The organism is Oleispirillum naphthae (assembly GCA_027864655.1).
Lineage (GTDB): Bacteria > Pseudomonadota > Alphaproteobacteria > Rhodospirillales > Rhodospirillaceae > Oleispirillum > Oleispirillum naphthae.
The window spans coordinates 112430-165948 of record JAQAZG010000001.1 but is presented as its reverse complement, the minus strand read 5'-3'; the positions used below and the strand labels follow the sequence as shown (position 1 = coordinate 165948).

Annotated in this window: 61 protein-coding genes and 1 tRNA gene (2 of these 62 running past the window's edge); 24 read left to right on the top strand and 38 right to left on the bottom strand. The window is 68.3% G+C overall.

From position 1 onward, the window contains the following. The 4 genes in view from O7R11_RS00780 to dusB are tightly spaced (at most 32 nt apart) and all read right to left on the bottom strand, a layout consistent with a single transcriptional unit that may run on beyond the window. Nucleotides 1–1230, bottom strand: the 5' portion of a protein-coding gene (locus tag O7R11_RS00780) for a sensor histidine kinase NtrY-like (RefSeq protein ID WP_337995566.1). The gene continues 1017 nt to the left of window position 1, outside the view; only the first 1230 of its 2247 coding nucleotides appear in the window; the start codon lies at nucleotides 1228–1230; its stop codon lies off the left edge, out of view. A 32-nt stretch (nucleotides 1231–1262) separates the two neighbouring features. Next, on the bottom strand, nucleotides 1263–2708 hold the full coding sequence (ntrC, locus tag O7R11_RS00775) for a nitrogen regulation protein NR(I) (RefSeq protein ID WP_337995565.1): 1446 nt from the start codon (nucleotides 2706–2708) through the stop codon (nucleotides 1263–1265). A 31-nt stretch (nucleotides 2709–2739) separates the two neighbouring features. Then, on the bottom strand, nucleotides 2740–3867 hold the full coding sequence (locus O7R11_RS00770) for a two-component system sensor histidine kinase NtrB (protein ID WP_420792961.1): 1128 nt from the start codon (nucleotides 3865–3867) through the stop codon (nucleotides 2740–2742). Between the two features lie 5 nt (nucleotides 3868–3872). Further along, a complete protein-coding gene (gene dusB, locus O7R11_RS00765) occupies nucleotides 3873–4865 on the bottom strand; it encodes a tRNA dihydrouridine synthase DusB (protein WP_337995837.1) in 993 nt (330 codons plus the stop codon). Nucleotides 4866–5125: 260 nt separating this feature from the next. On the opposite strand from dusB, the gene O7R11_RS00760 reads away from it, so the two are divergent. Next, entirely contained in the window at nucleotides 5126–6283 is a 1158-nt protein-coding gene (locus O7R11_RS00760; protein WP_337995563.1) for a bifunctional 2-C-methyl-D-erythritol 4-phosphate cytidylyltransferase/2-C-methyl-D-erythritol 2,4-cyclodiphosphate synthase, read from the top strand. A 9-nt stretch (nucleotides 6284–6292) separates the two neighbouring features. Here O7R11_RS00760 and cutA read toward each other — a convergent pair whose 3' ends face one another. Continuing rightward, the gene (gene cutA / locus O7R11_RS00755; protein WP_337995562.1) at nucleotides 6293–6628 is read right to left on the bottom strand and encodes a divalent-cation tolerance protein CutA; all 336 of its coding nucleotides are present in this window, start codon (nucleotides 6626–6628) and stop codon (nucleotides 6293–6295) included. A 94-nt stretch (nucleotides 6629–6722) separates the two neighbouring features. On the opposite strand from cutA, the gene O7R11_RS00750 reads away from it, so the two are divergent. After that, nucleotides 6723–7022 carry a hypothetical protein gene (locus O7R11_RS00750; RefSeq protein ID WP_337995561.1) on the top strand — a complete coding sequence of 100 codons (300 nt, stop codon included), beginning with the start codon at nucleotides 6723–6725 and terminating at the stop codon, nucleotides 7020–7022. Between the two features lie 96 nt (nucleotides 7023–7118). Here the strand turns inward: O7R11_RS00750 and O7R11_RS00745 are convergent. The 8 genes from O7R11_RS00745 to O7R11_RS00710 form a co-directional block, all read right to left on the bottom strand. Beyond that, nucleotides 7119–7195, bottom strand: a tRNA-Pro gene (locus O7R11_RS00745). 77 nt (nucleotides 7196–7272) lie between these two features. Beyond that, nucleotides 7273–7809, bottom strand: a complete 537-nt coding sequence (locus O7R11_RS00740) for a MerR family transcriptional regulator (RefSeq protein WP_337995560.1) — start codon at nucleotides 7807–7809, stop codon at nucleotides 7273–7275. Nucleotides 7810–7837: 28 nt separating this feature from the next. Further along, nucleotides 7838–8134 (bottom strand): integration host factor subunit alpha, encoded by a 297-nt coding sequence (locus tag O7R11_RS00735; RefSeq protein ID WP_337995559.1) that lies wholly within the window; start codon nucleotides 8132–8134, stop codon nucleotides 7838–7840. Between the two features lie 177 nt (nucleotides 8135–8311). Continuing rightward, nucleotides 8312–9289: a beta-ketoacyl-ACP synthase III gene (locus tag O7R11_RS00730; RefSeq protein WP_337995558.1), complete on the bottom strand. Its 978-nt coding sequence runs from the start codon at nucleotides 9287–9289 to the stop codon at nucleotides 8312–8314. Beyond that, nucleotides 9286–10335: a phosphate acyltransferase PlsX gene (plsX, locus tag O7R11_RS00725; protein ID WP_337995557.1), complete on the bottom strand. Its 1050-nt coding sequence runs from the start codon at nucleotides 10333–10335 to the stop codon at nucleotides 9286–9288. Before plsX ends, O7R11_RS00730 begins: the two co-directional genes overlap by 4 nt. A gap of 37 nt (nucleotides 10336–10372) precedes the next feature. Beyond that, nucleotides 10373–10552, bottom strand: a complete 180-nt coding sequence (gene rpmF, locus O7R11_RS00720; protein WP_337995556.1) for a 50S ribosomal protein L32 — start codon at nucleotides 10550–10552, stop codon at nucleotides 10373–10375. Nucleotides 10553–10639: 87 nt separating this feature from the next. Then, nucleotides 10640–11227 carry a YceD family protein gene (locus O7R11_RS00715; RefSeq protein ID WP_337995555.1) on the bottom strand — a complete coding sequence of 196 codons (588 nt, stop codon included), beginning with the start codon at nucleotides 11225–11227 and terminating at the stop codon, nucleotides 10640–10642. Between the two features lie 4 nt (nucleotides 11228–11231). Then, the gene (locus O7R11_RS00710) at nucleotides 11232–11768 is read right to left on the bottom strand and encodes a ubiquinol-cytochrome C chaperone family protein (protein ID WP_337995554.1); all 537 of its coding nucleotides are present in this window, start codon (nucleotides 11766–11768) and stop codon (nucleotides 11232–11234) included. Nucleotides 11769–11874: 106 nt separating this feature from the next. On the opposite strand from O7R11_RS00710, the gene O7R11_RS00705 reads away from it, so the two are divergent. Continuing rightward, a complete protein-coding gene (locus tag O7R11_RS00705; protein WP_337995553.1) occupies nucleotides 11875–12357 on the top strand; it encodes an outer membrane protein assembly factor BamE in 483 nt (160 codons plus the stop codon). A gap of 70 nt (nucleotides 12358–12427) precedes the next feature. Here O7R11_RS00705 and O7R11_RS00700 read toward each other — a convergent pair whose 3' ends face one another. The 11 genes from O7R11_RS00700 to rpiB form a co-directional block, all read right to left on the bottom strand. Continuing rightward, nucleotides 12428–14527 (bottom strand): sodium-translocating pyrophosphatase, encoded by a 2100-nt coding sequence (locus tag O7R11_RS00700; protein WP_337995552.1) that lies wholly within the window; start codon nucleotides 14525–14527, stop codon nucleotides 12428–12430. A gap of 178 nt (nucleotides 14528–14705) precedes the next feature. Further along, complete coding sequence (locus O7R11_RS00695) at nucleotides 14706–15161, bottom strand: hypothetical protein (RefSeq protein ID WP_337995551.1); 456 nt, start codon at nucleotides 15159–15161, stop codon at nucleotides 14706–14708. Beyond that, complete coding sequence (thiL, locus tag O7R11_RS00690; RefSeq protein WP_337995550.1) at nucleotides 15158–16171, bottom strand: thiamine-phosphate kinase; 1014 nt, start codon at nucleotides 16169–16171, stop codon at nucleotides 15158–15160. Before thiL ends, O7R11_RS00695 begins: the two co-directional genes overlap by 4 nt. An 18-nt stretch (nucleotides 16172–16189) precedes the next feature. Further along, entirely contained in the window at nucleotides 16190–16705 is a 516-nt protein-coding gene (gene nusB, locus O7R11_RS00685; RefSeq protein ID WP_337995549.1) for a transcription antitermination factor NusB, read from the bottom strand. Nucleotides 16706–16742: 37 nt separating this feature from the next. Beyond that, on the bottom strand, nucleotides 16743–17198 hold the full coding sequence (gene ribH, locus O7R11_RS00680) for a 6,7-dimethyl-8-ribityllumazine synthase (RefSeq protein ID WP_337995548.1): 456 nt from the start codon (nucleotides 17196–17198) through the stop codon (nucleotides 16743–16745). Between the two features lie 27 nt (nucleotides 17199–17225). Continuing rightward, the gene (gene ribB, locus O7R11_RS00675) at nucleotides 17226–18341 is read right to left on the bottom strand and encodes a 3,4-dihydroxy-2-butanone-4-phosphate synthase (RefSeq protein WP_337995547.1); all 1116 of its coding nucleotides are present in this window, start codon (nucleotides 18339–18341) and stop codon (nucleotides 17226–17228) included. 6 nt (nucleotides 18342–18347) lie between these two features. Next, nucleotides 18348–18935, bottom strand: coding sequence for a riboflavin synthase (locus O7R11_RS00670; RefSeq protein ID WP_337995546.1), 588 nt, complete (start codon nucleotides 18933–18935; stop codon nucleotides 18348–18350). A 19-nt stretch (nucleotides 18936–18954) separates the two neighbouring features. Continuing rightward, entirely contained in the window at nucleotides 18955–20070 is a 1116-nt protein-coding gene (gene ribD / locus O7R11_RS00665; RefSeq protein ID WP_337995545.1) for a bifunctional diaminohydroxyphosphoribosylaminopyrimidine deaminase/5-amino-6-(5-phosphoribosylamino)uracil reductase RibD, read from the bottom strand. Continuing rightward, the gene (gene nrdR / locus O7R11_RS00660) at nucleotides 20042–20512 is read right to left on the bottom strand and encodes a transcriptional regulator NrdR (protein WP_337995544.1); all 471 of its coding nucleotides are present in this window, start codon (nucleotides 20510–20512) and stop codon (nucleotides 20042–20044) included. The genes ribD and nrdR overlap by 29 nt, the downstream gene beginning before the upstream one ends. Nucleotides 20513–20538: 26 nt before the next feature. Continuing rightward, complete coding sequence (gene glyA, locus O7R11_RS00655) at nucleotides 20539–21834, bottom strand: serine hydroxymethyltransferase (protein WP_337995543.1); 1296 nt, start codon at nucleotides 21832–21834, stop codon at nucleotides 20539–20541. Nucleotides 21835–21882: 48 nt separating this feature from the next. Further along, nucleotides 21883–22338 (bottom strand): ribose 5-phosphate isomerase B, encoded by a 456-nt coding sequence (rpiB, locus tag O7R11_RS00650; RefSeq protein WP_337995542.1) that lies wholly within the window; start codon nucleotides 22336–22338, stop codon nucleotides 21883–21885. A 486-nt stretch (nucleotides 22339–22824) separates the two neighbouring features. On the opposite strand from rpiB, the gene O7R11_RS00645 reads away from it, so the two are divergent. Next, the gene (locus O7R11_RS00645) at nucleotides 22825–23247 is read left to right on the top strand and encodes a Ros/MucR family transcriptional regulator (protein ID WP_337995541.1); all 423 of its coding nucleotides are present in this window, start codon (nucleotides 22825–22827) and stop codon (nucleotides 23245–23247) included. 140 nt (nucleotides 23248–23387) lie between these two features. Here O7R11_RS00645 and O7R11_RS00640 read toward each other — a convergent pair whose 3' ends face one another. Together O7R11_RS00640 and O7R11_RS00635 are read right to left on the bottom strand one after the other, a co-directional pair. After that, complete coding sequence (locus tag O7R11_RS00640; RefSeq protein ID WP_337995540.1) at nucleotides 23388–23570, bottom strand: DUF6898 family protein; 183 nt, start codon at nucleotides 23568–23570, stop codon at nucleotides 23388–23390. Then, the gene (locus O7R11_RS00635) at nucleotides 23551–24621 is read right to left on the bottom strand and encodes an enoyl-CoA hydratase/isomerase family protein (RefSeq protein WP_337995539.1); all 1071 of its coding nucleotides are present in this window, start codon (nucleotides 24619–24621) and stop codon (nucleotides 23551–23553) included. Before O7R11_RS00635 ends, O7R11_RS00640 begins: the two co-directional genes overlap by 20 nt. A 191-nt stretch (nucleotides 24622–24812) precedes the next feature. Between O7R11_RS00635 and O7R11_RS00630 the strand changes: the two genes are divergently transcribed. From O7R11_RS00630 to O7R11_RS00605, 6 genes are all read left to right on the top strand, one after another. After that, complete coding sequence (locus O7R11_RS00630; protein ID WP_337995538.1) at nucleotides 24813–26099, top strand: O-acetylhomoserine aminocarboxypropyltransferase/cysteine synthase family protein; 1287 nt, start codon at nucleotides 24813–24815, stop codon at nucleotides 26097–26099. Continuing rightward, nucleotides 26096–27106 carry a porphobilinogen synthase gene (hemB, locus tag O7R11_RS00625; protein ID WP_337995537.1) on the top strand — a complete coding sequence of 337 codons (1011 nt, stop codon included), beginning with the start codon at nucleotides 26096–26098 and terminating at the stop codon, nucleotides 27104–27106. Before O7R11_RS00630 ends, hemB begins: the two co-directional genes overlap by 4 nt. Nucleotides 27107–27121: 15 nt before the next feature. Next, nucleotides 27122–28357, top strand: a complete 1236-nt coding sequence (locus tag O7R11_RS00620; protein ID WP_337995536.1) for a threonine ammonia-lyase — start codon at nucleotides 27122–27124, stop codon at nucleotides 28355–28357. Nucleotides 28358–28630: 273 nt separating this feature from the next. Beyond that, entirely contained in the window at nucleotides 28631–29500 is an 870-nt protein-coding gene (gene motA / locus O7R11_RS00615) for a flagellar motor stator protein MotA (RefSeq protein ID WP_337995535.1), read from the top strand. A gap of 52 nt (nucleotides 29501–29552) precedes the next feature. Further along, on the top strand, nucleotides 29553–30467 hold the full coding sequence (gene motB / locus O7R11_RS00610; RefSeq protein WP_337995534.1) for a flagellar motor protein MotB: 915 nt from the start codon (nucleotides 29553–29555) through the stop codon (nucleotides 30465–30467). Nucleotides 30468–30495: 28 nt separating this feature from the next. Next, nucleotides 30496–31236, top strand: coding sequence for an arginyltransferase (locus O7R11_RS00605; protein ID WP_337995533.1), 741 nt, complete (start codon nucleotides 30496–30498; stop codon nucleotides 31234–31236). Here O7R11_RS00605 and phnF read toward each other — a convergent pair. Then, entirely contained in the window at nucleotides 31217–31996 is a 780-nt protein-coding gene (gene phnF, locus O7R11_RS00600; RefSeq protein ID WP_337995532.1) for a phosphonate metabolism transcriptional regulator PhnF, read from the bottom strand. The genes O7R11_RS00605 and phnF overlap by 20 nt on opposite strands. 91 nt (nucleotides 31997–32087) lie before the next feature. On the opposite strand from phnF, the gene phnG reads away from it, so the two are divergent. The 8 genes from phnG (at nucleotide 32088) to O7R11_RS00560 (ending at nucleotide 38677) form a co-directional block, all read left to right on the top strand. Beyond that, nucleotides 32088–32555, top strand: coding sequence for a phosphonate C-P lyase system protein PhnG (gene phnG, locus O7R11_RS00595; RefSeq protein WP_337995531.1), 468 nt, complete (start codon nucleotides 32088–32090; stop codon nucleotides 32553–32555). A gap of 5 nt (nucleotides 32556–32560) precedes the next feature. Beyond that, complete coding sequence (phnH, locus tag O7R11_RS00590) at nucleotides 32561–33187, top strand: phosphonate C-P lyase system protein PhnH (RefSeq protein WP_337995530.1); 627 nt, start codon at nucleotides 32561–32563, stop codon at nucleotides 33185–33187. Between the two features lie 7 nt (nucleotides 33188–33194). Beyond that, nucleotides 33195–34268 (top strand): carbon-phosphorus lyase complex subunit, encoded by a 1074-nt coding sequence (locus O7R11_RS00585; RefSeq protein WP_337995529.1) that lies wholly within the window; start codon nucleotides 33195–33197, stop codon nucleotides 34266–34268. Next, nucleotides 34265–35149, top strand: coding sequence for an alpha-D-ribose 1-methylphosphonate 5-phosphate C-P-lyase PhnJ (locus O7R11_RS00580; RefSeq protein WP_337995528.1), 885 nt, complete (start codon nucleotides 34265–34267; stop codon nucleotides 35147–35149). The genes O7R11_RS00585 and O7R11_RS00580 overlap by 4 nt, the downstream gene beginning before the upstream one ends. Then, nucleotides 35146–35958 (top strand): phosphonate C-P lyase system protein PhnK, encoded by an 813-nt coding sequence (gene phnK, locus O7R11_RS00575; RefSeq protein ID WP_337995527.1) that lies wholly within the window; start codon nucleotides 35146–35148, stop codon nucleotides 35956–35958. The genes O7R11_RS00580 and phnK overlap by 4 nt, the downstream gene beginning before the upstream one ends. Before the next feature lie 2 nt (nucleotides 35959–35960). Continuing rightward, complete coding sequence (phnL, locus tag O7R11_RS00570) at nucleotides 35961–36656, top strand: phosphonate C-P lyase system protein PhnL (RefSeq protein ID WP_337995526.1); 696 nt, start codon at nucleotides 35961–35963, stop codon at nucleotides 36654–36656. Continuing rightward, nucleotides 36653–37789 (top strand): alpha-D-ribose 1-methylphosphonate 5-triphosphate diphosphatase, encoded by a 1137-nt coding sequence (locus O7R11_RS00565; protein WP_337995525.1) that lies wholly within the window; start codon nucleotides 36653–36655, stop codon nucleotides 37787–37789. Before phnL ends, O7R11_RS00565 begins: the two co-directional genes overlap by 4 nt. A gap of 186 nt (nucleotides 37790–37975) precedes the next feature. Beyond that, entirely contained in the window at nucleotides 37976–38677 is a 702-nt protein-coding gene (locus tag O7R11_RS00560; protein WP_337995524.1) for a DUF1045 domain-containing protein, read from the top strand. Here the strand turns inward: O7R11_RS00560 and O7R11_RS00555 are convergent, their stop codons facing one another. After that, a complete protein-coding gene (locus tag O7R11_RS00555) occupies nucleotides 38678–39307 on the bottom strand; it encodes a DapH/DapD/GlmU-related protein (protein ID WP_337995523.1) in 630 nt (209 codons plus the stop codon). Between the two features lie 29 nt (nucleotides 39308–39336). Between O7R11_RS00555 and phnN the strand changes: the two genes are divergently transcribed. Further along, a complete protein-coding gene (gene phnN / locus O7R11_RS00550; RefSeq protein ID WP_337995522.1) occupies nucleotides 39337–39876 on the top strand; it encodes a phosphonate metabolism protein/1,5-bisphosphokinase (PRPP-forming) PhnN in 540 nt (179 codons plus the stop codon). On the opposite strand, the gene phnE is transcribed toward phnN, so the two are convergent. The 3 genes from phnE to phnC form a co-directional block, all read right to left on the bottom strand. Beyond that, nucleotides 39869–40681, bottom strand: a complete 813-nt coding sequence (phnE, locus tag O7R11_RS00545) for a phosphonate ABC transporter, permease protein PhnE (RefSeq protein WP_337995521.1) — start codon at nucleotides 40679–40681, stop codon at nucleotides 39869–39871. The two genes, phnN and phnE, sit on opposite strands and share 8 nt — an antisense overlap. Nucleotides 40682–40755: 74 nt before the next feature. Next, complete coding sequence (phnD, locus tag O7R11_RS00540; protein ID WP_337995520.1) at nucleotides 40756–41790, bottom strand: phosphonate ABC transporter substrate-binding protein; 1035 nt, start codon at nucleotides 41788–41790, stop codon at nucleotides 40756–40758. 45 nt (nucleotides 41791–41835) lie between these two features. Beyond that, nucleotides 41836–42735, bottom strand: a complete 900-nt coding sequence (gene phnC / locus O7R11_RS00535) for a phosphonate ABC transporter ATP-binding protein (RefSeq protein WP_337995519.1) — start codon at nucleotides 42733–42735, stop codon at nucleotides 41836–41838. 248 nt (nucleotides 42736–42983) lie between these two features. On the opposite strand from phnC, the gene O7R11_RS00530 reads away from it, so the two are divergent. Both O7R11_RS00530 and O7R11_RS00525 read left to right on the top strand, forming a co-directional pair. Further along, entirely contained in the window at nucleotides 42984–44297 is a 1314-nt protein-coding gene (locus O7R11_RS00530; RefSeq protein WP_337995518.1) for a diguanylate cyclase domain-containing protein, read from the top strand. 11 nt (nucleotides 44298–44308) lie between these two features. Continuing rightward, nucleotides 44309–45004 carry a DsbA family oxidoreductase gene (locus tag O7R11_RS00525; protein WP_337995517.1) on the top strand — a complete coding sequence of 232 codons (696 nt, stop codon included), beginning with the start codon at nucleotides 44309–44311 and terminating at the stop codon, nucleotides 45002–45004. Here O7R11_RS00525 and mfd read toward each other — a convergent pair. Then, nucleotides 44964–48455 carry a transcription-repair coupling factor gene (mfd, locus tag O7R11_RS00520; protein WP_337995516.1) on the bottom strand — a complete coding sequence of 1164 codons (3492 nt, stop codon included), beginning with the start codon at nucleotides 48453–48455 and terminating at the stop codon, nucleotides 44964–44966. The two genes, O7R11_RS00525 and mfd, sit on opposite strands and share 41 nt — an antisense overlap. Further along, nucleotides 48452–48730: an FAD assembly factor SdhE gene (locus O7R11_RS00515; protein WP_337995515.1), complete on the bottom strand. Its 279-nt coding sequence runs from the start codon at nucleotides 48728–48730 to the stop codon at nucleotides 48452–48454. Before O7R11_RS00515 ends, mfd begins: the two co-directional genes overlap by 4 nt. Before the next feature lie 100 nt (nucleotides 48731–48830). Here O7R11_RS00515 and recG point away from each other — a divergent pair, with 100 nt between their 5' ends. Next, nucleotides 48831–50918, top strand: coding sequence for an ATP-dependent DNA helicase RecG (gene recG / locus O7R11_RS00510; RefSeq protein WP_337995836.1), 2088 nt, complete (start codon nucleotides 48831–48833; stop codon nucleotides 50916–50918). Here recG and O7R11_RS00505 read toward each other — a convergent pair. Both O7R11_RS00505 and O7R11_RS00500 read right to left on the bottom strand, forming a co-directional pair. Further along, complete coding sequence (locus tag O7R11_RS00505; RefSeq protein ID WP_337995514.1) at nucleotides 50857–51624, bottom strand: DUF502 domain-containing protein; 768 nt, start codon at nucleotides 51622–51624, stop codon at nucleotides 50857–50859. The two genes, recG and O7R11_RS00505, sit on opposite strands and share 62 nt — an antisense overlap. A gap of 21 nt (nucleotides 51625–51645) precedes the next feature. Further along, nucleotides 51646–51990 carry a Crp/Fnr family transcriptional regulator gene (locus O7R11_RS00500; RefSeq protein WP_337995513.1) on the bottom strand — a complete coding sequence of 115 codons (345 nt, stop codon included), beginning with the start codon at nucleotides 51988–51990 and terminating at the stop codon, nucleotides 51646–51648. A gap of 124 nt (nucleotides 51991–52114) precedes the next feature. On the opposite strand from O7R11_RS00500, the gene O7R11_RS00495 reads away from it, so the two are divergent. Continuing rightward, nucleotides 52115–52561 (top strand): NUDIX domain-containing protein, encoded by a 447-nt coding sequence (locus tag O7R11_RS00495; RefSeq protein WP_337995512.1) that lies wholly within the window; start codon nucleotides 52115–52117, stop codon nucleotides 52559–52561. Here O7R11_RS00495 and O7R11_RS00490 read toward each other — a convergent pair. After that, nucleotides 52527–52784, bottom strand: a complete 258-nt coding sequence (locus O7R11_RS00490) for a hypothetical protein (protein ID WP_337995511.1) — start codon at nucleotides 52782–52784, stop codon at nucleotides 52527–52529. The genes O7R11_RS00495 and O7R11_RS00490 overlap by 35 nt on opposite strands. Before the next feature lie 274 nt (nucleotides 52785–53058). Here O7R11_RS00490 and O7R11_RS00485 point away from each other — a divergent pair, with 274 nt between their 5' ends. Beyond that, nucleotides 53059–53250 carry a hypothetical protein gene (locus tag O7R11_RS00485; protein ID WP_337995510.1) on the top strand — a complete coding sequence of 64 codons (192 nt, stop codon included), beginning with the start codon at nucleotides 53059–53061 and terminating at the stop codon, nucleotides 53248–53250. Between the two features lie 18 nt (nucleotides 53251–53268). On the opposite strand, the gene O7R11_RS00480 is transcribed toward O7R11_RS00485, so the two are convergent. Together O7R11_RS00480 and O7R11_RS00475 are read right to left on the bottom strand one after the other, a co-directional pair. Then, nucleotides 53269–53517, bottom strand: a complete 249-nt coding sequence (locus O7R11_RS00480; protein ID WP_337995509.1) for an Lrp/AsnC family transcriptional regulator — start codon at nucleotides 53515–53517, stop codon at nucleotides 53269–53271. Further along, nucleotides 53517–53519 carry the final stretch of a ChbG/HpnK family deacetylase gene (locus tag O7R11_RS00475; protein WP_337995508.1) on the bottom strand. 909 nt of this gene lie beyond the right edge of the window, so the window shows 3 of its 912 coding nt (coding positions 910–912); its start codon lies off the right edge, out of view; its stop codon occupies nucleotides 53517–53519. Before O7R11_RS00475 ends, O7R11_RS00480 begins: the two co-directional genes overlap by 1 nt.

Below are 53519 nucleotides of genomic sequence, written 5' to 3'. Positions count from 1 at the left end.
GCCGAGCACGCCCGCCGAAACGCCGGTGAGCACCGCCTCGGTGAAGCGGCGGCGCTGGTCGAGCTGCTGGTTGGCGTCGAGCAGGCTTTCGCGCTGCTCCGCGACCTGGCGGATCATCCGGTTGAAGGCGCGGGAGAGCACGCTCACCTCGTCCGCGTAGGCGGACTCCCGCACGGTGGCCGAAAGGTCGCCCTCGGCCACCTTCTCGGAGGCGCCGATCAGGGCGCTGATCGGCTGCACCAGCTGGTTGGAGAGGGTCAGCCCCAGCCACATCGCGGCAAGCAGCAGCAGCAGCGAAACCAGGATGTAGACCAGGGTGAAGGTCAGCTCGAAGTCCCAGCGCTCGATTTCCAGGGTCTGGTAGGCCTGTACCGCCTGCTGCGCCTGCTCGATGTGGTTGATCACATTGGCGTCCACGAAGCGGCCGATGTAGAGGAAGATTTCCCCCGGGGCCAGCACGTCGAGGCGCATCAGGGCGCGCACCCGGTCGTCGCTGCCGCTGGTGAGCAGCGCCACCTCGCCGCGCCGCGCCTTGTCCAGGGCCCACATCGGCACGTCCTCGGAGCGCAGCGAGAAGGTGAATCCGGCGCGCCCCAGCACCGTGCCGCCCTGGTTGAAGATCACCGCCTCGGAGAGGCCGCGTTCCAGCGTCTGCTGGCGCAGGAAGCCGTTCAGGCGGCTTTCGGAGGAGAAGAGGACGTTCCAGTTGCGCGTGGTGTCCTGGGCGAGGGCGAGCACGTCGGTCGCCACCGCCTGCTGGTGTTCGCGCAGGTAGGCCTCGGCCACCACCAGGGATTCGTGCACCGCGATGCGCACCCGATCGCTGAACCAGCCCTGCAATCCGTTGTGGAAGAATACCGCGGAGAACGAGCCGACAAGGACGGTCGGCACTACCGAGAGCAGGCCGAAGGTGAGCACCAGGCGGCTTTGCAGCTTCGACCCGGCGACGCCCTTGCGGCGCTCCAGGTAGATCTGCACCAGCCGCCGCCCGACCACGATGCCGAGCGCCAGAAGGAACGCCAGGTCGAGGTTGAGAAACAGGAACGCCATGTCCTGCGACGGCTTGAGCGGCCCGGAACCGAACAGCGCCGCCATGGTCAGGACGCCGGAGACCAGCGCGCCGAGGGCGAGCGCCACGGCGAGCCTGCGGGCCAGGCGGACGCGCCGCGCCCACAGGCCGAGGCGCATGCCGAACCGATGCGGTGATGTCTTCGGCGAGGCCGTGGCCATGGTCTACACCAACCTGGATGCCCGGAGGGCGCCTACTTTACGCCGCGGATCACGTGAATGTCCAACTCCCGGATTTTCTTGCGCAGGGTGTTGCGGTTGAGGCCGAGCACGTGCGCCGCCTTGATCTGGTTGCCGCGGGTGGCGTCCAGGCACAGCGAGATCAGCGGACGCTCCACCTCGCGCAGGATGCGGTCGTGCAGGCCCGGCGCGGGCAGGCCGTCGGCATGGGCGAGGAAGTAGTCGCGCAGGTGGCGTTCCACCATGCCGGAGAGACCCTCGTTCTCAGGCGGCGCGCCGCCCGCCACCGGCGCCAGGGAGGAGGAAAGCTCCGCCTCGATGGCGTCCACCTCGATCATCTCCTGCGAATAGAGCGCGGCGAGGCGGCGGATGAGGTTTTCCAGCTCGCGCACGTTGCCGGGCCAGCGGTGCTGCTTCAGCCGCTCGATCGCCTTGGCGTCCAAGGTCTTCGGCGGCAGGCCCTCTTGCGCGGCGACGTTGAGGAAGTGGTTGACCAGTTCCGGAATGTCCTCCACCCGCTCGCGCAGCGGCGGCAGGCGGATCGGCACCACGTTGAGGCGGTAGTAGAGATCCTCGCGGAACAGCCCCTGGCGGATCTGCACCGAGAGGTCGCGGTGCGTCGCCGCGACGATGCGCACGTTGGCGCGGATCGGCATGCGGCCGCCGACGGTGGTGTATTCGCCCTCCTGCAGCACGCGCAGAAGGCGGGTCTGCGCCTCCGGCGGCATGTCGCCGATCTCGTCGAGGAACAGCGTGCCGCCCTCCGCCTGCTCGAACCGCCCGGCGGAGCGCGTGGTGGCGCCGGTGAAGGCCCCCTTCTCGTGGCCGAACAGCTCGCTCTCGATCAGTTCGCGCGGGATCGCCGCCATGTTGATGGCGACGAACGGGCCGTTGCGGCGCTTGCCGTATTCGTGCAGGGCGCGGGCCACCAGTTCCTTGCCGGTGCCGGACTCGCCGTTGATCATCACCGTGAGGTCGGTGTTCATCAGGCGCGCCAGGGTGCGGTAGATCTCCTGCATCGCGGGGGAACGGCCGATCAGCGGCAGGCGGTCGTAGTCGTCGTCGTCGGCAGGCCCCTTCTCCATCCCGCTTTTCGACATCGACAGGGCGCGCTGCACCACGCCGACCAGCTCCTTGATATCGAAGGGCTTGGGCAGGTACTCGAAGGCGCCGCGCTCGGTGGCCTTGACCGCGGTGAGCAGGGTGTTCTGCGCGCTCATCACGATGATGCGCATCTCGGGGCGCAGCTTCTTGATGCGCGGGATGAGGTCCAGGCCGTTTTCGTCGGGCATGATCACGTCGGTGATCACCAGATCGCCGTCGCCGTCCTGCACCCAGCGCCACAGGGTCGCGGCGTTGCCGGTGGTGCGGACCTCGTAGCCCGCGCGCGCCAGCGCCTGTGACAGCACGGTGCGGATGCTTCTGTCGTCGTCGGCAACGAGAATGGTCGAAGGGGTCATGGGAAGCGTCTTTCTCTTGTCCTAAGGCAGGTCAGGCGACGGGCAGCATCACCCGGAAGATCGTCTTCTTCGGCTGGCAGTCGAACTCGATGATGCCGCCGTGGTCGTCCACGATCTTGGCGACGAGCGAAAGCCCGAGGCCGCTGCCGCTGGACTTGGTGGTGACGAAGGGGTCGAACAGGTTCTGCCGCAGTTCCTTGGGCACGCCGGGGCCGTTGTCCTGGATCTGCACCACCAGGGGCAGGTGCTGGCGGTTGGCCGCGCCGCCCGGCACGGCGAGGCGGATGCCGTGCTGATAGTTGGTGCTCATCACGATCTCGCCGCCCTCCTGCGGGCAGGCCTCGGCGGCGTTCTTCACCAGATTGAGGAACACCTGGATCAACTGGTCGCGGTCGCCGAGCACCGGCGGCAGCGACGGATCGTAGAGTTCGAGGATGCGCATGCCCTTGGCGAAGCCGTTCTCGGCGACGCGGCGCACGTGCTCCAGCACCTGGTGGATGTTGACCGGCTGGCGGGTGAGCTGCGGCTTGTCGGAGAACGCTTCCATGCGGTCCACCAGGGCGACGATGCGGTCCGCCTCGTCGCAGATCAGGCGCGTCAAGGTGCGGTCCTCCTCCCCCGCGTTCTGTTCCAGAAGCTGCGCCGCGCCGCGGATGCCCGACAGCGGGTTCTTCACCTCGTGGGCGAGAAGCCGCGCCATCGCGGTGACCGAGCGCGCGACGTTGCGGTGGGAGAGCTGCTGGCCGATCTTCTTGGCGATCGAGTGTTCGTGCATCGAGAGCACCACCCAGCGCGCATCGTCGAACACCGGGGCCACCTGCACCGTCATGTTGCGCGGCCCGGTGCGCGGCGTGTCCAGTTCCACGCCGTGTTCGGAATAGCGGCAGTGGTCCTGGCGGCACTGGTCGAGGAGGCCGTAGGCCGGGCTGTCCTGCGGCACGAAGTCGGCCAGCGGCTCGCCCAGCATGTGGGAGCCGCCGGTCTCGAACAGGGATTCGGCGGCGGAGTTGACGTAGACGATGCGGTTGTCGTTATCCACCGCGACCACGGCCTCGGGCAGGGCGTAGAGCAGGCTGAACACCTCGTCGGGGCTCAGCGGGCGGACCGCCGGCCCCTTGCCGGATTTCGCGGGTTTTGCGGCGTGGAACTTGCTGAACATCGACATCAGGCGGCAAGGCTCCCGGAATCTTGGGCATTCGCCCGATAAAGCGCGGCGATCAGGCCGCGGGTTTCCGCCGCGGTTTCGGCGGCGAACAGGGCGGCGCGGCAGTCCGCCGCTCCGGCAAGGCCGGAAATCGCCCAGGCGATGTGCTTGCGCGCCGCGGCGAGGCCTGCGGCGGCGCCGTACTCTGCGAGCATCAGGTCGATCTGCTCCAGAAGGATTTCCTCGCGCTCGGCCAGGGTCGGCTGCGGCGGCATCGCGCCGGCCGTCAGCCCCGCGGCGATATGCCCGGGCAGCCACGGACGGCCGCAGGCGGCGCGCCCCACCATCACCCCGGCGGTGCCGGAGGCGGCGATCGCCCGGCGCGCCGTGGCAAGGTCGGAAACGTCGCCGTTGGCGATCACCGGCACGGAGACGGCCTCCACCACGGCGCGGATCGCGCCCCAGTCGGCGGCTCCGGAATACATCTGTTCGCGGGTGCGGCCGTGCACCGCGATCAGCCGCGCGCCCGCCGCCTCCGCCTTTGCGGCGAGGCGCGGCGCATTGATGCTGTCCGCATCCCAGCCGAGGCGCATCTTCACCGTCACCGGCAGGTCCACCGCCCCGGCCACCGCCGCGACGATGCGCACCGCCCTGTCCTCGTCGCGCATCAGCACCGCGCCGCCGCCGGTCTTGGCGATCTTCTTCGCCGGGCAGCCCATGTTGATGTCGATCGCCGCCGCCCCCGCGTCCGCGGCGATGCGCGCCGCCTCGGCCAGCACTGCGGAGTCGCCGCCCACCAGCTGCACGATCAGCGGATGCTCGGCGGAGAAGTCCAGGCTGCGGCGCTGCCGCGCCCGGCCGAGGGCCAGCAGGGAGCCGGCGAACATTTCCGAGGCGATCGCGGGCGCGCCGAAGCGCCGCGCCAGACGCCGAAAGGGCGCGTCGGTAACCCCGGACATCGGGGCGAGCATCACGGGCGGATCGAAGGATATGGCGCTTAAGGAAAAGGGCATGTTTTCCAAACTGTCGATGGACATCCGTATTCCACCCAATGCCTGCCTCATATTCAAGCAAATTCCGCGGCTAAATGATTATTTTTTCGGCCCTGCCTAGACGATAGTCATTTTTTCCGGGCAAAAGCCTACGACGAAGGGCCGCATGGCGCGCCAACCCGCGGTTTTTTCCGCGGGAGGCGAACCACGAATCCGTGGCGGAAGAGCGGAAACCGGGATACCGTGTGGCACGGACTGGAGTTTCTGAACGGGGGAAACGGATGAAACGGTGTGTGGCATTGGTCGTCGCCGCGGGACGCGGACAACGATTCGGCGGCGACATTCCGAAACAGTACAAAATCCTGGGCGAGGCGCCGATGCTGCGCCAAACCCTGGGCCGCCTCTCCGCCCATCCCGACATTGCCGAGGTCCGCACCGTCATCCATCCCGGCGATGTCGCGCTCTACGATGCCGCGGCCAGGGGCCTGGGGCTCGCCGCGCCGATCTTCGGCGGGCCGGAGCGGCAGGATTCGGTGCGCCTGGGGCTGGAGGCGCTGGCCGCCGATCCGCCGGAACTGGTGCTGATCCACGACGGCGCGCGGCCCTTCGTCGGCGCCGGGGTGATCGACCGCGTGCTCGATGCGCTGGAGCACAGCGACGGCGCGGTCCCCGCCCTGCCGGTGCGCAACACCCTGTCGCGTTTCCGCGACGGCCGCCACGAGACCATCGACCGTACCGACCTGTGGAGCCTGCAAACGCCGCAGGGCTTCCGCTTCCAGGCGATTCTCGAGGCGCACCGCGCCGCCACCGGCCTCGCGCTCACCGACGATTCCGGCATTGCGGAGCGCGCCGGGGTCGAAGTCGCCATCGTCGAGGGCGAGGACCGCAACTTCAAGATCACCACGCCGCAGGATTTCGAGCACGCCCGCGACCTGCTGCGCGGCCCGCGGGAGACCCGTGTGGGATTCGGCATCGACGTTCACAAACTCGGCGAGGGTAATTCCGTAACCCTTTGCGGCGTCGTCATGCCCAACGACCAGGGACTGGAAGGCCATTCGGACGCCGACGTCGCCCTGCACGCGCTCACCGACGCGCTTCTCGGCACCATCGGCGCGGGCGACATCGGGCGGCACTTCCCGCCGTCGGAGGCGCAGTGGAAAGGCGCGGCCTCGGTGCTCTTCGTCAACCGCGCGGTCGCCCTGGTGCGCGCCCGCGGCGCGCGCATCCTGCACGCGGACATCACGATCATGGGCGAAGCGCCGCGCATCGGCCCGCACCGCCGGATGATGACCACCCGCGTCGCCGCCCTGCTCGGCATCGAGAACGGCCGCGTCGGGGTGAAGGCCACCACCACCGAGCAACTCGGCTTCATCGGCCGCCGCGAGGGCTTGGCGGCGCAGGCGGTGGTCACCGTGCAGTGCCCGTCGGCGACCACCTGAGGCCCTCTCCTACGCCTTCCCGGTCTGTTCCGCGATCCAGGAAAGGAACGGCGCGCTGCCGTCGCAGAACGGCAGTGCCACGATGCATGGGCACTCATAGCCGTGCACCGCGCGGATTTCTTCCTCCAGGCGGGGAAACAGCGCCCGCGTGGTCTTGAGGACAAGGGCGCATTCCGCGGCGTCGCGCACCGCGCCGTCCCACCAATAGACGGAGCGGATATCCCCCAGGATGTTGGCGCACGCGGCGAGGCGCAGGCTCACCATGCGGCGGGCCAAGACCTCCGCCTCGGCACGGTCCTGGGCGGTGACGTAGACGAGGCAGAAGCTCTCCGGGGTCGGGTCCATTCCGTCCTCCTCGACAAGCTGCATGGACAAGCGGCGCATCCCATGGTTACCATGGAAACTTCGCCGAACCGATTGCGCCGATGGGAAGTTTCGCATGACTACGCCCCGCCGTCAGCCCTCTGCGGCCGAAGCGCCGCCGTCCCCGCCGACCGCGGCGCAGTTGAAGTGGCTGCACCGCGGCCTTTCCCAGGCTGGCGGCAAGCTGCCGCTGTTCGACGAGACCGGGCGGCGGGTGAGCAGCCGCACCGTGCATTCGTGCCTCGAACGCGGCTGGGCCGAACCGTGGTTCGCCAATCCGCTGAAGCCGGACTGGCTGGTCTGCCGCCTCACCCAGGCGGGGCGCAGCCTGCTTGCGGCGCGCGCGGGCGCAAAAACCAACTGCGAATGCGGTTGAGTGTAACGCTGCCGTAACGTTTCTGTCGCATTTTCCCATGAAAAAACCGCGGACGATGCCGCGGTTGAATCCTACTGCCTTGGTTTCAGGGGGAAATGGTCGGAGCGGCGGGATTCGAACCCACGACCCCCAGCACCCCATGCTGGTGCGCTACCAAACTGCGCCACGCTCCGTCATTTGCCGTACGCCCCGGGCGGGGCGATCAAGGAGGCGCACTATAGACTGCGCCGCCGCCCCGCGCAAGGCCGTTTCAGGGGGATCCCGCCACGGAAGCAAGTGTTTGATCCAGCGTGGCTTTCAGGGTCTCCAGGGTGTGCAGGGCAGCCTCCACCTCGGCATGCTGCTTCGCCGAGAGGGCGGGCTTGCGCTCCACGGCGCGCGGCGCGGGCGGCAGCAGGTCGAAGGGCAGCGCCGGTTCGCGGCTTTGCTCCTCCGCGCGCGGCGGCGCGGCAGGCGCTTCGGCGGGCCTGGCTGCGGCCTCGGCGACGAAGGCCTCCGTCCCCTTCTCTCCGAGGAGCCTCTTCACCCCCTTGATGGTGAAGCCGTCGTCGTAGAGCCGGGTGCGGATCGCCTTGAGCAGCTGCACGTCCTCGGGACGGTAATAGCGCCGCCCGCCGCCGCGCTTCATCGGCTGAATCGCGGCGAACCGCGTTTCCCAGAAGCGCAGGACATGCTGCGGCACGTCCAGCTCGGCGGAAACCTCGCTGATCGTACGGAAAGCCGCCTCCGACTTGTGGGTGCGGCGCGCGCCGTTCTCCGTGCCGTGGTTCTCCGGCCCTTCCGTCATGCTCCGTCATCCCTTTCGCAAGGACGAATCAGGCGCCTTCGTTGATCCGCGCCTTCAGCAATTGGGAGGGCCGGAACACCAGGACCTTGCGCGGAAGAATCGGCACTTCCTCGCCGGTCTTGGGGTTGCGGCCGATGCGTTCGCCCTTGCTGCGCACGGAGAAACTGCCGAACGAGGAAATCTTGACCACGTCGCCCTTCGCCAGAGCGGAGGAGACTTCGTCGAGAACCATTTCCAGCAGATCGGCGGACTCGTTGCGCGATAGACCGACCTCCTGATAGACCGCTTCGCTCAGGTGTGCGCGGGTAACCGTTTGCTCACTCATGCGAGCCTCCACTGCATGCCACGAAGGAAAACCATATCAACCGTGAAAAAATGCCGCAATATCAAAATGGTGGCCAGGCCATGCTTTTCAAACCGCAAACGCGATAAAAAAACCGGCCCGCGAAGGGCCGGTTTCGTGCGATTCCGGGGTTTCCCCCAGGGTATTGATCCCGCTGGATTACATCCGGATCAGCGCAGATCCCCAGGTGAATCCGCCGCCCATCGCCTCGATCAGAATGAGGTGGCCGGGGCGGATCCGCCCGTCCTTCACCGCCGCGTCGAGCGCCAGAGGGATCGAGGCGGCGGAGGTGTTGGCGTGCATATCGAGCGTCACCACGATGCGATCCTCGCGGAGTCCCGCCTTTTTCGCGGTGCTGGCGAGGATGCGGCGGTTCGCCTGGTGCGGCACCACCCAGTCGAGGTCGTCGGCGGTGATGCCGTTGGCGGAAAGCGCCTCGTCCACCGCGGCGGCGAGCTTGGCCACCGCATGGCGGAACACTTCCTTGCCTTCCATGCGCACCACGCCCACGGACGGGCTGCGCGACGGCCCGCCGGTCACGTAAAGCAGATCGCGGAAGCGCCCGTCGGAATGCAGGTGGGTGGACAGGATGCCGGTGTCCGCGATCGTCCCCTCGCCTTCCGCCGCGCGCAGAACCACCGCGCCCGCGCCGTCGCCGAACAGCACACAGGTCTCGCGGTCGTTCCAGTCGAGAATGCGCGAGAAGGTCTCCGCGCCGATCACCAGAGCGGTCTTCACCTCGCCCGCACGGATGAACTTGTCCGCCGTGGAGAGCGCATAGAGGAAGCCCGAGCACACCGCCTGCACGTCGAAGGCGAAGCCGCCGGGAACCCCGAGGTTGGCCTGCACCTTGGCGGCGGAGGCGGGAAAGGTGTCGTCCGGCGTGGTGGTGCCGAGGATGATGAGGTCGATCTCGTCGGCGGTCACGCCCGCGGCTTCCATCGCTTGGCGCGCCGCGGCGGTGGCGAGGTCGGAGGTCAGTTCCCCCTCGGCCGCGATGTGGCGGCGGCGGATGCCGCTGCGCTCGACGATCCACGCGTCGGTGGTATCGACGATCTTCGCCAGGTCGTCATTGGTGAGAATGCGTTCGGGCAGATAGGCCCCGACGCCCGCGATGCGCGAACGGATGATTTTCATATAGCCTGCACCTCAGCCGTAACGGATTGGGAATGCAGCTTCTTGAGTTCATCGTTGATGCGCTCGTTGAAGCCGTGTCGAACCATATCGACGGCGACCCCGATGGCGTTGGCAAAACCCAATCCATCGGTGCCGCCATGGCTTTTGACGACAATTCCGTTAAGGCCGAGGAACATTGCACCGTTGTAACGGCGGGGATCCGTGCGGTGGCGCACCCGGTTCATCGCCGGGCGGGCCAGAAGATAGCCGATCTGCGCGAGGATGGAGCTCTTGAAGGCCTCTTTGAGGAAGCGGCTCATCACTTTTGCCGTTCCCTCCATGGTCTTCAAGGCGACGTTGCCGGTGAATCCGTCGGTCACCACCACATCGACGGTGCCGATGCCGATGTCGTCGCCTTCGACGAATCCGGCGAAATTCACCAGACCTGCGTTTTCCCGCAGGATTGAAGCCGCTTCCTTAACCTCGTTGCGCCCCTTTTGTTCTTCTTCTCCGATATTGAGAAGGCCAACCGTCGGCATGTCCAGGTCCAACAGGCTGCGCGCGAACAAAGTCCCCATGAGGGCGAATTCAACCAGGTTGTTGGCGTTGCACTCGGTGTTGGCACCGAGGTCGAGAACAACGCTTTCCCCTCGCTGTGTCGGCATCAACGCGGCGATAGCCGGCCGGTCGATTCCGGGCAAAGTTCTCAAGGTCAACTTCGACATGGCCATCAGTGCGCCGGTGTTACCCGCCGAAATCACGCCATCGGCCTGTCCGTCCTTAACGGCCTTGATGGCTTTGGCCATGCTGGAATTGCGTCCATTTCGCAAAGCGACGGACGGCTTATCGTTATTGGTCACGACGTCCGGCGTATGGACGACGGTGATGAGATTGCGAAGCCCCCTGTAGCGCTTTTCGAGAAGCGGTTCCAGAATGGCTTCGTCGCCGAAGAGGATGTAGCGCACGTCGGGGTGGCGCTTGCGCGCAAGGGCGATGCCGTCCAGGACGATGTCCGGGGCGTCATCGCCTCCCATTCCATCCAGCGCAAGCGTGATGGATTTCGACACTGCACCCGTCCTCATGGATTATCCCAGCGGGAAATCTTCAGGCGACCTGGGTCACCACCTCACGGCCATCGTACTGGCCGCAGGAGGCGCACACATGATGCGGGCGCTTCAGCTCCCCGCAATTCGGGCATTCGACGTAGGCCGAAGCCTTCAGCGCGTGATGCGAGCGACGCATGTCGCGCTTCGACTTGGACGTCTTTTTCTTTGGAACGGCCATGGCTGTCTCACTTTTCGTTCTTAAAGGGTTCCATAGAAGGCCGGATTAATTAGACGAAATCCGGCGGAAGGGCAAGCCCTATACGCATCACGTTTCGTTACCATCCGCTTCGGCGTCCCCCGCTCCGCGCAATGCGGCCAGCGCGGCGAAGGGGTTGCGGCGCGCCTCCCCCCCGGTTTCCGCGGCCTCCGGCGGTTCCGGCGGCAGTCCGGCCCCCGCCTTGCGCGGATAAGGGTCGAGCACGAGGGCCAGGCACTCCGCCACCGCCGCGCCCGCGTCGAGGCTGCCGTCCACGATCGGGAACGGCACGTCGTCGTCCGGGTCGGCATCGACGAACACCTGCGTCTCCTCGCGGACGATCAGGGACTCGTCGAGGAACAGCAGGGAAATCTCCTCGTCGATCTCCTGCGCCACCGGCTCCAGGCTGACCACGCAGGCCTGCACGGCGCGCGCGGCCAACCGCCCCTCCGCCTTCACGCGGCGGCCGTCGGAGTCCGCGGCGGTGAGGCGCAATTCCGCCGAGAGCGTCTCGCAGGCGAGAATCCCCAGACGTTCGGCCAGAGCCGCGCACTCCTCCGGGGTGGCGGTCAGGGTCACCTCGAGGCCCGCGGCGGGGATTTTGCGCACCGAAACGATACGCGAAAATTCTTCATCTATTTCCGTCTGTTTCGGCATTCTCTTAATCCAAATCATAGGCGCATGCGGGGTCCGGGAAGGAGAAGTCCCCGGCCAGCACGCGGTCGTCGGGATGCGCCGCCAGCACCGCGGCGGCGGCTTTCGTATAGCGCGCCAGAGCGTCCACATCCACCCCGCCGTCGCAGCCGCGGCAGACGTTGCGCATCAACGCCTCGCGCAGTTCCACCGCGTCGCCGCGGGAAAGCGCCGCGTCGTAGGCGGTCACCCGGCCGAGAAACGCCTTGGCCAGCTTCTTCACCTCCCTGCCGATGCGCAGGTCGCTGACGCCGATCTGGCGCAGCGCCGCGTCCATATCGGCGAAGAGGGCGTCGAACAGCGCCTGGGAGAACGCCGCCGACTCGTCGCTGCCGATCGCCTTCAAACGCCGCATCGCCAGGAAACCGTGCAGGCACACCATGTCGAAGCGCCCGTCCAGGGTGTCGGGCACGCCGCAGGCGCCATAGAGCGCGGGCTGCCGCGCCGCGCCCGTCACCGCGGCCAGCGCGGGGGCTGCGGGCGCGGCGCGCGGAATCTTACGCAAAAACCTCACTCCCGTCTCTCCCCTGCGGTCACGCGCATCAGCGGACTTCCGTCCGTGTGCATCCTGTTCTATATAGGGCGTACGACGCGGAGGGAGACGACGCAACATGAACACGTACACGCCGAAAACCCGCCTGCTTGCGGCCGTGGCGGTCCTGGCGCTGGGCGCCGCCCTTTCGGGCTGCGGGCCGCACGTCGCGATGCTGGGCAACAAACCCCTGGCCGAAGACATCGCGAAGATCAAACCGGGGCAGCAGACCCGCTCCCAGGTGCAGGAGCTTCTCGGCTCGCCGTCCAGCCGTTCGCTCTACGGGCCGGAGATCTGGTACTACATCAGCGGCACGCAGGAGAGCGAGGCGTTCTTCGCGCCGGATGAGACGGAGCGCGCCGTCCTCGCCATCGCCTTCGACGACCAGGGCGTGGTGAAGACCATCGTCAAGAAGAGCAAGGAAGACGGGCAGGACGTGGCGATGTCGCAGAAAAAGACTCCGACCTCGGGCCACAACATGACCATCGTCGAACAGATGGTCGGCAACATCGGGCGCTTCAACGCGCCGGAAACCAAGAAGGCGTCGGGCGGCGGGCTGTAAGTCCTCCTCCCCGCCCGATGAAAAACGCCCCCGGGTCTCCGCGGGGGCGTTTTCGTTGCGGCGCTTCGCCTCAGGCGATCATCGCCAGAAGCAGCAGCGCGACGATGTTGATGATCTTGATCATCGGGTTGATCGCCGGGCCGGCGGTGTCCTTGTAGGGGTCGCCGACGGTATCGCCGGTCACCGCGGCCTTGTGGGCGTCGGAGCCCTTGCCGCCGAAGTGGCCGTCCTCGATGTACTTCTTGGCGTTATCCCAGGCGCCGCCGCCGGAGGTCATCGACAGGGCGACGAACAGGCCGGTGACGATGGTGCCGAGCAGCATCGCGCCGAGCGCGGTGAGCGCGGAGGAGAGACCCGCGATCGGCCAGATGACGAACAGCAGCACCACCGGCGCGAACACCGGCAGCATCGAGGGGATGAGCATCTCCTTGATCGCGGCCTTGGTCAGCATGTCCACGGCGCGGCTGTAGTCCGGCTTCGCGGTGCCTTCCATGATGCCGGGGATTTCCTTGAACTGGCGGCGCACTTCCTGCACCACCGAACCGGCGGCGCGGCCGACCGCCATCATCCCCATGGAGCCGAACAGGTACGGCAGCAGGCCGCCGAGGAACAGGCCGACGACGACGAAGGGGTTCTGCAGTTCGAACTTCACCGACAGGCCGGGGAAGTAGTGCTGCAGGTCGGCGACGTAGGCCGAGAACAGCACCAGCGCGGCGAGTCCGGCGGAGCCGATGGCATAGCCCTTGGTCACCGCCTTGGTGGTGTTGCCCACGGCGTCCAGCGCATCGGTGGTGACGCGCACGTCCTCCGGCAGGTCCGCCATTTCGGCGATGCCGCCCGCGTTGTCGGTCACCGGGCCGTAGGCGTCGAGCGCCACCACGATGCCGGTCAGCGCCAGCATCGTGGTCGCCGCGATGGCGATACCGTAGATGCCCGCCAGCATGTAGGTGGAGATGATGCCCGCGCAGATCACGATCACCGGAATCGCCGGGGCTTCCATGGAAACGGCGAGGCCCTGGATGACGTTGGTGCCGTGGCCGGTTTCCGAGGCCTTGGCGATGCTGGTCACCGGGCGGTGGCCGGTGCCGGTGTAGTATTCGGAGATCCAGACGATCAGTCCGGTGACGATGAGGCCGATGATCGCGCACAGCACCAGTCCGCCGGAGGTGATCACTTCGCCGGACTTCAGCATCAGGCGGGTGGTGAAGCCGCCGAACAGCGCGACGATGGAGAGGATCACCAGCACGCCGGAGATCCCGGCGGAGGCGAAGAAGCCCTTGTAGAGGGCGTTCATGATATTGTTGGAGGAGCCGAGCTTGACGAAGAAGGTGCCCGCGATCGAGGCGGCGATGCACACGCCGCCGATCAAGAGCGGCAGCGCCATCATCTTGGTGAGGAATTCCGGCGCGAAGAAGATCGAGGCGAGCAGCATGGTGGCGACCACGGTCACCGCATAGGTCTCGAACAGGTCGGCGGCCATGCCCGCGCAGTCGCCGACGTTGTCGCCGACGTTGTCGGCGATCACCGCCGGGTTGCGCGGATCGTCTTCCGGAATGCCCGCTTCCACCTTGCCCACCAGGTCGGCGCCGACGTCGGCGCCCTTGGTGAAGATGCCGCCGCCCAGCCGCGCGAAGATGGAGATCAGCGACGCGCCGAAGGACAGCGCCACCAGGGCTTCCATGATCTGGCGCAGCTGCGCCGGGTCCGCCGCATCGAAAGCGCCGCGCAGGATCAGGTAGTAGATGGTGACGCCGAGCAGCCCGAGGCCGACCACCAGCATGCCGGTGACCGCGCCGGACTTGAAGGCGACGTCGAGCGCCGGGGCCAGGCCGCCGGTGCGCGCCGCATCGGCGGTGCGCACGTTGGCGCGCACCGACACGTTCATGCCGATGTAGCCCGCGATGCCGGAAAGCAGCGCGCCGATGAAGAAGCCGACCGCGACGTGGAAGCCGAGGATGATGCCGAGCAACACGCCGACGACGACTCCGACGCCGGCGATGGTGGTGTATTGCCGGTTCAGGTAGGCCGATGCGCCCTCCTGAATCGCGGCGGCGATGTCCTGCATCCTTTCGTTTCCAGCCTCTGCGTCGAGGATGGAGCGGATCGCCCACGCGCCGTAGGCGAGCGCGCCGATGCCGCACAGGATGACGAAGATGTACAGAGCGACCATAAAGAATTTCTCCCGAAACGGACAAAAGGCCAGTGTCGGGGACCGGGAATGCCCGCCCAGCGACAATGCACCTTGAAGCAAGGCGGAGGCCTCCCCGGCCCTCACCCCTGAAAAGCGGCAAGATATTGCCCGAATTTCGCGCAAACCGAAACCGGAAAACAGAGAAATCCGCGGCGTCTTACATTTCGAGGTAGGACTGCAGCAGCACGTCCTTCACCCTGCCGGGGCCGAGCACCCGCTCGGCGATTTGGGAAAGCGAGGCCTTGAGGCGCGGCAGGTCCATGCGATGGTGTTCGGCATACTGCTTGGGGAAGGCGGCGTAGCAGAACTGGATGATGGCGTTGCGCAGACGCGGCAGGTCCGCCTGCACCTTGGCCAGGGTTTCGGGCGAGACCACCAGAACCACGGTGAAGTGCACCTGGCGGTCGATCGCGCCGTCGATCACCACCGGCACGTCGAGGGTGGTCATGCGCACCGTGACCGGTTTCACCGAGACCGGCTTTTCCGGCGGCGGCGGCGCGGCGGCCTGCTCGTGCTTCAGTCCGAGCAGAGCGGGCATGAAGAAATACGCCCCGGCGGCGGCTCCGCCGCCGAGAAGCAGCACGAGGACCAGCAGAATCAGGATGCGTTTCACCGCGCGTCTCCTTTCTGCGTTCCCCCATGAGTATGGCCGCCACGGCCCTCGACCGCAACGCGCGCGCCGCTTTCGGCGCGGTAGAGACGCCCCTCCCCGGCCTCGGCGCGGCCGATCGCGGCGACCGGGACGCCCGCGGTGTCGAGGCGCGCGGCGAGCGCGGCGTAGTCCTCCGGCGCGCAGGAGAAGGCGAGCTCGTAATCGTCGCCGCCGGTGAGGATGATCTCCCGGTCGTTCGGGGCCAGTGCGAGCCAGTGCCGCGCCGCCTCGGAAAGCGGCGTCCGCGAGGCGTCGATGACGATGTCCACGGCGGAGGTTTCCGCGAGGTGGCGCAGGTCGCCGAGCAGGCCGTCGGACACGTCGAGCGCCGCGTGCGCCGTGCCGTTGAGGATGCGCCCCGCGGCGAGGCGCGGCTGCGGGCGGCGGTAGCGCTCCAGCAGATAGGCGCGGTCCGCCCCGGAAAGCGCATCCGGCGCGCCCTGCTGCTGCATCGCAAGGCCGAGGGCGGCGTCGCCGATGGTGCCGGTGACCGCCACCAGGTCGCCCGCGCGCACGCCGTTGCGGCGCAGCACGCGGCCGCCCATGGCCTCGCCGATGGCGGTGATGGACAGGGTCAGCGGCCCCGGCGTCGCGACCACGTCGCCGCCCGCGAGCGCCGCGCCGAACAGGCGCAAGTCTTCGCCGAGGCCCTGGGCGAAGGCGTCGAGCCAGGCGCGGTCGAGGGATTTGGGCAGGGCGCAGGTGAGGAACACGCAGCGCGGCTTCGCCCCCATCGCCGCAAGGTCGGAGAGGTTGACCCGAAGCGCCTTCTTGGCGATCTCCTCGGGCGGATCGTCGGGGAAGAAATGCACCCCGGCGACCAGGGCGTCGGCGGTGACCACCCATTCGCAGCCGGGCGCGGGGGCGAGCACCGCGGCGTCGTCGGTCAGGCCGAAGGCCCCGGCCTCGGCCCGCGAAAGCGGCCGGAAGCAGGTGGCGATGAGGCCGAACTCGTCCCACGGCGGGCTCATGGCATCACCCTCCCCGCCTCAGGCGCCCCCAGGGGAGAGCTCGTCGGCGCGCACCGCCTTGGCGACGCGGTCGAGCACCGCGTTGACCAGCTTGGGCTCCGGCCCGCCGAAGAAGGCGTGCGCGATATCCACGTATTCGGAGATCACCACCTTGGGCGGCACATCCGGACAGTGGGTCATCTCGAACACCCCGACGCGCAGGATCGAGGTGAGAATCGCCTCCAGCCGTGCGGTGGTGCGCTCGCCGTCCAGCGAGGCGTTGATCGTGGCGTCGAGTTCCGCCTTGGCGTCCACGGTGCCGCGCACCAGCGCGGTGAACACCGTGGGGTCCGGCGGCACCAGGGGGGTCGGGTTCTCCTTCTCGCCGTCTTCCTGCAAGGCGCTGCCGCCCAGGCGTTCGTTCAGGAAGTCCGACAGGACATCGGTGAGGGGGCGGTCGGTGAACTCGGTCAGGTACAGGGCCTGGACCGCGCACAACCGCGCCGCGCTCAAACGTGAACGTCGGCTGTAGACCTCTTGCTTGGGGCCGCTCATCTGGTGTGTGGTTCCTCGGGTTGACGGGGCCTCCGGGTCAGAGGCCGAGTTCCTTTTTCACGGCGATCATGCGCAAGGCGGCTTCGGCGGCGCGGCCGCCATGGTTGCCCTCGGTCATGCGGGCGCGGGAAAGCGCCAGCGCCTCGGTGGGGCAGGTCAGGATGCCGTTGCCGATGGCCAGGGAATACTGCAGCGCCATCTCGCGCACGCCGGTCATCGCCTGGTGGCAGACGTGCTCGTAGTGGTCGGTCTCGCCCTTGATCGCGCAGCCCAGCGCCACGTATCCGGCGAAGCGGAAGTCGGTGGCGCGCAGTTCCATGGCGCGCACCGCATAGCGGATCACCGAGGGGATTTCCAGGATGCCGGGCACGATGATACGCTTGTAGCCCGCGCCGTGCCGGGTCAGCGCCTCGACCGCGCCGCGCACCAGCTCGTCGGTGATTTCGTCGTAGAATCGGGCCTCGACGATCAAAAGGCGCGGTCCACCGCTCATCGTGCGTATCCTCCGAAGGAAACCGGCTCAGTCTTGCCGCCGCCCATTCTGGACGGCGCGTTCCTCCACGATGTGGAGTCCGTATCCGTCCAAACCAATAATGGTCTTGTGCGTAATCGACAACAGAATCATGTCGCGGATGCCCAGGTCCAGCAGAATCTGGGCGCCGATGCCATAGTCGCGCAGATGCGAACCGCCCTGCCCCGAGGCGCGGGCGGCGGCGGTGCTGCTCCACGAGGTCGGCGAGGTGTTGCGCAACAGCACCACGACGCCGCGGCCGAACTCCGCGATCTGGCGCATCGAGCGCCCCAGCACGCCCTGGTGGCCGCGCCGGGTGTCGCCGAGGATGTCCTCGAACACGTCGATGGCGTGCATCCGCACCAGCGGCGGCGCGCCGCCCGAGATGTCGCCCTTGATCAGCGCCACGTGCTCGCCGTCGCTTTGGGAATCCACATAGACCCGCACCTTCCAGGAACCGCCGAATTCCGAGTCCAGGGTGGTTTCGGCGCGCAGCGCGACGAGGCGCTCGGTGCGGCGGCGGTAGGCGATGAGGTCCTTGATCTGGCCGATCTTGAGGCCGTGCTGCTCGGCGAAGGGAACGAGGTCGGGCAGGCGCGCCATGCTGCCGTCGTCGTTCATGATCTCGCAGATCACCGCGGAGGGGTGCCGCCCGGCGAGCCGCGCGATGTCCACCGAGGCCTCGGTGTGCCCGGCGCGCACCAGCACGCCGCCGTCGCGGGCGAGCAGCGGGAAGACGTGGCCCGGGGTGACGATGGCGTCCGCGCCGCGCCGCTGGTCGATCGCCGCGGCGATGGTGCGCGCGCGGTCGGCGGCGGAGATGCCGGTGGTGACGCCCTCGGCGGCCTCGATGCTGACGGTGAAGGCGGTGGCGTGGCGCGAGCGGTTGCGCGCCGCCATCAGCGGCAGGCCGAGAACCTCCACCCGCGTGCGGTCGAGCGCCAGGCAGATCAGCCCGCGGCCGAAGCGCGCCATGAAGTTGACCTCCTTCGCGCCGCAGCACTGCGCGGGGATCACCAGGTCGCCTTCGTTCTCTCGGTTTTCGTCATCGACCAGGATGAACATCCGCCCGGCCTCGGCCTCGGCGATGATCTCTTCGATCGGGACCAGGGGGGACGCCGCCATACCGACCTACTCCCGTTCCAGCAGCCGCGCGACATAGCGGGCGAGCATATCGATTTCCAGGTTGACCTTGGTGCCCGGCGCATACCCGCCGAACAGCGTCACCTGCTGGGTGTGGGGGATGATGTTGACGCCGAAGGTGTCGCCCTCCACCTCGTTGACGGTCAGCGACACGCCGTCCACCGCCACCGAGCCCTTGGGAGCCATGAAGTTCTTGAGCGCCGCGGGCACGCGGAAGACGAAACGCTTGGACTCGCCGTCGTCGCGCACCGAGACCACCTCGCCCACCCCGTCCACATGGCCGGAGACGATGTGGCCGCCGAGTTCGTCGCCCACCTTGAGGGCGCGCTCCAGGTTGATCCGGACGCCGACCTGCCACCCGGCGAGGGTGCTCTTGGAGAGGGTCTCGGCGGAGGCCTGCACCGCGAACCAGCCGGGGCCGGTTTCGATCACCGTCAGGCAGACGCCCGAATGGGAGATGGAGGCGCCGATGTCCACCGTTTTCATGTCGTAATGGGTCTGAATCTCGAAGCGCGTGTCGCCGTCCCTGGCGATGGCGCGCACCGTGCCCATGTCGGTGACGATTCCGGTAAACATCAGTGTACTCCCGTCATTTTCAAGTTTCCCGTTGATAGTCCTCAAGCGCATCGCCGTCCAGGGGCAAGCGGCGCACCAGGCGGAAGCGCGGCATCTCCGCCAGGGGGCCGAGGCCGAAGGGCGCGATTCCGGGCATGCCGTCGCCGCCGATCAGCGCGGGCGCGCGGAACCACGAGACCGCATCCACCGCGTCGGCGGCGAGGAAGGCCGCATTGAGCCGCGCCCCGGCTTCCAGCAGCAGGCGCGTCAGCCCCTCCCCGGCCAGCATCTCCAGCACCGCGGCGATATCCGGCCTGCCGTCCGCGCCCGCCGCCGCCGTCAGGCAGCGCACCCCGAGCGCGGCGAGGCGCGCGTCGCGCTCCGCGTCGCGGCGCGCCGAGACCAGCCACACCGGGGAATCGGCGGCGGTCTTCCACAGCCGCGCGGCGGCGGAAACCGGCGCGCGCCCTTCCAGGACGATGCGCACCGGCTGGCGCGCGGCGAACCCCGGCAGGCGCGCGGTCAACAGCGGGTCGTCGGCGGCCAGGGTTCCCGCCCCGGTCAGCACCGCATCGGCCTCGGCGCGCAGGCGGTGCCCCTCGGCGCGCGCCCGCGCGCCGGTGATCCACTTGCTCTCGCCCGCGGCGGTGGCGATGCGGCCGTCGAGCGTGGAGGCCACCTTCATCCGCACCCACGGGCGGTTGCGCGTAATCCGGCTGAAGAATCCGGCGTTGAGGTCCCGCGCCTCCTCCGCCAGCACGCCCTCGGTCACCGCCACCCCGGCGTCGCGCAAACGCGCCAGCCCGCGGCCGGAGACCCGGGGGTCCGGGTCGGTGCAGGCGGCGACGACGCGCGCGACGCCGGCGGCGACCAGAGCATCGGCGCAGGGCGGCGTCTTGCCGTGGTGGCTACAGGGTTCGAGGGAGACATAGGCGGTCGCGCCGCGCGCCGCATCGCCCGCCGCGTCGAGCGCCACGCGCTCGGCATGCGGACGTCCGCCGGGCCGGGTCCAGCCGACGGCGATCACCGCGTCCTCCTTGACCAGGACGCAGCCGACCGCCGGGTTCGGCCACACCCGGCCGAGGCCGCGCCGCGCCAGGGCAAGGGCGTGGCGGATGAACCGGCGGTCAGTTTCCGAAGGGGTGATCTTGCTCACCGATTTTCCCAACAAGCTCCTCGAAGTCTGTGACTTCACGGAAGTTCTTGTAGACGGATGCGAATCGGATATAGGCCACGGGGTCGAGCGCCAGCAGCGCCTCCATGACCATCTCGCCGATGTGCTCGGAGGAGATCTCGGTCTCGCCGGAGGATTCCAGACGGCGCTGGATCGCGGTGACCAGGCGCTCGATGCGCTCCTGGTCCACCGCGCGCTTGCGCACCGCCACCTGGATCGAACGGGCGAGCTTGTCGCGGTCGAAGGGGGTGCGGCGGCCGTCCTTCTTGACCACGATCATCTCGCGGATCTGCACCCGCTCGAAGGTGGTGAAGCGCGAGTTGCAGTTCGGGCACGAGCGGCGGCGGCGAATCGCCGAATTGTCCTCCGTCGGCCGCGAGTCCTTGACCTGGGTATCCTCGTTTCCGCAAAACGGACAGCGCATGTAACCCCCTCCTGGTTGCGGCCCGCCTATCCGCCGTAGGACAGATCGGGATAGATCGGGAAACGGGCGAGCAGGGCTTCCACCTCGCCGTGCACCCGCGCCTCGACCATCGAATCGCCGTCCGGGTTCTGGTGCAGAACCTCGAGGACGTCGCAAATCAGGTTGCCGACCAGCTGGAATTCCGCAACGCCGAAGCCGCGCGTCGTCGCCGCCGGGGTCCCCAGACGGATGCCGGAGGTGACGGTGGGCTTCTCGGGGTCGAAGGGAATGCCGTTCTTGTTGCAGGTGATGCCGGCGCGCTCCAGCGCCTTCTCGGCGACGTTGCCGGTCAGCTTCATCGGCCGCAGGTCCACCAGCATCAGGTGGGTGTCGGTGCCGCCGGAGACGAGGTCGAGGCCGCGCGCCTTGAGCACCGTGCCCAGCGCCTTGGCGTTGTCCACCACCTGCTTGCCGTAGTCGCGGAAGGCCGGGGTCAGCGCCTCGCCGAAGGCCACCGCCTTGGCGGCGATGACGTGCATCAGCGGCCCGCCCTGCGAGCCGGGGAAGATCGCGGAGTTGATCTTCTTGGCGAGGTCCGCGTCGTTGGTGAGGATCATGCCGCCGCGCGGGCCGCGCAGGGTCTTGTGGGTGGTGGTGGTGACGACGTGGGCGTATTCCATCGGGTTGGGGTGCACGCCCGCGGCGACCAGCCCGGCGAAGTGCGCCATGTCCACCATGAACACCGCCCCCACCTCGTCGGCGATGGCGCGGAAGGCGGCGAAATCGATCACCCGCGGATAGGCGGAACCGCCGGTGATGATCAGCTTCGGCTTGTGTTCGCGGGCGAGCTTCGCCACCGCGTCCATGTCGATGCGCTGGTCGTCGGGGCGCACGCCGTACTGCACCGCGTCGAACCACTTGCCGGAGACCGCGGGCGGCGCGCCGTGGGTGAGGTGGCCGCCGGCGTCCAGGGAGAGACCCATGATGGTGTCGCCCGGCTTCACCGTGGCGAGCAGCACCGCGAAGTTGGCCTGCGCGCCGGAGTGCGGCTGCACGTTGGCGAACTGCGCGCCGAACAGCGCCTTGGCGCGGTCGATGGCGAGCTGCTCGGCGACATCGACGAATTCGCAGCCGCCGTAGTAACGCTTCGCCACGTAGCCTTCCGCATACTTGTTGGTCAGCACCGACCCCTGCGCCTCCAGCACCGCGCGCGAGACGATGTTTTCCGAGGCGATCAGTTCGATCTGCCCCCGCTGCCGTCCCAGTTCACGGGTCAGCGCGGCGGTGAGGTCGGGGTCGGTTTCGGCCAGGGAAGCGGAGAAAAAAGCGTCGGTTGGAAGCATCCGTTGAACCTTTCTTGAAGATACAGTCGCGGCGGCATCCGCCGGAAGTCACCTCGGCCCCATCATCGCGACTCGCCGTTCGTGGCGGCCGCCCTCGAAGGGCGTGGAGAGGAACACGCGCAGGCAATCCTTCGCCACCTCCTCGCCGATCGTCCGCCCGCCGAAGGCGATGACGTTGGCGTCGTTGTGCTGGCGGCAGAGCCGGGCGCCGAAGGCGTCGTGCACCAGGGCGGCACGCACGTGGGCAAAGCGGTTGGCGGCGATGGAAATGCCGATGCCGGTGCCGCAGATCAGGACGCCGCAGGCGGCCTCGCCCTTGGCCAGAGCCTCGGCCATGCGGGCGGCGAAGACCGGATAATCGACGGAGGCCGTGCCCTCGGTGCCGAGGTCGAGAACGGTGCGTCCGTCCGCCTCCAAAGCCGCCTTCAGCACGTCCTTCAGCGCAACGCCGCCGTGATCGCCGGCGATGGCGACGACTCCCGCATCGAGCACCCCTTCCGCCACCTTCCCGCACTCCCTTGCGCGGCGTCCCGCGCGAAAACGCCAAAATCCCGATCTCTTGTCGAAGACAAATCGGGAAACCGCATTTGAAATACCATATGTTGTGTCTGATTGCCAGAGAACCCGGAAAAAAGACGCGACATCGCGATAATACCTGCAACTATTCTCGCATTGGCTGAGCGCCTCCTCCATTTAGGCGTAAACAACATGGGTTTATACAATCTATGGGCGATTTCCGCGAGGACGCACTTTATATTCGTGCACAATCAACGTGCGGCGGACAACCAATTGCCCTCCCGTTTAAGTTTCTATGGCAAACGAGAGGTCTCATACCAGCGCACGGCCCGGTCTGTTCAGGCGGTAATATTTTCCTACTAAGTGCTCTTTATGGAATGAATATTCAGAACCCACTCAAATACAATTGACACCTATTCGGAAGGATGACATTTTTTCGCGTCGCCCATTCAAACGTTGTGGAGTTCAAGAACCATGTCCGGCACGTCCAATGAAAAGCCTCAGAAAGACGACGTGATGAAGATGGCGGTCGACATTGTTTCGGCATACGTAAGCAATAATCCGCTCCCGTCCGCGCAAATCACCGAGGTCATCCGTTCCGTATTCGGCGCTCTCGATTCCCTTAGCGGGGGGGCGGCGGAAATGCGGGAAGAAGCGCCTAAACCCGCCGTGCCGATCAAGAAATCCGTCACCGCGGATTATTTGATCTGCCTGGAGGACGGGAAGAAGCTGAAAATGCTCAAGCGTCACCTGCGCACGAACTACGGCATGACCCCAGACGAATACAAGTCGAAATGGGGCCTTCCGGCCGATTATCCCATCGTGGCTCCCAACTATGCTTCGCAGCGCTCCGCCTTTGCGAAGAAGATAGGCCTGGGGCGCAAGACGAAGGGTTGAGAGATCAAGTTCCGGCAGGCCCTATCAGAAGCGGCGGAGAGACCGTGCAGAGCTTGGCGGACGTGACCTCCACATGATTTTGGGCAGTCATTTCCAGACGGTCGGAACGGCGGCGGCGCCTTGTGACGCCGCCGTTCCGTTCATCTAGCCTTCTGCCGTTTCTTGAGCACGTACTGCAATTTCCTGAGAGCGGCCTGCTGCAAAGTATAGCGGCTGAGACTCGCGCTGCCGACGATCGACACCTCGACGCCCGAGGCCGAATCGATGGCGCTCACCTTCACCGCATTGCCCACCTGGACGAATTCAAACAGAACTTCCGGCATCTTCCCGTTCTTCCGGCAAGGACGCGAAACAGGCGTCGATGATGTCCTGGTGCACGCTCTCGACGCTGCCGGGGAGCCACACCGGCGCGCCGTCCCGGTCCTCGAAGGCGGCGCGGATGCCCTCGTAGACATCGCATCGCCGCACGAAGCGCGCGGCGATGCGGTAATCCGTCTCCAGCGCCGCTTCGAGCCCGGCGTTGCGGGCGCGGCGCAGCGCGGCGAGCGCCACGCACAGCGAGGTCGGGCAGCGCCGCGCCATCAGCTCGCGCGCGGTCGCCGCAAAGTCGCCGGTCTCCGCCGCCAGGGCCTGCGCGATGCCTTCCACCGTCGGTTCGCTGAAGATGCGGCCGATGATCCCGGCGTGCGCCCGCATCAGCCCTTCCGGCGGCACGCCGCGATGCGCCTCGACGATGGCGCGCACCGCAGCGGGGGGAAGCCTCTCCGCCCCTTCCAGCGCGGCGCGCAACGCGGCGAAGCGGGTGGACGGCACGTGCGCCGTGGCAAGGCCGAGGTCCACCGCGTCGGCGGCGCCGATCGCCGCGCCGGTGAGCGCCAGATATTCCCCCATGCCGTCCGGCAGACGCGACAGCACGAAGTTGATTCCGCCGTCGGGGAACCAGCCGAAACCGCAGCCGGGCACCAGCAGGCGCAGGTTCTCGCCGACCACGCCGATGCCGCCGAGCAGCGCGAGCCCGGAGCCCGCCGCCGCCGCGGTGCCGTCGATCAGGCGCACCAGCGGCTTGCGGAACGCCGCAAGCCGCCGGGTCAGGCGGTAGCAGGCGGCGAAGAGGCGCAGGTTGGCGTCGGTTTCGCCGGCCAGCCGCGCCGCATAGACCATGCGGGTGTCCACCCCGGCGCAGAAGGTGCGCCCCGGCGCGGCGCAGATCAGCACCGCGTCGGTTTCGGCGTCGGCCTCCCAGTCGTCGAGGGCCTGGTGGATGGCGAGGGCGTCCGCGTGGGTCAGGGCGTTCATCGCCGCCTTGCGCCGCAGGGTGACGGTGCCCAAACGGCCGCGCCGTTCGATGGCGGGTGTCGCAGTATCGCCGAGCATGGCAATGCCTTTCCTGACGCGGTAGCTCCCTGCCGCACTATAGCGTAATCCGCCGCGTGCGCTGAACCGGGATTATTAAACGATATATAAATGTATAATTTATATATCTACTTTAGATATATGGTTTATCTTGACGTTGCCGGGCTTCCATGCCCATATCGACGGACGTCCGCAACCAAGGAGCCGCGCCAATGACCAGCCTCCATCCCGAGACCATCGCCCTGCACGGCGGCTTCCGCAAGGACCCGGCGACCAATTCGGTGGCCGTGCCGATCTACCAGACCGCTTCGTACCAGTTCGACGGCGCGCAGCACGCCGCCGACCTCTTCGCGCTCAAGGAATTGGGCAACATCTACACCCGCCTGATGAACCCCACCCACGATGCGCTGGAGCAGCGCATCACGGCGCTGGAGGGCGGCGTCGCGGCGTTGGCCGTGGCGTCGGGCCAGGCGGCCTCCACCTACGCGATTCTCAATATCTGCCAGGCGGGCGACAACTTCGTCACCTCCACCGACCTCTACGGCGGCACCTGGAACCTGTTTTCCCATACCATGAAGCAGATGGGCATCGAGGCGCGTTTCGTCGATCCGGCGGATCCGGAGGCGTTCGCCCGCGCCACCGATGCGAAGACCCGCGCCTGGTATGCCGAAACCCTGCCCAACCCGAAGCTCCAGGTGTTCCCCATCGCCGAGGTGGCGGCGCTCGGCCGCAAGATCGGCGTGCCGCTGATCGTGGACAACACCGCCGCGCCGATCATCTGCCGCCCGCTCGATCACGGCGCCGCGGTGGTGATGTACTCCACCACCAAGTACATCGGCGGCCACGGCACCTCGATCGGCGGCATCGTGGTGGACGGCGGCAACTTCGACTGGGCGGCGCATGCGGAGCGCTTCCCCCTGCTCACCCAGCCGGACCCGAGCTATCACGGCGCGGTGTGGACCGAGGCGGTGAAGCCCTTGGGTCCGATCGCCTACATCCTCAAGATGCGCGTCACGCTGCTGCGCGATACCGGCGCGGCGACCACGCCGTTCAACGCCTTCCTGCATATCCAGGGGCTGGAGACCCTGCCCCTGCGCATCCGCGCCCACTGCGAGAACGCCGCCAAGGTGGCGGCCTACCTGTTCACGCACCCCAAGGTCGCGCGCGTCATCCACCCGAGCGTGCAGACCGGCGCGGCGCGCGCACGCGCGGAGAAGTACCTCAAGGGCGGCATGGGCGGCCTGCTCGGCTTCGAACTCAAGGGCGGGCTTGCGGCGGGGCGCGCCTTCATCGATGCGCTGGAGCTGTTCTACCACGTCGCCAACATCGGCGACGCGCGCAGCCTGGCGATCCACCCGGCGAGCACCACCCACGCCCAGCTCACCGCGGAGGAGCAGCTTGCCACCGGCGTTTCCGAGGGGTATGTACGCCTATCTATCGGCATAGAACACATCGACGACATCCTCGCCGATCTTGAGCAAGCGTTGGAGAAAGCATGACCGCAGCATCCGCCACGGGTGCGTTTCCGCACACCCGGATGCGCCGCAACCGGCGTCACGACTGGTTGCGACGCATCGCCGCCGAGAACACCCTTTCCGTCAACGACCTGATCTGGCCACTGTTCGTCTCCGACCGCGCCGAGGACTGCGTCGGGATTCCCACCATGCCCGGCGTGGTGCGTTACGACGTTCCGGGCGCGGTGGCGGCGGTGGGGCGCGCCAAGGCGCTGGGGATTCCGGCGGTGTGCCTGTTCCCCTCGATCGACCCCAAGCTCAAGACCCCGGATGCACGCGAAGCCGCCAACCCGGACAACCTGGTCTGCCGCGCGGTGCGCGCGATCAAGGCGGCGCATCCGGAAATCGGGGTGATCTGCGACGTGGCGCTCGACCCGTTCAACAGCGACGGCCACGACGGCATCGTGCGCGACGGCTACGTGATCAACGACGAGAGCATCGCCGCCCTGGTCTCCCAGGCGCTGGTGCAGGCGGCGGCGGGTTGCGACGTGCTGGCCCCCTCGGACATGATGGACGGCCGGGTGCGCGCCATCCGCGCGGCGCTGGACGAGAGCGGCTTCCTCGATGTCGGCATCCTCGCCTACTCCGCCAAGTATTGCTCCGCCTTCTACGGCCCGTTCCGCGATGCGGTGGGCTCCGGCGGCGCGCTCAAGGGCGACAAGAAGACCTATCAGATGGACCCGGCCAACACCGACGAAGCGCTGCGCGAGGTCGCGCTCGACATCGCCGAGGGCGCGGACATGGTGATGGTGAAGCCCGGCATGCCGTATCTCGACGTGCTCTACCGCGTCAAAGAGACCTTCGGCCTGCCCACGGTGTGCTATCAGGTGAGCGGCGAATATGCGATGCTGCGCGTCGCCGCCGACGCCGGGTGCTTCGACTACAGGAAGATCGTCCTCGAGAGCCTGACGGCGTTCAAGCGCGCGGGCGCCGACGGCATCATCACCTACTTCGCCTGCGAGGCCGCAGCCTGGCTGAAGGAAACCGCCTGAAAGGGAAATCCCCACGTGACGAAGTCTCCGGTCACTCTCGACACGATCCGCCAGGCGCAACGCCAGTTGCGCGGCCATGTGGTGCGCACCCCCCTGGTCGCGGCGCCTGCGCTTTCCGAGATGACCGGCGTGGACGTGCGCCTGAAGCTCGAAAACCTGCAACTCACCGGCGCGTTCAAGGCGCGCGGCGCGCTGATCCGCCTGATCAGCCTGCCGTCGGAAGCGCGGCGCGCCGGGGTGATCGCGGTCTCGGCGGGCAACCATGCGCAAGGCGTGGCCCGGCATGCGGGCAGGCTCGGCATTCCGGCGACCATCGTGATGCCGCAGGGCACGCCGCTCACCAAGATTCAGCGCACCGAGGCGCTCGGCGCTGCGGTGGTCAAGCGCGGCGAAAGCTACAGCGAGGCGGAGGAATTCGCCCTGGCGCTCGCCGCGGAGAAGGGCCTCACCATGGTCCACCCCTTCGACGACCCGCTGGTGATCGCGGGCCAGGGCACCATCGGCCTGGAAATCCTCGAGGACTGCCCGGAGGTGGACGCGGTGATCGTCCCGATCGGCGGCGGCGGCCTGATCTCCGGCATCGCCACGGCGATCGCGGCGGAAAAGCCGCAGGTGATGGTGGACGGCGTGCAGGCCTACACCTACGCGGGGATGAGCGGCGCGATCTCCGGTTTCGGCGGCGCGATCGGCGGCGCGACTCTGGCCGAGGGCATCGCGGTGAAGAAGCCGGGCAAGCTCACCCGCTCGATCTGCGAGGCGCTGGTGCGCGACATCTACACGGTCAGGGAAACCGACATCGAGCGCGGCGTCGAGATCCTGTTCTCCGCCCACAAGCAGATCGCCGAGGGCGCAGGCGCCGCACCGCTGGCCGCACTGCTCGCCAACCACGCGCGCTTCGCCGGCAAGACGGTGGTTCTGGTGGTCTCCGGCGGCAACATCGACCCCGCGCTGCTCGCCACCATCCTGATGCGCGGCCTGGCGCGGGAAGGCCGCCTCACCCGCCTGCGCATCGGCATTCCGGACCAGCCGGGGGCGCTCGCCGGGGTGGCGCGGGTGATCGGCGAGGCCGGCGCCAACATCGTCGAGGTGCACCACCAGCGCCTCTTCCTCGACGTTTCGGTGAAGATGACCGAACTCGACGTGCTGGTGGAAACCATGGGCTTCGACCACGTCGCCGATCTGGTGGAAGCGCTCGGCGCGGCGGGATTCCCGGCGCGGGTTCTCTCCTCCAATGCCCAGGCGGCGGGATAAAGACTACCCGGTTACATCTTGAGGTATTCCACCAAAGGTATAATGCTTCTAAAAATTTTCGGCGCGAACTCTCCAGGTCACAGCCAGCATCCGCGACGACGGCGCGGAAAAACTTCCCGGCTACCTCTTGCCGCGATAAAACAAGCCACGATCTCCATGAGAAGTTGGGGATTTTTTGTCCACTCCCTTGACTTGCACGACGCCAGTTGGCGATAAAGATACCTGTTGCCCGGCTTGGCGGGTCGGCACCAGGATCTGGGCCTGAGGAAAAATATGTTCGTCATTATCGGTTTCGTGACGGTGATCGGGTGCGTGCTCGGCGGCTATCTGATGGTCGGCGGAGAACTGGCCGTCCTGTTCCAGCCCGCAGAGTTCATCATCATCTTCGGCGCGGCGATCGGCGCCTTCTTCGTCGGCAATCCGGCAAGCGTGATCGGCGGTTCGGCCAAGAGCTTCGGCACCCTGTTCAAGGGCTCGCGGCACAGCAAGAAGACCTATCTCGAAACCCTGTGCATGCTCTACCAGATCTTCCGCCTGGCCAAGACCAAGGGCGATCTGGCGCTCGAAAGCCACGTGGAAAAGCCCGAGGAAAGCCCGATCTTCACCGCCTATCCGACGTTCGCCAAGGACCACCACGCGCTCGCCTTTCTGTGCGACTACCTGCGCCTCCTGACGCTCGGCACCAACAATGCGCACGAGGTGGAAACCATCATCGAGGCGGAAATCGAGGCGCACCATCACGAACTGACCCAGGTTTCCAGCGCGATCACCAACATCGCCGACGGCACCCCGGCGCTCGGCATCGTCGCGGCGGTTCTGGGCGTGATCCACACCATGGGCTCGATCTCCGAGCCGCCGGAAGTTTTCGGCCACCTGATCGGCGGCGCGCTGGTCGGCACCTTCGCCGGCGTGTTGATTTCCTACGGCTTCGTCGGCCCGATCGGCCACGCGCTGGAAGTCACCTACGAGTCCGAAACCGACTTCCTGAAGTGCATGCGCACCGCCATTCTGGCGCATATGCAGGGCTACGCGCCGCAGGTCTCCGTGGAATTCGCCCGCAAGATCCTGCCGCCGCACGTCCGCCCCAGCTTCCAGGAAGTCGAGGAAGCGATCAGCAACGCAGGCTCCGAGGCAGCGGCCTGATTCCCGGAACACCGCATCTCTCCGCACGGGATCGGGATGAGTCGAGGCGAGTATGGCGGAAGACGGCAAGAAACCGGTCATCAAGAAGGTCATCAAGAAGGGCGGCCACGGCCACCACGGCGGCGCGTGGAAGATCGCCTACGCCGACTTCATGACCGCGATGTTCGCTTTCTTCCTGCTGATGTGGCTGTTGAACTCGATGACCGAGCAGCAGCTCTCCGGCATCGCCGACTATTTCGCGCCGACCACCGCCTCGCTCAGCAAGAGCGGCGCGGGCGGCATGCTCGGCGGCAAGGTGATCGGCGAGGGCGTGCTGTCCAGCAACTCCAGTTCCAGCGCCTTCAATCCCGGCCTGCCGCCGCCGACCTTCAACAACGGCGAATCCCAGCAGGACCAGGCCCCCTCCGAAGACGAGATGCAGAAGGCGCAGGCGGAGAAGGAACAACAGCAGTTCGAGCAGACCGCCGACGAAATCCGCAAGGCGATCGAAGGGGTGCCCGATCTCAAGGAACTGGGGAAGAACCTGCTGATCGACAACACGCCGGAAGGCCTGCGCATCCAGATCGTCGATCGGGACGGCGCGGCGATGTTCCCCTCCGGCTCCAGCCGGATGAACCCCAACATGCGCCGCCTGCTCGGCCTCGTCGCCACCGCGGTCAAGGACGTGCCGAAGAAGGTGGCGATCTCCGGCCATACCGATTCGACCAAATACGCGGACCCCAACGGCTACGGCAACTGGGAACTCTCGTCCGACCGCGCGCTGGCCTCGCGGCGGGTGCTGGTGGAAGAGGGCTTCCCCGCGCAGCGGGTGCAACGCGTCGTCGGACGGTCGGACACCGATCCCCTGGACGACAAGAACCTGGGCAGCCCGCAAAACCGGCGCATCAGCATCGTGCTCTTGCGCGACAGCATCGCCCAGGCGGAAAAAGAACGTGCGACACCGCAATCCCTGGGGATCACCAAGTAGGGTGTGCGTTCCGGCTGCATGAGGCGCCATGAAGACCTATCGCACCGAGACCTTCGTCTTCCACACCACGGCGCCCGCGCCGTGCCCCTACCTGCCGCACCGCCTGGAGCGCAAGGTGGTGACCGAACTCGGCCAGGGCGACGCCGCGCGCTTCCACGAAATCCTCTCGCGCTCCGGCTTCCGCCGCAGCCACGCCATCGCCTATGCCCCCGCCTGCCCCGGCTGTTCCGCCTGCGTGCCGGTGCGCATCGACGCCGCCAACTTCCGCGAGGGCCGCACCTTCCGGCGCATCCGCCGCGCCAATGCGGACCTCACCCCTGCCCCCTGCCCGGCGGTCGCCACCGGCGAGCAGCACCGCCTGTTCCTGCGTTACCAGGAGGTCCGCCACGCGGGCGGCGACATGGCGGCGATGGAGTTCCACGAATACCGCTCGATGATCGAGGACAGCCCGATCGAAACCCTGGTGCTGGAATTCCGCGATCCGCAGGAGGAACTGGCCGCCGCGGTGCTCGCCGACGTGATGGAAGACGGCCTCTCGGCGGTCTATTCGTTCTACCGCCCCGACATGCCGAAGCGCAGCCTCGGCAGCTTCGTGGTTCTCACCCTGATCGACGCCTGCCGCAGGCTCGGCCTGCCCTACCTCTATCTCGGCTACTGGATCGCGGAAAGCCGCAAGATGGCCTACAAGGCCCATTTCCAGCCGCTCGAAGGCTACGGCCCGGCGGGCTGGCATCGCCTTCCTCCGCCGCCTACGGATCGTCCGGACTGACCACCAGTTGCACCACCTCGCCGTTGAAGGCGGTGCGCCCGTATTCGATGGGAATCCCCTCGGCGTCGATGTTGACCGATTCGGTGATCAGCACCGGGCGGTTCTTCGGTTGCTTCAGAAGCTCCGCTTCCTCCAGGGTCGGCATCCGTGCGGTCACCCGCGTGCTCTTGCGCGTGTAGTCGAAGATGCCGAAGTAGGCATAGGCCGCGGTGATCGATTTCCGCTGACGATAAATATCAAGAAATCCCTGGAACCGATTGAGCGGAAAGTAGTGTTCCGCGGTGCTGATCGGCCGCCCATCGGCCTGGGACAGGTGCCGCACCCACACCGTCGGCTCGCTGTCGGCAAGCCCGAGGGCGCGCGCCACGGCGTGCGGCGCCGGGCGCTCGCCGCAGTCCAGGATAACCCCGGAAGGCTCCAGGTTCTGCCGCCGCAGGTTCTCGGAAAAGCGGGTGCGCCGCGACAGCTGGTAGTCGATGACGTTCTCGTGGACGAAGGTGCCGCGTCCCCGCTCCACCCGGATCAGGCTCTCGATCTCGAGGTTGGCGAGCGCGCGGCGGATGGTGTGGCGGTTGACCGCAAAATGCGCCGCCAGTTCGAACTCGGTGGGCAATTGCTCGCCGGGCTTGATCGCTCCGGAGCGGATGGCGCGGGCCAACAACGCCTCGACTTGTCGCCACAGCGGCGCGCCGTTCCCACGCCCGACATGCGCGGAACGCAGCCATTCCGCGGGCTCTGCGGCGGTTTTTTCGGCGGTCATGGTTCCCCCACAAAACGTTCACGAATTCGGGCTTTCGAAAACGCTTCCAGTGTAATAGCATGACGGCATGTTGTCTAGACAAAGGTCCGCCATGACCCGATGCACCGCCTCAGACGATGCCGCCAACGCCGCCGCCCGGCAAGGCTGGATGCGCCTTTTCGCGCTGTCCGACGCCGCCGCGCTCGAAGCCGCCCTGCCCGGCGGCCTGGCGGACGAGGTGCGCGTGCTGCGCGCGCCGGAAGTCGGCCTGGTGATGGTGCGCGGCCGCACCGGCGGCGGCGGCGCGCCCTTCAACCTCGGCGAGATGCCGGTGGCGCGCTGCTCCGTGGCGCTTGCCGACGGCACCGTGGGCCATGCCTACGTCGCCGGGCGCGACCGCGCCAAGGCCAGGGCCGCGGCGATTCTCGATGCCCTGATGCAGCGCCCGGAAGCCCGGGCGGAACTGGAACGCACGCTGATCGCGCCGCTTTCCGCCGCGCTTGCGGCGCGGCGGCAGGCCGCGGCGGAAAAGACCGCCGCCACCCGCGTCGATTTCTTCACCATGGTCCGTGGAGACTGACCCCGATGATGCCCTTCCCCTCGCCCACCGCCGCCCTGGCGCCGCATCTGCCCTCGCCCGGCTTCGCCGACCCGGTGCGCGACGCGCAAAGGTGCTTCCGCAAGGTGCTCGCCGCGATCTCCTATCCCGGCCGCCTGCAGGACATGCGCGGGCTGTTGTCTATCGCGCCGGGGCCGCTCCACCCCGCCGCCGCGGCGCTCTGCCTCGCGCTTTTCGACCTCGACACGCCGGTGTGGCTGGGGCGCTCGGTGGACACCCCGGACGTGCGGCAGTTCCTCTCCTTCCATTGCGGCTGCCCGGTCGCGGCGCAGCCCGGCGAGGCGGCCTTCGCCGTGCTCTCCGCCGAGGAGGCGACGGCGCTGATGGAGGCCTTCCACGTCGGCACGCCGGAATACCCGGACCGCGCAGCCACTCTCCTGATCCAGACCTCCGCGCTCGCGGGCGGTCCGGCGGCGGAGATCGCCGGCCCCGGCATTCCCGGCAGCCAGGCGATCGAGGCGGCGGGACTCACTCCCGAGTTCTGGGCGCGGCGCGGCGCGATCAACGCGCTGTTCCCCACCGGGCTGGACATGATCCTGATCGACGCGCAGCGCATCGCCGGGCTGCCGCGCACCGTCCGCATCGAGAGGTAGGTTCGTCATGTACGTTGCGGTCAAGGGCGGCGAAAAGGCGATCGACAACGCCCATGCGCTGCTGGCGGAAGAACGGCGCGGCGACCCCGCGGTGCCGGAGCTTTCCATCGCGCAGATCAAGGAACAGATGACCCTGGCGGTGGACCGGGTGATGAGCGAGGGCTCGCTCTACGACGCCGACCTCGCGGCGCTGGCGCTGAAGCAGGCGCGCGGCGATGCGGTGGAGGCGATCTTCCTGCTGCGGGCCTACCGCACCACCCTGCCGCGCTTCGCCGCGAGCCTGCCGGTGGACACCGCGAAGATGACGATAAACCGCCGCATTTCCGCCACATTCAAGGACCTGCCGGGCGGCCAGGTGCTCGGCCCGACCTTCGACTACACCCACCGCCTGCTGGATTTTTCGCTGATGGCCGACGCGGCGGAAGCGCCCCGGGCCGCCGCCGCGCCCGCCGACGATGCGGCGATGCCGCGCGTCGTGGACATCCTCAACCACGAGGGGCTGATCGAGGCGGACTCCGCGCCCGCCGACGCCGAGCCCGGCGACCTCACCCGCGAACCACTGACCTTTCCCGCCGGGCGGGATTTGCGGCTGCAGAACCTGGCGCGCGGCGACGAGGGCTTCGTCCTGGCGCTCGCCTACTCTTCGCAGCGCGGCTTCGGCAACAACCACCCCTTCGCCGGGGAGATCCGCCTCGGCGGCGTGGAGGTGGAGATCGTCCCCGAGGAGTTGGGCTTCCCCATCGTCATCGGCGAGGCGGAGCTGACCGAGTGCCACATGATCACCCAGTTCACCGGCTCGAAGACGCAGCCGCCGCAGTTCACCCGCGGCTACGGCCTCACCTTCGGCCGCAACGAGCGCAAGGCGATGGCGATGGCGATCGTGGACCGCAGCCTGCGCGCCGGGGAGTTCGACGAGGAGCGCCGCTTCCCGGCGCAGGACGAGGAGTTCGTCCTCGGCCATTCCGACAACGTCGAGGCCTCGGGCTTCCTGCAGCACCTCAAGCTGCCGCACTACGTGGATTTCCAGGGCGAGCTGGTCAACGTGCGCGCCCTGCGCGCCGAGGCGGAGACCGTACGATGAGCGAGACCGGCTACAACTTCGCCTATCTCGACGAACAGACCAAGCGGATGATCCGCCGCGCCATCTTGAAGGCGGTGGCGATCCCCGGCTATCAGGTGCCGTTCGCCGGGCGCGAGATGCCGCTGCCCTACGGCTGGGGCACCGGCGGCATTCAGGTGACCGCCGCGGTGATCGGCGCGGACGACACCCTCAAGGTGATCGACCAGGGCGCCGACGACACCACCAACGCGGTCTCGATCCGCCGCTTCTTCCAGAAGACCGCGGGGGTGGACACCACCACCGAGACCGCGGCGGCGAGCCTGATCCAGACGCGCCACCGCATCCCCGAGGAGCCGCTCACCGAGGCGCAGATCCTCGTCTACCAGGTGCCGATCCCCGAGCCGCTGCGCTGGATGGAGGCGCGCGAGTCCGAAACCCGCAAGATGCACGCCCTCACCGAATACGGGGTGATGCACGTGCGCCTCTACGAGGACATCGCCCACCTCGGCCGCATCGTCAAATCCTACGACTACCCGGTGCGGGTGAACGGCCGCTACATCATGGCCCCTTCGCCGATCCCGAAGTTCGACAACCCGAAGATGGACCACATGCCCGCGTTGCAGCTGTTCGGCGCGGGGCGGGAGAAGCGCATCTACGCGGTGCCGCCCTATACGTCCGTGGTCAGCCTGGATTTCGAGGACCATCCCTTCGAGGTGCAGACCTGGAGCGATGGCTGCGCGCTGTGCGGTGCGACCGACAGCTACCTCGACGAGGTGGTGATCGACGACAAAGGCGGCCGGATGATGGTGTGCTCCGACACCGACTATTGCGAAAAACGCCGCGCCGCCGGGCACCTCGGCCCGATGAGCGCCCCCTATGCGGAAACCGAGGCCGCCCGATGAACGTGCTCGCCGCTTCCTTCGCCCCCGGCCTCGACCCCGATCCGCCGCTGCTTGCGGTGCGCGGCCTGGCCAAGCATTACGGCACGACGCTGGGCTGCCGCGACGTTGCCTTCGACCTCTGGCCCGGCGAGGTGCTGGGCATCGTCGGCGAGTCCGGCTCCGGCAAAACCACGCTGCTCAACTGCCTCTCCGCGCAGATCGAGGCCGACGCGGGGGAAATCCTCTACCGCTGCCGCGACGGCGAGGAAGTGGACTTCCGCACCCTGCCGGAGGCGCGCAAGCGCGCGCTGCTGCGCGGCGAATGGGGCCTGGTCCACCAGAACCCGCGCGACGGCCTGCGTCTGCGGGTTTCCGCCGGGGCCAACATCGGCGAGCGGCTGATGGCGCAGGGCGCGCGGCACTACGGCGGCATCCGCGGCGAGGCGACCGGCTGGCTGACCCGCGTCGAGATCGACGCCGCGCGCACCGACGACCTGCCGCTCCACTTCTCCGGCGGCATGCAGCAGCGCCTGCAAATCGCCCGCACCCTGGTGACGCAGCCGCGCCTGGTGTTCATGGACGAACCCACCGGCGGCCTCGACGTCTCGGTGCAGGCGCGCCTGCTGGACCTCATCCGCGGCCTGGTGGACGAGGTCGGGGCCTCGTGCATCGTCGTCACCCACGACCTGGCGGTGGCGCGCCTGCTCGCCCACCGGCTGATGGTGATGAAGGCGGGCTGCGTGGTGGAACAGGGCCTCACCGACCAGGTGCTCGACGACCCGCACCACCCCTACACCCAGCTTCTGGTCTCCTCGGTCCTTCAGGTATGACGATGACAGTGATGCTCTCGGCCCAGAACCTCGCCAAGACCTACACCCTGCACACCCAGGGCGGCACCCGCATCCCGGTGTTCCGGGGGCTTTCGCTGGAGGTTTCCGCCGGGGAGTGCGTGGTGCTGCACGGCCCCTCGGGCGCGGGCAAGTCCACCCTGCTGCGCGCGATGTACGCCAACATCCTGCCCGACGAGGGCGAGATCCGGGTGCGCCACGCCGGGCGCATGGTGGACATCCTCGCCGCCAATTCCCGCACCGTCTTGCAGGTGCGCCGCCAGACTCTGGGCTACGTCAGCCAGTTCCTCCGCGTCATCCCGCGTGTGCCGACGCTCGACGTGGTCGCCGAGCCCCTGATCCGCCGCGGCGAGGACCGCGCGGCGGCGCGCGAGGCGGCGGCGGCGCTGCTGGCGCGCCTCAACATTCCGCCGCGGCTGTGGAGCCTCGCGCCCGCCACCTTCTCCGGCGGCGAGCAGCAGCGCGTCAACATCGCGCGTGGCCTGATCGCCCCCACCCCCATATTGTTGCTGGACGAACCCACCGCGTCGCTGGACGCCGCCAACCGCGCGGTGGTGACCTCCCTGATTTCCGAGGCCAAGGCCGCGGGCGCCGCCATCGTCGGGATTTTCCACGACGATGAGACCCGCGCCGCCGTGACCGACCGTTTGTTCGACCTTTCCACCGCGAAGGCAGCATGACCAGCATGATCCTCACCAATGCCCGCATCGTCACCGCCGACGCCGTGATCGACGGCACCGTCGAAGTCGAGAACGGCCTGATCCGCAGCATTTCGGAAGGACGCAGCGCCCTGCCCTCCGCCATCGACCTGGAGGGCGACCACCTGCTGCCCGGCCTGGTGGAGATGCACACCGACAACATGGAGAAGAACCTGGAGCCGCGCCCCGGCGTGAAGTGGCCCTCGCCGATGGCGGCGGTGCTGGCCCACGACGCGCAGATCGCCGCGGCGGGCATCACCACGGTGCTGGACGCGATCAGCATCGGCGAGGCCCACAAGCCGGGCCGCGACAGCTTCATCGACGACAGCATCGCGGGCGTCGTCCGCGGCCTGGAGGCGGACGTGCTGCGCGCCGACCACAAGCTGCATCTGCGCTGCGAGGTGGTGGGCGCGACGGTGGTGGACCTGGTGCGGCCGCATATGGACAACCCGCTGGTCAGGGTGATCTCGCTGATGGATCACACCCCGGGCCAGCGCCAGTGGCGGGAGCTCACCCACTGGTTGCAGTACCACAAGGCGGAACACCTGCCGCCGGAGGTGGTGCAGGAGCGCCTGGACACCCTGCGCGCCGCGCGCGAACGCTACGGCGAGACGCACCGCCGCGAGATCGTCGCCCTGGCGCAGCGGCACGGCCTGATCATCGCCACCCACGACGACACCGAACCCTCCCACGTGGACGAGGCGGCGCGCGAGGGCGCGGCGATCTCGGAATTTCCGACGACGCGGGAGGCCGCGGCGCGCGCCCACGAACTCGGCCTCGCCACGGTGATGGGCTCGCCCAACGTGGTGCGCGGCAGCTCGCACTCCGGCAACGTCTCGGCGCGGGAACTCGCCAGGGACGGCCTGCTCGACGGCCTCTCCTCCGACTACGTGCCGGTCAGCCTGCTGCACGCCGCCTTCCTGCTGTGGGAAGACCTCGGCCTCTCCCTGCCGCAGGCGGTCGCCATGGTCTCGGGCAATACCGCGCGGATGATCGGCCTGACCGACCGCGGCAGCATCGCGCCCGGCCTGCGCGCCGACATGGTGCGGGTGAGGCTGCTGCCCCGCCTGCCGGTGGTGCGCCAGGTGTGGCGTACCGGCAAGGCCGTGGCCTGAACACAAAAACTTTGCGAGGGGACTCGGTCCCCTCGCGCACCCCATAACTGATTTTCAGCCGCGAAGCGGCAGGCAACCTCTGCGTTGCAACCGCCTCAGGCTTATGGCGCTTCGCGCGAAAAAACTTATGGGAGGTCCGGAGGGACCGAGTCCCTCCGGAAAGTTTTTTCTTTTAGGAGGCTGCGCATGCCTGCGTTTCCGCGTTACGCCGTCTACTACGCGCCGGAGGAGGACGATCCCCTGTGGGCCTTGGGCAGCGCCTGGCTCGGCCGCGATGCGGCCTCGGGGGCGGCGCTGCCGCAGCCGGAGGTCAACGGCTTTTCCACCGCCGCGCTGGCGGCGCTGACCGGGGACCCGCGGCGGTATGGCCTGCACGCCACGCTGAAGGCGCCGTTCCACCTTGCCGAGGGATGCGGCGAGGCGGATTTTCTCGCCGCGGCGGAGGGCTTCGCCGCGGCGGAAGCGCCGTTCGACCTGCCGGGTCTCGCGGTGGGCCGCCTGGGCAACTTTCTCGCGCTGCTGCCCACCGAACCCTGCCTCGCGCTGCACGAGATGGCGGAGCGCTGCGTACGCGGACTGGATGGCTTCCGCGCGCCGCCCACGGCGGCGGAGCTGGAACGGCGGCGCGCCGAGGCGCTTTCGCCGCGCGAGCGCGACCACCTGCGCGCCTGGGGATACCCCTACGTGCTGGACTCCTACCGCTTCCACATCACGCTTACGGATTCGATCGCCGATGCCGGGTTGCGCGGCGACCTGTTCGATGCGGCGCGCGCCTTTTTCGGCTCCGCATGCGCCCGCGCGGTGCCGGTGCGCGGCATCTGCGTGTTCGCGCAGGCGGCCGCGGGCGCACCGTTTATGTTAATTCAACGCTTAAACTTCAAGGCGTAACTACTTGTCATGGGCGGGATCGTGTTTCTCGCAGAACGCCTCCACCGGCAACCCGCGAAAGTCCGCGAGCGCGGCGGCGAGGGTCTGGTGCGGCCAGTCCCACCAGGCGATGCGCTTGAGAGACTCCTGCACCGGGCCGGAGAAACGGTAGCGCAGGATGCGCCCCGGATTGCCGACGCAGACCGCATAGTCCGGCACATCGCGGGTGACGATGGTCCCCGCGCCCACCACCGCGCCGGTGCCGACGCTGCGCCCCGGCATGATCAGCGCGCCGTGGCCGATCCACACGTCGTGGCCGATGGAAACCGCGTGGGCGCGCCGCCAGGCGAAGAAATCCGCATCGTCCTCCCCCAGGCCATAGGCCGAGGCGCGGTAGGTGAAGTGGTGCTGGGTGGCGCGCGCCATCGGGTGGTTGCCGGGGTTGATGCGGGTGTGCGAGGCGATGGAGACGAACTTGCCGATGGCGGCGTAGACGATCTCCGCATCGCCCGCGACGTAGCTGTAGTCGCCGAAGGTTGTTTCGGCGAGGATGCAGCGCGGCCCGATCTCGGCGTAGGCGCCGAGGGTGCAGCCGCGGACCTCGGCGGTGGGATCGATCGCCGGCGCGGGGCCGAGCTTGGCTTGGGTCATCTCAACACCATCCTGCTGGGGGAAAAACCATGGGCGGACGCCTGATCTACGTGATGGGTCCTTCGGGCGCGGGGAAGGACAGCGTGCTGCGCGCCGCGCGGCAGGCCGCGCCGCCGGAGATGTGGTTCGCGCACCGCTACATCACCCGCCCGGCGGACGACGCCTCGGAGAACCACGTCGCCCTTTCGCCCGCGGAGTTCGCGGCGCGGCGCGATGCGGGCGGCTTCGCGCTGCATTGGCAGAGCCACGGCTGGTCCTACGGCATCGGCATCGAGATCGACGCCTGGATGGCGGCGGGCAGCGACGTGGTGGTCAACGGCTCGCGCGCCGCCTTCGACGCGGCGCACCGGCGCTACCCCGCCCTGCTGCCGGTGCTGGTCACCGCCGCGCCGGAGATTCTGCGCGCCCGGCTCGCCGCGCGCGGCCGCGAGAGCGCCGAGGCGCTGGAGGCGCGGCTGCACCGCAACGCCGGGCTGGCGGTGCGGCACCCCGGCCTCGTCACCATCGCCAACGACGGAACCCTGGAAGACGCGGCGCACCGCTTCCTCTATCTCACGCTGCTCAGGTGAAGAGCTTGCGCAGGCGCTGCGAAGCGAGGTCGAGCAGCGTCACGGTGATCACGATGAGGATCATCACCGCCGCGGTTTCGCTGTAGTTGAAGCCGCGGATATCCTCCCACAGCACCATGCCGATGCCGCCCGCGCCGACCAGGCCGACCACGGTGGCGGAGCGCACGTTGGATTCGAAGCGGTAGAGCGCGAACGAAATCCAGAGAGGCATCACCTGCGGGATGACGCCGAAGATCACCTCCTGCACCGGGTGCGCGCCGGTGGCGCGGATGCCTTCCACCGGGCGCGGGTCCACCGCCTCCACCGCCTCGGAGAACAGCTTGGCGAGAATGCCGGTGGTGTGGACGAACAACGCCATCACGCCCGCGAACGGCCCCAGGCCGACGGCGACGACGAACAGCATGGCGAAGACCATCTCGTTGATCGCGCGGAAGGAGTCCATCAGGCGGCGCACCGGCTGGCAGACCCACCACGGCACGACGTTTTCCGCCGAGAGCACGCCGAAGGGCACCGCCGCGACCACCGCGAGCGCGGTCCCCCACAGGGCGATCTGCAGGGTGACCAGCATTTCCTGGAGGAACAGCCGCCATTGCGAGAAATCCGGCGGGAAGAAGCCCTCGGCGAACACCCGCATGTTGCCCGCATAGTTCAACAGGTCCAGGGGCCGCATCTCGGCCCCCCTCCAGGACCCGAGCAGCGCGGCGCAGAACACCGCCCAGCCCACCGTTTTCAGGAACCGCGCACGGCGGTCCGGCTGCGGCAACGCGATCGCGGATACGGCATATCGGGGGGCGGCGTCTTCCATGGTTCAACCCTTTCCTGCATATGTGCGAACGCCCGGCAGCGGCCTGCTCCGGGCGTTCGCGGCGATTGGGATGCTCAGTCCTTGCGGAATTCCACGGTCTTGGCCAGAGCGTCCAGGGCCTTCAGCTTGGCGTCGAGATCGGCGATCTTCACGGCCTTCTCCTTGGCGTCCATGCCGGGATTGGCCTCGGTCTTCAGCTTGTCGCGGAAGGCCTGCATCTGGCGGATCGGGATGAGCTGCTGGTTGGAGGAGGCGATGAACGGCGCCCAGCCGGAGGACATGTCCGCCAGCACCTTGCGCTCATGCTGCACCTGGGCAAGGTCGCCGGTGCGGCCGTAACGCATGAAGAAGTAGTAGATCTTCTGCTTGGCGTCGGCGTCCAGGTTCTTGCGCCACACGATCGGGTCCGAGGGGATCAGCGGGGAGCGCCAGATCTCCTTGACTTCGCCGGCCTCCTTCGGGTGCACCTTCTTCAGGCGGTCGATCGATTCGGTGTTGTTGGTGGCGACGTCCACCTGCTTGTTGGCGACCGCCATGGCGTTGACTTCATGGCTGGCGTTGCGCACCACCTTGAAGCATTCCTTGGGGTCCACGCCGTTCTGGGCGAAGACGTAGTAGCTCGGCACCAGGAAGCCGGAGGTGGAATTCGGATCGCCGTTGCCGAAGGCGAGGCTCTTGTCGCACTTCAGAACGTCCTTGAGGCTGGAAATCGGGCTGTCCTTGTGCGCCAGCAGCAGCGACCAGTAGCCCGGGTTGCCGGTGACGTCCATGGTCTGGGCGAAGATCTCGCCGCCCGCGCGGTCCACCGCTTCCATCGCGCTCTTGTTGCCGTACCAGGCGATATCGACCTTGTTGAAGCGCATGCCTTCGATGATGCCGGCGTAGTCCGGGGCGAAGAACGCCTTCACCTTCACGCCCAGGGCCTTCTCCATGTCTTTGAGGAAGGGATCGAAGCCGGCCTTCAGGGCCTGCGAGGATTCCGTGGAGATGATGCCGAAATTCAGGACCTGGGGCATCTTGGCCGAGGCGCCGGGAGCTGCCGCAAGCAGCGCAGCCGCGGCGACCGAGGCAACCAGAAAAGTGCGGAACATGATGTGAAGTCTCCTCATTGACGACGATGGCGGGAAAAATTCGAGGCGGTGGTCTGCATGCGGTCAGTCGCCATTACAGCCGACGGCACGCAGGGTCGGATGGGCCGCCGCGGGCCCGGTGGCGGGTTCCGGCGGAGTTCCGGACCCCATGGTCTCGTCCATCAGAAGCTCTTCGCACTGCGCGCCGTAGAGCGCGCACAGGGTGGCGACGTCCAGCGCGTCGCTCGGACCGTCGTAGAGCAGCCGCCCCTGCGCCAGGGCGACGGCGCGGGGGCAATATTTCTTGGCGTAGGCCACCTGATGCAGGGAGACCACCACGGTGGTCCCGTCCTCGCGGTTGATCTCGGCGAGCGACTGCATGACGCGGCGCGCGCTTTCCGGATCGAGCGAGGCGATCGGCTCGTCGGCGAGGATGATCGAGGCCTTCTGCAGCAGGGCGCGGGCGATCGCGCCGCGCTGCTGCTGGCCGCCGGAAAGCGTCGAGGCGCGCTGCATCGCATAGTCCGCCATATCGACGCGGGCGAGCGCCTCCATCGCGGCCATCTTTTCGGCGCGGCTGAAGCGGCCGAGCGAACCGCGCCAGAAGCCGATGCGCCCGAGACCGCCGAGCAGCACGTTCTCGAGCAGCGACAGCCGCCCCACCAGGTTGAACTGCTGGAAGATCACCGCCACGTCGGCGCGCAGGCGGCGCACGTCGTGGGAGAGGCGGCCGTTCACCTGCACCGGGCTGCCGTGGACCGTGACCTCGGAGCTTTTGCCGATCTTGCCGCGGTCGGCGACGAGAAGGCCGCTGACATGGCGGATCAGCGTGGATTTGCCGGAGCCGGAAGCGCCGATCAGCGCCACCATCTCGCCGTGGCCGATGGACAGCGAAATGCCGTCCAGGGCGCGGCGGGAACCGCTGCGCCCTCCCGCTCCCTTGCCGAAGGTCTTGCTGAGATCCGAAACTCGAATGGCCGTCATTGATCCACCCCGCAGTACGCGATGGATCGCACCTTCGGCCAAAAACCGTGGCCTTGTCGTTTTCCCGCAGAAGAAAATTTTATGATAGAAATGTTATGGCGAAACCGCGCTCTTGCGCATATTCGGAAAACCGGAAATTCTCCGGAGGACTTCGCTCTACTCGCGGTATCATGGAGACTTGGTATCGTGAGATGTCTTGGCGTAGTATCCCGCTGGAATACGGATGCCCGCAACAACGACCGGAAACCATGACCAACATCGGCAGCCTCTGCATCGTCTCCCAGGATCGCGAACGCGCGAGGCATATAGGGGCGTTCTTCGAACATGCACGCTACCGCGTCGCCATCCACGCCGATGCGGAAAGCGCCCTTGCCGCGGTGCGCACCTTCCCGCCGGATGTGGTGCTGATCGGCGAAAACGCCGATGCCGGATTCTCCGCCGGGGTTCTCCAGGCGGTGCGCAGCCACGCCGAAACCGCCGACATTCCCGTCGCGCTGGACATGGCGGCCGCGCCCGGCTGGCGCGGCGCGGCGGGCGCGCGCTTCGACGACGTGCTGCCGGTCAACCTCGACGCCGACGCCATGGTCTTCCGGCTGCAGCCGCTGTTCCGCCTCTCCACCATGCTCGCCGAGCTGCGCCTGCGCGGCGACAAGGCCGCGCCGCCCCGCTTCGACGCCGCGCCCGCCGCCTTCGGCACGGTGCGGGCGCTCTACCTGTCGCTCAACCCGCCGCAGACCCTGCCGCAGAACTTCCTGAGCGGCGACGTGCTGTGGGAAACCGCCGCCTCCACCGCGGAGGCGGAAAGCATCATCACCGGCCCCGGTTTCTTCGACGTGGCGATCATCGACGCGCCCGGCGGCATGATCGAGGATATCGTCGCCTTCTGCCGCGACATGCGCGACAATCCGCGCCTGTTCAACCTGCCCTTCCTGGTGCGCATGCCCGAGATCACGCCGGAGGACTGCCGCGATCTCTACCGCTCCGGCGCCAGCCGAGTCCTGCCGGAGGAAGGCGACGACGCCCTGTTGCAGCGCGAGGCGGAGGCCCTGATCCAGTTGCAGACGCGCCGCAACGCGGTGCGCGACGCGCTGCGCCGCACCCTCACCGAGGCGACCGGACATCCCCGCCAGGCGGTCTATACGGAAGCCTTCCTTGTCCCCTATCTTTCTGCCCGGCTTGCCATCGCCGTGGAGCGCGACCGCGCGCTCAGCGTGGTGCACCTGCACCTGCCGGAAGCGCTCTCCCTGCGCGAGGAAGCCGGGGAAGCCGCCTGCCGGATCCTCTCCGAGCAGTTGGGCCGCTGGCTTTCGCGGCTGGTCCGCGTCGAGGACCTGGCGGCGCGGTTGACCGACTCCGACTTCGTCGTGGTGCTGCCCGACACCCTGCCCTCCGAGGCGCAGTTCGTGATGAACCGCATCGCAGGCGTGCTCACCTTCACCGACTTCGCGGTGCCCGAGGTCTACCGCCCGGTGAAGATCTGGCCGCTGGTCGGCGTCGCGGGGATGGAGCCGGGCGACACCGCCGAGGGCATTCTGATGCGTGCCCGCGCCAACCTCAGCTGACCGCGCCGCCGATGCGCATCGCCATCCACTTCGATGCGATCTGCCCCTGGTGCTTCATCGGCGAGCGCCGCCTCGCCCAGGCCCTGGCGCTGCGCCCGGCGCTCAAGCCCGCGATCCTCTGGCGGCCCTATTTCCTCAATCCCGACCTGCCGGATACGGGGGTGGATTTCTCCGTCTACGTGGAACGCAAGTTCGGCGGTGCGCAGCGCGCCAAGCGCCTCCTCGCCTCGCTTGCCGAGATCGGCAACGCCGTCGGCATCCCCTTCGATTTCGGCGCGATCCGCCGCGTGCCGCCGACGCTCGACGCCCATGTCCTGATCCGCCTCGCGCACCGCTTCGGCAGGCAGACCGAGGTGGCCGCCGCGGTGTTTTCCGCCCACTTCACGCAAGGGCTGGACATCGGCGACCGCGCGGAGCTGGCGCGCATCGGCATCGCCGCCGGTCTCGGCGAGACCCGCATCGCCGAGGCCTTCGACGACGCGGCGACGATCGAGGCGCTGCGCGCCGAGGCGGAAAACGCGCAGCGCTCCGGCACCCTGGGGGTGCCGCTGTTCGTCATCGACGATGCGTTCACGATCACCGGCGCGCACGAGGCGGAGGTGCTGGTGCGCCTGCTCGACGTCGCCGCGGCGGGCGAGGAGGCGGCGCTGACGCGGGAGGCCAACTTCACCCCGCCGCTTCGGCGATCTCCACCAGAGAGTCCATGATCCGCCGCGCCCCGGTGAGGCGCAGGGACGCGTCCTCCCACGGACGCATGATCACCAGCTTCTGGTCCGGCTTGATCCTGATCGTCGCGACGTTCTTCGAGATATAGCCGACGAGGCCCACGGGATTGGGGAATTCGCCGTTGCGGAAGGCGATCACCCCGCCCTTCGGCCCGGCGTCGAAACGCTCCACGTTGGCGCGCAGGCACAGGGCCTTGAGCGCCACCACGTCGAGGAGGTTTTCCACTTCCGGCGGCAAGGGGCCGAAGCGGTCGATCATTTCGGCGGCGAGGGCCTCGATCTCGGGGCGCGAGGCGACCGCCGCGATGCGCCGGTAGAGGTTCAAGCGCACGCTCAAGTCCGCGACGTAACCCTCTGGAATCAAAACCGGCATACCGAGGGAAATCTGCGGCGACCAGGCTTCCGCCGTCTCCGCCGCCGCGCCTCCGGCGCGCGCCGCGGCCACCGCCTCCTCCAGCAGGTGCTGGTAGAGCTCGATGCCGACCTCGCGGATGTGGCCCGACTGCTCGTCGCCGAGAAGGTTGCCCGCGCCGCGGATGTCGAGGTCGTGGCTGGCCAGGGTGAAGCCCGCGCCGAGGCTGTCGAGGGAGTGCATGACGTTGAGGCGCTTCATCGCCGCCTTGCCCACCGCGCGGTCGTGCGGCAGCGTGAGATAGGCGTAGCTGCGCGCCTTGCCGCGCCCGACGCGGCCGCGCAGCTGGTAGAGCTGCGACAGGCCGAAGAGGTCGGCGCGGTGGATGACGATGGTGTTGACGTTGGGCAGGTCGAGGCCGCTCTCGATGATATTGGTGGAGACCAGTACGTCGAACCCGCCGTCGGAGAACGACGTCATCACGTCCTCCAGGGACTTGGCCGCCATCTGGCCGTGCGCCACCGCGACGCGGATGTCCGGCACCATGCGGTGCAGGCGGGTGAGCACCAGGTCGATATCCTTGATCCGCGGGCAGACGTAGAAGGTCTGCCCGCCCCTGAAGCGCTCGCGCAAAATCGCCTCGCGCACGATCACCGGGTCGAACGGCAGGACGAAGGTGCGCACCGCCAGGCGGTCCACCGGCGGCGTGGCGATGAGGCTCAGTTCCTTCACCCCGGAGAGCGCCATCTGCAAGGTGCGCGGGATCGGCGTGGCGGTCAGGGTGAGGACGTGCACGTCGGCCTTGAGCTGCTTCAGCCGTTCCTTGTGGGCGACGCCGAAGTGCTGCTCCTCGTCCACGACGAGCAGGCCGAGGCGGGCGAAGGAAAGCGACTTCGCCAGCACCGCATGGGTGCCGACGACGATGTCCACGGTGCCGTCGGCCAGCCCGGCGCGCACCCGCGCCGAATCCTTGGCCGAGACCAGGCGGGAGAGCGTTTCCACCTTCAGCGGCAGCCCGGCGAAGCGTTCGCGGAAATTGCGGTAGTGCTGGCGGGCCAGAAGCGTCGTCGGCACCACCACCGCCACCTGCACCCCGGCATAGGCGGCGACGAAAGCGGCGCGCAGCGCCACCTCGGTCTTGCCGAAGCCGACGTCGCCGCACACCAGGCGGTCCATCGCCCGCCCGGTTCCCAGGTCCTCCAGCACCTCCTCGATCGCCTTGAGCTGGTCCTCGGTCTCGGTATAGGGGAAGCGGGCGCAGAATTCGTCGTAGAGCCCTTCCGGCGCGGCGAAGCTTTCGGCGGTGCGCACCTGCCGCGCCGCCGCGGTGCGGATCAATTGTTCCGCCATCTCGCGGATGCGCGCCTTGAGGCGCGCCTTGCGCGCCTGCCACGCCGGGCTGCCGAGGCGGTCGAGCGCCGCGCCCGCATCCTCCGAGCCGTAGCGGGAGAGCACGTCGATGTTCTCCACCGGCACGAACAGCTTGTCGCCGTCGGCATAGAGCAGGCGCAGGCAGTCGTGCGGCGCGCCGCCCGCGGTCACCGTCTCCAGCCCTTCGTAGCGGCCGATGCCGTGCTCCGCGTGCACCACCAGGTCGCCCTCGGCGAGCGACGAGGCGTCGGCGATGAAGTTTTCCGCCTTGCGCGCCTTCTTGCGGCGCGGCTGCGCCAGGCGATCGCCGAGGATGTCCTGCTCCGAGATCACGCAGAGCCCCGGCGCGCGGAAGCCGCGTTCCAGCGGCACTACGGCAAGCACCAGGGCGTCCGCGGGCGCGGCCTCGGCCTCCGCCCAGGTTTCGGCGGCGGCCACCGGCGCGATCGCGTGGTCGCGCAGCATCGCCGCGAGGCGGTCGCGCGAGCCCAGGGTGAGGGTGGAGATCATCACCCGCCTGCCCTCGCCCCGCTGTTCCGCGGCGTAGGCGGCGATTTCCGGGAACACCGCGTCGAAGCCCCGCGCCCGGGCCTCGGCGAACAGGCGGCCCGGCAGGGAGTCCGCCGCTTCCGCCGCGCCGCCGTCCTCGGGCGGGGCGTCCAACTCGGTGAGGGTGAGCGCGGCGCGGGCGGCAAGCAGGCGCTTCCACTCCGCCTCGTCCACGAACAGGCGCGGCGGCGGCACCGCGCGGTAGGGCGCGCCGCCGTCCTTGAAGCCGGTCTCGGCGGCGGTCTTGCGCGCCGCGTAGTATTCGTCGATCTGCTCCCACGCGGCTTCGAGGCTTTCCGGCAGGGCCGCGTCGAAGGCCACCACCGCCTCCGGCGCATAGGCGAACAGGGTGTCCAGCCCGTCCTCGAAGAACAGCGGCAGCCAGTGTTCCATGCCGGGGAAGCGGCGGCCCGCGGACACCGCCTCGTAGAGCGGATCGTCGGCGACCGCGCCGAAGAGTTCGCGGTAGCCGCTGCGGAAGGCGGCGATCGCCGCCGCATCGAGGCGGATTTCGCTCACCGGGCGCAGCGCCAGGGCGGCAAGCCCGCCGCTGGTGCGCTGCGTCACCGGGTCGAAAGAGCGCAGGGTCTCCAGGGTGTCGCCGAAGAAGTCGAGGCGCACCGGCTCCGCCGCGCCGGAGGGGAAGATATCGACGATGCCGCCGCGCACCGCGTATTCGCCCGGCTCCATCACCTGGTCGGCGCGTCCGTAGCCGTTGCGGTCGAGGAAGGAAATCAGCGCCGCGGGGTCGAGGCCGCCGCCCGCCGCGAGGTCGAGGCGCACGCCGGCCATGCGCTCGCGTCCGGGCACCCGCTGCACCGCGGCGCGCGCCGTGGCGAGGATCAGGCGGCCCGGGCGCGGCCCTTCGTCGGCGAGGCGCGACAGCGTGGCGAGCCGCCGCCCGACGATCTCCGCATGCGGCGAGGCGCGGTCGTAGGGCACGGTGTCCCAGGCGGGGAATTCGAGAATCTCGATGTCCGGAGCGAAGAAGGCCACCGCCTCCGCCAGGCGCGCCAGGTGCACGTCGTCCGCCGCGACATAGAGCACCCCGCCCGCCGCCTCGCGGCTCAACCGGCCGAGCAGGCAGGCGTCGAAGCCCGCCGCGACGCCGGTAAGGGTGCGGCGCCCGCGGGGTGGGAGGTCTTTAAGAAACGAGGTCAACGCAGCGTCTTAACGTAATCGAATTCCATGAGTTCCCGCATGACTGCGGTGTCCATCTCGGCAGGGACCGCGGCCTTGTAGCACAGCCAGTCGAGAAGATCGCTGTCCGGCACGTCGAGAATCGCCTCGTACTGGCGCAACTGTTCCGCGCCGAAACCGGCAACCTTCGCCTCCGCGAAAGCGCCGATCACCAGGTCGAGTTCCTTCATGCCGCGGTAGGCGGAGCGGAACATCAGGCGCTTGCGGCGGATTTCCAGGGGATCGCTAGGAGTCATCGGCTTGAGTCCTTCGGTTTTCGGGAACGCCCCGCCTGTCGTCGGGACCGAGGATAGGATATATAGGGATTGGATTTTTTTGTCATCCTCGGTCATCCGCATGCGCCCGCCGATTCTCTATCCGCTGTTCGCGCCCCTGACCTCGCTGCCCGGTGTGGGGCCGCGCATCGCGCCGCTGATCGCCCGCGCCGTGGACGGCGACAAGGTGGTGGACCTGCTGTGGCATCTGCCGCAGGGCTGCATCGACCGCACCGCGCGCCCGGCGGTGATGGAGACCACGGACGGGCTGACCGCGACGCTGACGGTGCGGGTGCTGCGCCACGAGGCCGCGCCGCCGAAGAGCCGCAGCCCCTACCGCGTGGTCTGCGCCGACGACAGCGGCGAGATCGCCCTGGTGTTCTTCCACGCGCGGGAGGACTACCTGCGGAGCGCCCTGCCCGAGGGCGCGACGCGGCTGGTCAGCGGGCGCGTGGAATGGTTCCGCGGCGCGCCGCAGATCAGCCACCCGGACTACATCGCGCCGCCGGACAAGGCGGACGAAATTCCGGCGGTGGAGGCGGTCTACGGCCTCACCGGCGGGCTGACCCAGAGGGTTCTCGGCAAGGCCGCGCGCAATGCGCTGGCGCGCCTGCCGGAGCTGGCGGAGTGGAACGACCCGCACCTGCTGCGCCGCGAGGGCTGGCCCGCCTGGGGCGCGGCTTTGGCGGACGTGCACGCCTGCGCCACGCCGGAGGCGCTGTCGCCGCAACACCCGGCGCGCCGCCGCCTCGCCTTCGACGAACTGCTCGCCGCGCAATTGGCGCTCTCGGTGGTGCGGGCCAAGGCGCGCGCCCGCCCCGGCCTGGCGCTGCCCGGCACCGGCGCGCTCGCGGCGCGTATCCGGACCGCCCTGCCCTTCACCCTCACCGCGGCGCAGGAAAGCGCGCTGGCGGAAATCCACGCCGACATGGCGCAACCCACCCGCATGCTGCGCCTGTTGCAGGGCGACGTCGGCAGCGGCAAGACCGTGGTCGCGCTGCTGGCGATGGCGCGCGCCGTGGAATCCGGCGCGCAGGCCGCCTTCATGGCGCCCACCGACCTGCTGGCGCGGCAGCACTTCGCCACCATCGCGCCGCTCGCCGAAGCCGCCGGGATGTCCGCGGTGCTGCTCACCGGCCGCGACAAGGGCGCGGAGCGCGCCGCGGCGCTCGCCGCGCTGGCCGAGGGCCGCGCCCAGATCGCCGTGGGCACCCATGCGCTGTTCCAGGACGACGTGGCGTTCCGCCGCCTCGGTCTGGCGGTGATCGACGAACAGCACCGTTTCGGCGTGCGGCAGCGCCTCATGCTCTCCGACAAGGGGCGCGACACCGACCTGCTGGTGATGACCGCGACGCCGATCCCGCGCACCCTGATGCTCGCCGCCTACGGCGACATGGATTCCTCGCGCATCGCCGAGCGCCCGCCCGGCCGCCTGCCGATCGACACCCGGCTGGTGGCGCTCTCCCGCTTGGCGGAGGTGGTGGAGGGGGTGCGCCGCGCCGTCGCCGCGGGGCGGCAGGTCTATTGGGTATGCCCGCTGGTGGAAGGCGACGAGGAAACCCCGCTGACCTCGGTGGAGGAACGCGCCGCCGCCCTCGCCCAAGTGCTGGGCAAGGACGCGGTGGGCCTGGCGCACGGGCGGATGAAGGGGCCGGAGCGCGACGCCGCGATGCAGGACTTCCTCGCCGGCAGGACGCGGGTTCTCGTCGCCACCACGGTGATCGAGGTGGGGGTGGACGTGGCCGACGCCAGCGTCATCGTCGTCGAGCATGCGGAGCGCTTCGGCCTGGCGCAGCTGCACCAGTTGCGCGGCCGCGTCGGCCGCGGCAGCGCCGCTTCGAGTTGCCTGCTGCTCTACGGCAACCTCACCGAGACCGCGCAGGAGCGCCTGACCACCCTGCGCGCCACCGACGACGGCTTCGCCATCGCCGAGGCGGACCTGCGCCTGCGCGGCGCGGGCGAACTGCTGGGCACGCGGCAGAGCGGGCTGCCGGAGTTCCGCCTCGCCGACCTTGCGGCGCACGCCGACCTGCTCGCCATCGCGCGGGCGGATGCGGAGCGCATCCTGGCGATGGACCCCGAACTGGCGGGCGCGCGCGGCGCGGCGCTCAGGTGCCTTTTGTATCTGTTTTCGCGGGATTCTGTCGTGGCGACGCTGCGCTCCGGCTGACCGGACCCTTGATCCGGTGCGGGTCCTTCTTCGCGCGGTCGGGCGGCGTGACGATGCCGCCGGAGATCACCATCTTGATCCCCTCCTCCACCGTCATCTCGAGGATCACCAGGTCGCTGCGCGGCACGAACAGCAGAAAGCCCGAGGTCGGGTTGGGCGTGGTCGGCAGAAAGACGTTGAGAACCTCGTTCTCGGTGAGGCGCTGCACCTCGCCCTCGGTGACGCCGCTGATGAAGCCCAAGGCCCAGATGCCGCGCCGCGGATATTCCACCAGCACGCACTGGCGGAACGCCGAGGACTGGTTGGACAGCACCGCCTCGAACAGCTGCTTGAGCGCGCCGTAGATGCTGCTGATCACCGGCATGCGGTTGAGGATGCCCTCCCACCAGCGCAGCATCAGCCGCCCGATCAGCCCGGCGGTGAGCGCGCCCACCAGGGTGAGGAAGGCGAGCAGCACCAGCACGCCGAAGCCGGGGATGTCGATGCCGGGGCGGTAGCGCGGCGGCAGCAGCGAGCCGACCTGGGAATCCACCACCGAGATGAACAGCCAGGCGAGATAGAGGGTCAGCGCCGCGGGCGCGGTGACGAGCAGCCCGGCGAAGAAATAGCCGCGCAGGCGCGCGAACACGGTGGTTCTCGGCTTGACCTTGCCGCGCAGGGGCTTCTTGCCGGGGGATTTCGCTCCGGCGGGCGGCGGGGATGACATGCGCGGGGTTCCTTGCCGGGGTCAGATGTCTTGTTTGGACATATCGCGGAGATTGCGCACCAGCATGTTGAGGAGGCCGCGGATGAACGGGTCGAGCTTGTGCAGGCGCTCCTCGAACATCATGCGGTTGATCACCACCAGGGTGCAGGCCTCCACCGTGCGGGCGTTGGCCATGCGCGGCTGGTCGTCGATCAGCGCCATCTCGCCGAAGATGCCGCCCTCGGTGATCAGGCCGAGGCGGCGTTCCGAACCGTCGGCGAGGCCCTTGTAGATCTCGACGACCCCGCTCTGCACCAGATAGGCGAAGTCGCCATCCTGCCCCTCGCGGAAGAGAATCGTCTCGGAAGCCACGACCTTGCGATCCATGATACGCTTTTCGGCCATCGCGGTTGCTTTCGGCAGTTGCGGTTGAGGGTTTTCGACCAGGCGCAGCCCATTGGGGCCGCTTACCCAAATGGGGATGATACGCAGAATGGGAAAGGCTGAACAGATGCGTGATCGCCGATTCCGCGAAAAGACGGTGCCCTGCGTCAGCGGCCTGTTCGTTCGGCGCGGCCAGGTGCTGCTGACCCGCCGCGGGCATGCGCCGCGGCAAGGCGAATGGTCGCTGCCCGGCGGACGCATCGCGGCGGGGGAGACGCCCTTGCGCGCGCTCGTCCGCGAAATGGCCGAGGAGACCGGCCTTGCGCCGCTCGCCGTGTTGCCGTTCGCCCACGTCACGGTGCGCCACCGCGGCGGCCCGGCCTATCGCATTCTCTGCTTCCGGGTGTTCTCGTGGCATGGCCGGGCGCGGGCGGGCGACGACGCCACGGCATGCCTCTGGACGCCGCTCGCGCGCCTGCCCGGCGTGCTGAAGCGGCTACAGACGCGGCGCGTCATCGCCGCGGGGGCGAAGCTCGCCATCACCGCGCGGGGACGGCCTCGTCGATACGAATGAGCAGGCCGCCGGAATCCTCCGGCGCGGCGTCGAGGGCCGCCGACCAATCGGGGGCGGCGACGCCGGAAAGGTCGAGAGCGTCGCGGGGACCCGCGTCCGCCCGCGGCGGCGGCGCGCCGCGCAGCAGGAAAAGCTCGTTGCCGCGCCCGGGCGCAGGAAGATGCACGCCGCGGTCGAAGTCCACGACGTCCTCCGGAGGGATCGGGGGTGTCTTGCCCGGCATGGCCGAATCCTCCCAGCCCCGCCTCCGCCGCGCAGAGTCGTTGCGAAGATGGGCGCGCTTCCAAGTATAGACGATCATACCTAAGGATCAATCCAAACTCGCGCGCGTCTCTCTCGAAAATTGCCGAAATTCCGCAAAAACCCAAGGAGATGTGGCGGAATTGACGGTTCCGCTGCGGCGTATCGAAAGTATGATGGCGGCGCCCCGACAAAGCGCGTTGCATCGTGGCGCTCGATGGGTAGTATGGCGTCCCGGACAGACAGGGGGACACCGCATGTTGTTGTTGGGACGCATTCTCTTCGTCGGCGGCTTTCTCGGCCTCGCCGTACAGATCCTCGACTCTTGGCTCGGCCTTTTCGGCCTGCCGATCGACAAGGCGCACCTTCCCATCGCGCTGGCCTGGTGGGCGTGCTTCGGCGGCGCTGCCGCGCTCGGCGTCTGGCTGATGAAGAAGCACGGCGGCTGAGGCCGCCGCGCAAGGCCCTCAGGCCTTGGTGAAGGCGTTGAAGGTGATCAGCGTGAAGGTGCCGGAAACGCCGGGAATGGTCTGGACGCGTTCGGTGACGAAACGCCCGATGTCCACCCCCTCCTCCACATAGAACTTCGCCAGCAGGTCGTACTCGCCCGAGGTGGAATACACCTCGGAGGTCTCGGCGACGTCCTCGACGAGGCCGGAGGCCACCTCGTACGCCTTGCCCAGATCGCACTTCAGTTGAACGAACACCGCCTGCATCA

Excerpts from the sequence above, each read along its gene's own strand:
- ntrC (WP_337995565.1), bottom strand. The coding sequence starts at position 2,708 with ATGACCCCTTCGACCATTCTCGTTGCCGACGACGACAGAAGCATCCGC.
- O7R11_RS00770 (WP_420792961.1), bottom strand. The coding sequence starts at position 3,867 with ATGTTCAGCAAGTTCCACGCCGCAAAACCCGCGAAATCCGGCAAGGGG.
- dusB (WP_337995837.1), bottom strand. The coding sequence starts at position 4,865 with ATGCCCTTTTCCTTAAGCGCCATATCCTTCGATCCGCCCGTGATGCTC.
- O7R11_RS00760 (WP_337995563.1), top strand. The coding sequence starts at position 5,126 with ATGAAACGGTGTGTGGCATTGGTCGTCGCCGCGGGACGCGGACAACGA.
- cutA (WP_337995562.1), bottom strand. The coding sequence starts at position 6,628 with ATGGACCCGACCCCGGAGAGCTTCTGCCTCGTCTACGTCACCGCCCAG.
- O7R11_RS00750 (WP_337995561.1), top strand. The coding sequence starts at position 6,723 with ATGACTACGCCCCGCCGTCAGCCCTCTGCGGCCGAAGCGCCGCCGTCC.
- O7R11_RS00740 (WP_337995560.1), bottom strand. The coding sequence starts at position 7,809 with ATGACGGAAGGGCCGGAGAACCACGGCACGGAGAACGGCGCGCGCCGC.
- O7R11_RS00735 (WP_337995559.1), bottom strand. The coding sequence starts at position 8,134 with ATGAGTGAGCAAACGGTTACCCGCGCACACCTGAGCGAAGCGGTCTAT.
- O7R11_RS00730 (WP_337995558.1), bottom strand. The coding sequence starts at position 9,289 with ATGAAAATCATCCGTTCGCGCATCGCGGGCGTCGGGGCCTATCTGCCC.
- rpmF (WP_337995556.1), bottom strand. The coding sequence starts at position 10,552 with ATGGCCGTTCCAAAGAAAAAGACGTCCAAGTCGAAGCGCGACATGCGT.
- O7R11_RS00715 (WP_337995555.1), bottom strand. The coding sequence starts at position 11,227 with ATGCCGAAACAGACGGAAATAGATGAAGAATTTTCGCGTATCGTTTCG.
- O7R11_RS00705 (WP_337995553.1), top strand. The coding sequence starts at position 11,875 with ATGAACACGTACACGCCGAAAACCCGCCTGCTTGCGGCCGTGGCGGTC.
- O7R11_RS00700 (WP_337995552.1), bottom strand. The coding sequence starts at position 14,527 with ATGGTCGCTCTGTACATCTTCGTCATCCTGTGCGGCATCGGCGCGCTC.
- thiL (WP_337995550.1), bottom strand. The coding sequence starts at position 16,171 with ATGAGCCCGCCGTGGGACGAGTTCGGCCTCATCGCCACCTGCTTCCGG.
- nusB (WP_337995549.1), bottom strand. The coding sequence starts at position 16,705 with ATGAGCGGCCCCAAGCAAGAGGTCTACAGCCGACGTTCACGTTTGAGC.
- ribH (WP_337995548.1), bottom strand. The coding sequence starts at position 17,198 with ATGAGCGGTGGACCGCGCCTTTTGATCGTCGAGGCCCGATTCTACGAC.
- ribB (WP_337995547.1), bottom strand. The coding sequence starts at position 18,341 with ATGGCGGCGTCCCCCCTGGTCCCGATCGAAGAGATCATCGCCGAGGCC.
- O7R11_RS00670 (WP_337995546.1), bottom strand. The coding sequence starts at position 18,935 with ATGTTTACCGGAATCGTCACCGACATGGGCACGGTGCGCGCCATCGCC.
- nrdR (WP_337995544.1), bottom strand. The coding sequence starts at position 20,512 with ATGCGCTGTCCGTTTTGCGGAAACGAGGATACCCAGGTCAAGGACTCG.
- glyA (WP_337995543.1), bottom strand. The coding sequence starts at position 21,834 with ATGCTTCCAACCGACGCTTTTTTCTCCGCTTCCCTGGCCGAAACCGAC.
- O7R11_RS00645 (WP_337995541.1), top strand. The coding sequence starts at position 22,825 with ATGTCCGGCACGTCCAATGAAAAGCCTCAGAAAGACGACGTGATGAAG.
- O7R11_RS00640 (WP_337995540.1), bottom strand. The coding sequence starts at position 23,570 with ATGCCGGAAGTTCTGTTTGAATTCGTCCAGGTGGGCAATGCGGTGAAG.
- O7R11_RS00635 (WP_337995539.1), bottom strand. The coding sequence starts at position 24,621 with ATGCTCGGCGATACTGCGACACCCGCCATCGAACGGCGCGGCCGTTTG.
- O7R11_RS00630 (WP_337995538.1), top strand. The coding sequence starts at position 24,813 with ATGACCAGCCTCCATCCCGAGACCATCGCCCTGCACGGCGGCTTCCGC.
- hemB (WP_337995537.1), top strand. The coding sequence starts at position 26,096 with ATGACCGCAGCATCCGCCACGGGTGCGTTTCCGCACACCCGGATGCGC.
- motA (WP_337995535.1), top strand. The coding sequence starts at position 28,631 with ATGTTCGTCATTATCGGTTTCGTGACGGTGATCGGGTGCGTGCTCGGC.
- motB (WP_337995534.1), top strand. The coding sequence starts at position 29,553 with ATGGCGGAAGACGGCAAGAAACCGGTCATCAAGAAGGTCATCAAGAAG.
- O7R11_RS00605 (WP_337995533.1), top strand. The coding sequence starts at position 30,496 with ATGAAGACCTATCGCACCGAGACCTTCGTCTTCCACACCACGGCGCCC.
- phnF (WP_337995532.1), bottom strand. The coding sequence starts at position 31,996 with ATGACCGCCGAAAAAACCGCCGCAGAGCCCGCGGAATGGCTGCGTTCC.
- phnG (WP_337995531.1), top strand. The coding sequence starts at position 32,088 with ATGACCCGATGCACCGCCTCAGACGATGCCGCCAACGCCGCCGCCCGG.
- phnH (WP_337995530.1), top strand. The coding sequence starts at position 32,561 with ATGATGCCCTTCCCCTCGCCCACCGCCGCCCTGGCGCCGCATCTGCCC.
- O7R11_RS00585 (WP_337995529.1), top strand. The coding sequence starts at position 33,195 with ATGTACGTTGCGGTCAAGGGCGGCGAAAAGGCGATCGACAACGCCCAT.
- O7R11_RS00580 (WP_337995528.1), top strand. The coding sequence starts at position 34,265 with ATGAGCGAGACCGGCTACAACTTCGCCTATCTCGACGAACAGACCAAG.
- phnK (WP_337995527.1), top strand. The coding sequence starts at position 35,146 with ATGAACGTGCTCGCCGCTTCCTTCGCCCCCGGCCTCGACCCCGATCCG.
- phnL (WP_337995526.1), top strand. The coding sequence starts at position 35,961 with ATGACAGTGATGCTCTCGGCCCAGAACCTCGCCAAGACCTACACCCTG.
- O7R11_RS00565 (WP_337995525.1), top strand. The coding sequence starts at position 36,653 with ATGACCAGCATGATCCTCACCAATGCCCGCATCGTCACCGCCGACGCC.
- O7R11_RS00560 (WP_337995524.1), top strand. The coding sequence starts at position 37,976 with ATGCCTGCGTTTCCGCGTTACGCCGTCTACTACGCGCCGGAGGAGGAC.
- O7R11_RS00555 (WP_337995523.1), bottom strand. The coding sequence starts at position 39,307 with ATGACCCAAGCCAAGCTCGGCCCCGCGCCGGCGATCGATCCCACCGCC.
- phnN (WP_337995522.1), top strand. The coding sequence starts at position 39,337 with ATGGGCGGACGCCTGATCTACGTGATGGGTCCTTCGGGCGCGGGGAAG.
- phnE (WP_337995521.1), bottom strand. The coding sequence starts at position 40,681 with ATGGAAGACGCCGCCCCCCGATATGCCGTATCCGCGATCGCGTTGCCG.
- phnD (WP_337995520.1), bottom strand. The coding sequence starts at position 41,790 with ATGAGGAGACTTCACATCATGTTCCGCACTTTTCTGGTTGCCTCGGTC.
- phnC (WP_337995519.1), bottom strand. The coding sequence starts at position 42,735 with ATGACGGCCATTCGAGTTTCGGATCTCAGCAAGACCTTCGGCAAGGGA.
- O7R11_RS00530 (WP_337995518.1), top strand. The coding sequence starts at position 42,984 with ATGACCAACATCGGCAGCCTCTGCATCGTCTCCCAGGATCGCGAACGC.
- O7R11_RS00525 (WP_337995517.1), top strand. The coding sequence starts at position 44,309 with ATGCGCATCGCCATCCACTTCGATGCGATCTGCCCCTGGTGCTTCATC.
- O7R11_RS00515 (WP_337995515.1), bottom strand. The coding sequence starts at position 48,730 with ATGACTCCTAGCGATCCCCTGGAAATCCGCCGCAAGCGCCTGATGTTC.
- recG (WP_337995836.1), top strand. The coding sequence starts at position 48,831 with ATGCGCCCGCCGATTCTCTATCCGCTGTTCGCGCCCCTGACCTCGCTG.
- O7R11_RS00505 (WP_337995514.1), bottom strand. The coding sequence starts at position 51,624 with ATGTCATCCCCGCCGCCCGCCGGAGCGAAATCCCCCGGCAAGAAGCCC.
- O7R11_RS00500 (WP_337995513.1), bottom strand. The coding sequence starts at position 51,990 with ATGGATCGCAAGGTCGTGGCTTCCGAGACGATTCTCTTCCGCGAGGGG.
- O7R11_RS00495 (WP_337995512.1), top strand. The coding sequence starts at position 52,115 with ATGCGTGATCGCCGATTCCGCGAAAAGACGGTGCCCTGCGTCAGCGGC.
- O7R11_RS00490 (WP_337995511.1), bottom strand. The coding sequence starts at position 52,784 with ATGCCGGGCAAGACACCCCCGATCCCTCCGGAGGACGTCGTGGACTTC.
- O7R11_RS00485 (WP_337995510.1), top strand. The coding sequence starts at position 53,059 with ATGTTGTTGTTGGGACGCATTCTCTTCGTCGGCGGCTTTCTCGGCCTC.
- O7R11_RS00480 (WP_337995509.1), bottom strand. The coding sequence starts at position 53,517 with ATGCAGGCGGTGTTCGTTCAACTGAAGTGCGATCTGGGCAAGGCGTAC.